Annotated in this window: 56 protein-coding genes; 24 read left to right on the top strand and 32 right to left on the bottom strand. The window is 67.2% G+C overall.

Going from position 1 to position 55413, the window contains the following annotated elements; genetic code table 11:
* Positions 1-253: 253 nt before the first annotated feature.
* From BLW48_RS05780 to BLW48_RS05770, 3 genes are read right to left on the bottom strand one after another with little or no spacing between them, the layout of a single operon-like run.
* A complete protein-coding gene (locus BLW48_RS05780; protein ID WP_093173343.1) occupies positions 254-1309 on the bottom strand; it encodes an amino acid ABC transporter permease in 1056 nt (351 codons plus the stop codon).
* Positions 1306-2295, bottom strand: coding sequence for an amino acid ABC transporter permease (locus BLW48_RS05775; RefSeq protein ID WP_093173341.1), 990 nt, complete (start codon positions 2293-2295; stop codon positions 1306-1308). Before BLW48_RS05775 ends, BLW48_RS05780 begins: the two co-directional genes overlap by 4 nt.
* The gene (locus BLW48_RS05770; RefSeq protein ID WP_093173339.1) at positions 2292-3326 is read right to left on the bottom strand and encodes an amino acid ABC transporter substrate-binding protein; all 1035 of its coding nucleotides are present in this window, start codon (positions 3324-3326) and stop codon (positions 2292-2294) included. Before BLW48_RS05770 ends, BLW48_RS05775 begins: the two co-directional genes overlap by 4 nt.
* A 168-nt stretch (positions 3327-3494) precedes the next feature.
* Between BLW48_RS05770 and BLW48_RS05765 the strand changes: the two genes are divergently transcribed.
* Entirely contained in the window at positions 3495-3890 is a 396-nt protein-coding gene (locus tag BLW48_RS05765; protein WP_093073981.1) for a DoxX family protein, read from the top strand.
* Between the two features lie 10 nt (positions 3891-3900).
* Here BLW48_RS05765 and def read toward each other — a convergent pair whose 3' ends face one another.
* From def to smc, 5 genes are all read right to left on the bottom strand, one after another.
* Positions 3901-4440 (bottom strand): peptide deformylase, encoded by a 540-nt coding sequence (gene def, locus BLW48_RS05760; RefSeq protein ID WP_093056931.1) that lies wholly within the window; start codon positions 4438-4440, stop codon positions 3901-3903.
* 45 nt (positions 4441-4485) lie between these two features.
* Entirely contained in the window at positions 4486-4902 is a 417-nt protein-coding gene (locus BLW48_RS05755; protein WP_093073979.1) for a hypothetical protein, read from the bottom strand.
* A 120-nt stretch (positions 4903-5022) separates the two neighbouring features.
* Positions 5023-7122, bottom strand: coding sequence for an NAD-dependent DNA ligase LigA (gene ligA / locus BLW48_RS05750; RefSeq protein WP_093173337.1), 2100 nt, complete (start codon positions 7120-7122; stop codon positions 5023-5025).
* Between the two features lie 26 nt (positions 7123-7148).
* On the bottom strand, positions 7149-8255 hold the full coding sequence (locus BLW48_RS05745) for a cell division protein ZipA C-terminal FtsZ-binding domain-containing protein (RefSeq protein ID WP_093056934.1): 1107 nt from the start codon (positions 8253-8255) through the stop codon (positions 7149-7151).
* Positions 8256-8269: 14 nt separating this feature from the next.
* The gene (smc, locus tag BLW48_RS05740; protein WP_093173335.1) at positions 8270-11785 is read right to left on the bottom strand and encodes a chromosome segregation protein SMC; all 3516 of its coding nucleotides are present in this window, start codon (positions 11783-11785) and stop codon (positions 8270-8272) included.
* Between the two features lie 114 nt (positions 11786-11899).
* Here smc and BLW48_RS05735 point away from each other — a divergent pair, with 114 nt between their 5' ends.
* The 4 genes from BLW48_RS05735 (at position 11900) to BLW48_RS05720 (ending at position 15091) form a co-directional block, all read left to right on the top strand.
* Positions 11900-12658 carry a hypothetical protein gene (locus BLW48_RS05735; protein WP_093056936.1) on the top strand — a complete coding sequence of 253 codons (759 nt, stop codon included), beginning with the start codon at positions 11900-11902 and terminating at the stop codon, positions 12656-12658.
* Between the two features lie 64 nt (positions 12659-12722).
* Entirely contained in the window at positions 12723-13037 is a 315-nt protein-coding gene (locus BLW48_RS05730; RefSeq protein ID WP_093173333.1) for a helix-turn-helix domain-containing protein, read from the top strand.
* Positions 13034-14347 (top strand): type II toxin-antitoxin system HipA family toxin, encoded by a 1314-nt coding sequence (locus BLW48_RS05725; RefSeq protein WP_093173331.1) that lies wholly within the window; start codon positions 13034-13036, stop codon positions 14345-14347. Before BLW48_RS05730 ends, BLW48_RS05725 begins: the two co-directional genes overlap by 4 nt.
* Before the next feature lie 51 nt (positions 14348-14398).
* Complete coding sequence (locus tag BLW48_RS05720) at positions 14399-15091, top strand: P-loop NTPase family protein (protein ID WP_093056939.1); 693 nt, start codon at positions 14399-14401, stop codon at positions 15089-15091.
* 47 nt (positions 15092-15138) lie between these two features.
* Here BLW48_RS05720 and fabG read toward each other — a convergent pair whose 3' ends face one another.
* From fabG to BLW48_RS05670, 10 genes are read right to left on the bottom strand one after another with little or no spacing between them, the layout of a single operon-like run.
* Positions 15139-15870, bottom strand: coding sequence for a 3-oxoacyl-ACP reductase FabG (gene fabG, locus BLW48_RS05715; protein ID WP_093173329.1), 732 nt, complete (start codon positions 15868-15870; stop codon positions 15139-15141).
* A complete protein-coding gene (locus BLW48_RS05710) occupies positions 15867-16349 on the bottom strand; it encodes a hotdog family protein (protein ID WP_093173326.1) in 483 nt (160 codons plus the stop codon). The genes fabG and BLW48_RS05710 overlap by 4 nt, the downstream gene beginning before the upstream one ends.
* Positions 16346-17107 (bottom strand): class I SAM-dependent methyltransferase, encoded by a 762-nt coding sequence (locus tag BLW48_RS05705; protein WP_093173324.1) that lies wholly within the window; start codon positions 17105-17107, stop codon positions 16346-16348. Before BLW48_RS05705 ends, BLW48_RS05710 begins: the two co-directional genes overlap by 4 nt.
* A 58-nt stretch (positions 17108-17165) precedes the next feature.
* Positions 17166-17987, bottom strand: a complete 822-nt coding sequence (locus BLW48_RS05700; protein WP_093056943.1) for a polysaccharide deacetylase family protein — start codon at positions 17985-17987, stop codon at positions 17166-17168.
* 19 nt (positions 17988-18006) lie between these two features.
* Positions 18007-20403, bottom strand: a complete 2397-nt coding sequence (locus tag BLW48_RS05695) for an MMPL family transporter (RefSeq protein ID WP_093173322.1) — start codon at positions 20401-20403, stop codon at positions 18007-18009.
* Positions 20400-21029, bottom strand: coding sequence for a LolA-related protein (locus BLW48_RS05690; RefSeq protein WP_176928838.1), 630 nt, complete (start codon positions 21027-21029; stop codon positions 20400-20402). The genes BLW48_RS05695 and BLW48_RS05690 overlap by 4 nt, the downstream gene beginning before the upstream one ends.
* Positions 21019-22041, bottom strand: a complete 1023-nt coding sequence (locus tag BLW48_RS05685) for an acyl-CoA synthetase (RefSeq protein WP_093173320.1) — start codon at positions 22039-22041, stop codon at positions 21019-21021. The genes BLW48_RS05690 and BLW48_RS05685 overlap by 11 nt, the downstream gene beginning before the upstream one ends.
* Positions 22041-23747 (bottom strand): AMP-binding protein, encoded by a 1707-nt coding sequence (locus tag BLW48_RS05680; protein ID WP_093173318.1) that lies wholly within the window; start codon positions 23745-23747, stop codon positions 22041-22043. Before BLW48_RS05680 ends, BLW48_RS05685 begins: the two co-directional genes overlap by 1 nt.
* Before the next feature lie 16 nt (positions 23748-23763).
* Positions 23764-24408, bottom strand: coding sequence for a COG4648 family protein (locus BLW48_RS05675; RefSeq protein WP_093073957.1), 645 nt, complete (start codon positions 24406-24408; stop codon positions 23764-23766).
* Positions 24409-24412: 4 nt separating this feature from the next.
* Positions 24413-24724, bottom strand: coding sequence for a phosphopantetheine-binding protein (locus BLW48_RS05670; protein WP_093056949.1), 312 nt, complete (start codon positions 24722-24724; stop codon positions 24413-24415).
* A 100-nt stretch (positions 24725-24824) separates the two neighbouring features.
* Here BLW48_RS05670 and BLW48_RS05665 point away from each other — a divergent pair, with 100 nt between their 5' ends.
* Entirely contained in the window at positions 24825-26342 is a 1518-nt protein-coding gene (locus BLW48_RS05665; RefSeq protein ID WP_093056950.1) for a helicase HerA-like domain-containing protein, read from the top strand.
* Positions 26343-26372: 30 nt separating this feature from the next.
* On the opposite strand, the gene BLW48_RS05660 is transcribed toward BLW48_RS05665, so the two are convergent.
* The 3 genes from BLW48_RS05660 to BLW48_RS05650 form a co-directional block, all read right to left on the bottom strand.
* Positions 26373-27014, bottom strand: coding sequence for an NrsF family protein (locus BLW48_RS05660; protein WP_093173316.1), 642 nt, complete (start codon positions 27012-27014; stop codon positions 26373-26375).
* Entirely contained in the window at positions 27011-27601 is a 591-nt protein-coding gene (locus BLW48_RS05655; protein ID WP_093056952.1) for a sigma-70 family RNA polymerase sigma factor, read from the bottom strand. Before BLW48_RS05655 ends, BLW48_RS05660 begins: the two co-directional genes overlap by 4 nt.
* An 81-nt stretch (positions 27602-27682) precedes the next feature.
* Positions 27683-28018: a hypothetical protein gene (locus BLW48_RS05650; protein WP_143047725.1), complete on the bottom strand. Its 336-nt coding sequence runs from the start codon at positions 28016-28018 to the stop codon at positions 27683-27685.
* Between the two features lie 153 nt (positions 28019-28171).
* Between BLW48_RS05650 and BLW48_RS05645 the strand changes: the two genes are divergently transcribed.
* The 10 genes from BLW48_RS05645 (at position 28172) to BLW48_RS05600 (ending at position 39018) form a co-directional block, all read left to right on the top strand.
* Entirely contained in the window at positions 28172-29482 is a 1311-nt protein-coding gene (locus BLW48_RS05645; RefSeq protein ID WP_093173313.1) for a GTP cyclohydrolase II, read from the top strand.
* Positions 29479-30885, top strand: coding sequence for a URC4/urg3 family protein (locus tag BLW48_RS05640; RefSeq protein ID WP_093173311.1), 1407 nt, complete (start codon positions 29479-29481; stop codon positions 30883-30885). Before BLW48_RS05645 ends, BLW48_RS05640 begins: the two co-directional genes overlap by 4 nt.
* A gap of 36 nt (positions 30886-30921) precedes the next feature.
* The gene (gene upp, locus BLW48_RS05635) at positions 30922-31551 is read left to right on the top strand and encodes a uracil phosphoribosyltransferase (protein WP_007837874.1); all 630 of its coding nucleotides are present in this window, start codon (positions 30922-30924) and stop codon (positions 31549-31551) included.
* A 79-nt stretch (positions 31552-31630) separates the two neighbouring features.
* A complete protein-coding gene (locus BLW48_RS05630) occupies positions 31631-32632 on the top strand; it encodes a BMP family protein (RefSeq protein WP_093173309.1) in 1002 nt (333 codons plus the stop codon).
* Positions 32633-32640: 8 nt separating this feature from the next.
* Complete coding sequence (locus BLW48_RS05625; RefSeq protein ID WP_093056957.1) at positions 32641-33588, top strand: 5'-methylthioadenosine/S-adenosylhomocysteine nucleosidase; 948 nt, start codon at positions 32641-32643, stop codon at positions 33586-33588.
* The gene (locus BLW48_RS05620) at positions 33585-35216 is read left to right on the top strand and encodes an ABC transporter ATP-binding protein (protein WP_093173308.1); all 1632 of its coding nucleotides are present in this window, start codon (positions 33585-33587) and stop codon (positions 35214-35216) included. The genes BLW48_RS05625 and BLW48_RS05620 overlap by 4 nt, the downstream gene beginning before the upstream one ends.
* On the top strand, positions 35216-36280 hold the full coding sequence (locus BLW48_RS05615; RefSeq protein ID WP_177142302.1) for an ABC transporter permease: 1065 nt from the start codon (positions 35216-35218) through the stop codon (positions 36278-36280). The genes BLW48_RS05620 and BLW48_RS05615 overlap by 1 nt, the downstream gene beginning before the upstream one ends.
* Positions 36277-37200 carry an ABC transporter permease gene (locus BLW48_RS05610; protein WP_093173306.1) on the top strand — a complete coding sequence of 308 codons (924 nt, stop codon included), beginning with the start codon at positions 36277-36279 and terminating at the stop codon, positions 37198-37200. The genes BLW48_RS05615 and BLW48_RS05610 overlap by 4 nt, the downstream gene beginning before the upstream one ends.
* Positions 37200-37667 (top strand): hypothetical protein, encoded by a 468-nt coding sequence (locus tag BLW48_RS05605; RefSeq protein ID WP_371127540.1) that lies wholly within the window; start codon positions 37200-37202, stop codon positions 37665-37667. Before BLW48_RS05610 ends, BLW48_RS05605 begins: the two co-directional genes overlap by 1 nt.
* A gap of 64 nt (positions 37668-37731) precedes the next feature.
* The gene (locus tag BLW48_RS05600) at positions 37732-39018 is read left to right on the top strand and encodes an amidohydrolase family protein (protein ID WP_093173304.1); all 1287 of its coding nucleotides are present in this window, start codon (positions 37732-37734) and stop codon (positions 39016-39018) included.
* A 9-nt stretch (positions 39019-39027) separates the two neighbouring features.
* On the opposite strand, the gene BLW48_RS05595 is transcribed toward BLW48_RS05600, so the two are convergent.
* The gene (locus tag BLW48_RS05595; protein WP_093173302.1) at positions 39028-40332 is read right to left on the bottom strand and encodes an ATP-binding protein; all 1305 of its coding nucleotides are present in this window, start codon (positions 40330-40332) and stop codon (positions 39028-39030) included.
* Positions 40329-41051, bottom strand: a complete 723-nt coding sequence (ompR, locus tag BLW48_RS05590) for an osmolarity response regulator transcription factor OmpR (protein WP_093173300.1) — start codon at positions 41049-41051, stop codon at positions 40329-40331. The genes BLW48_RS05595 and ompR overlap by 4 nt, the downstream gene beginning before the upstream one ends.
* 194 nt (positions 41052-41245) lie before the next feature.
* Between ompR and BLW48_RS05585 the strand changes: the two genes are divergently transcribed.
* From BLW48_RS05585 to BLW48_RS05570, 4 genes are read left to right on the top strand one after another with little or no spacing between them, the layout of a single operon-like run.
* Positions 41246-41692 carry a hypothetical protein gene (locus BLW48_RS05585; RefSeq protein WP_093173298.1) on the top strand — a complete coding sequence of 149 codons (447 nt, stop codon included), beginning with the start codon at positions 41246-41248 and terminating at the stop codon, positions 41690-41692.
* 17 nt (positions 41693-41709) lie between these two features.
* A complete protein-coding gene (locus tag BLW48_RS05580) occupies positions 41710-42000 on the top strand; it encodes an EF-hand domain-containing protein (RefSeq protein WP_093056963.1) in 291 nt (96 codons plus the stop codon).
* Position 42001: 1 nt separating this feature from the next.
* Positions 42002-42862, top strand: coding sequence for a sterol desaturase family protein (locus BLW48_RS05575; RefSeq protein ID WP_093056964.1), 861 nt, complete (start codon positions 42002-42004; stop codon positions 42860-42862).
* The gene (locus BLW48_RS05570; protein ID WP_093173296.1) at positions 42859-43734 is read left to right on the top strand and encodes an alpha/beta hydrolase; all 876 of its coding nucleotides are present in this window, start codon (positions 42859-42861) and stop codon (positions 43732-43734) included. The genes BLW48_RS05575 and BLW48_RS05570 overlap by 4 nt, the downstream gene beginning before the upstream one ends.
* Here the strand turns inward: BLW48_RS05570 and BLW48_RS05565 are convergent.
* Entirely contained in the window at positions 43731-44582 is an 852-nt protein-coding gene (locus tag BLW48_RS05565) for an NAD-dependent protein deacetylase (protein ID WP_093173294.1), read from the bottom strand. The two genes, BLW48_RS05570 and BLW48_RS05565, sit on opposite strands and share 4 nt — an antisense overlap.
* 114 nt (positions 44583-44696) lie before the next feature.
* On the opposite strand from BLW48_RS05565, the gene BLW48_RS05560 reads away from it, so the two are divergent.
* The gene (locus BLW48_RS05560; protein ID WP_093056967.1) at positions 44697-45107 is read left to right on the top strand and encodes a GFA family protein; all 411 of its coding nucleotides are present in this window, start codon (positions 44697-44699) and stop codon (positions 45105-45107) included.
* Between the two features lie 11 nt (positions 45108-45118).
* On the opposite strand, the gene BLW48_RS05555 is transcribed toward BLW48_RS05560, so the two are convergent.
* The 7 genes from BLW48_RS05555 to icd all read right to left on the bottom strand — a co-directional run bounded on the left by BLW48_RS05555 (position 45119) and on the right by icd (position 53590).
* Complete coding sequence (locus BLW48_RS05555) at positions 45119-45565, bottom strand: DUF3574 domain-containing protein (protein WP_093073921.1); 447 nt, start codon at positions 45563-45565, stop codon at positions 45119-45121.
* Positions 45566-45586: 21 nt separating this feature from the next.
* Positions 45587-46321 carry a CatB-related O-acetyltransferase gene (locus BLW48_RS05550; protein WP_093173292.1) on the bottom strand — a complete coding sequence of 245 codons (735 nt, stop codon included), beginning with the start codon at positions 46319-46321 and terminating at the stop codon, positions 45587-45589.
* A gap of 12 nt (positions 46322-46333) precedes the next feature.
* Positions 46334-47773: an exodeoxyribonuclease I gene (gene sbcB, locus BLW48_RS05545; RefSeq protein WP_093056969.1), complete on the bottom strand. Its 1440-nt coding sequence runs from the start codon at positions 47771-47773 to the stop codon at positions 46334-46336.
* A complete protein-coding gene (gene cls, locus BLW48_RS05540; RefSeq protein ID WP_093173290.1) occupies positions 47774-49219 on the bottom strand; it encodes a cardiolipin synthase in 1446 nt (481 codons plus the stop codon). It abuts the gene before it with no gap.
* 112 nt (positions 49220-49331) lie between these two features.
* The gene (gene clpA / locus BLW48_RS05535; protein ID WP_093056971.1) at positions 49332-51653 is read right to left on the bottom strand and encodes an ATP-dependent Clp protease ATP-binding subunit ClpA; all 2322 of its coding nucleotides are present in this window, start codon (positions 51651-51653) and stop codon (positions 49332-49334) included.
* A 67-nt stretch (positions 51654-51720) separates the two neighbouring features.
* Positions 51721-52080 (bottom strand): ATP-dependent Clp protease adapter ClpS, encoded by a 360-nt coding sequence (clpS, locus tag BLW48_RS05530; RefSeq protein WP_042674481.1) that lies wholly within the window; start codon positions 52078-52080, stop codon positions 51721-51723.
* A gap of 250 nt (positions 52081-52330) precedes the next feature.
* Positions 52331-53590 carry an NADP-dependent isocitrate dehydrogenase gene (gene icd, locus BLW48_RS05525; RefSeq protein WP_093073915.1) on the bottom strand — a complete coding sequence of 420 codons (1260 nt, stop codon included), beginning with the start codon at positions 53588-53590 and terminating at the stop codon, positions 52331-52333.
* Positions 53591-53808: 218 nt separating this feature from the next.
* On the opposite strand from icd, the gene BLW48_RS05520 reads away from it, so the two are divergent.
* From BLW48_RS05520 to BLW48_RS05510, 3 genes are all read left to right on the top strand, one after another.
* On the top strand, positions 53809-54147 hold the full coding sequence (locus tag BLW48_RS05520) for a cell envelope biogenesis protein TolA (RefSeq protein WP_093056973.1): 339 nt from the start codon (positions 53809-53811) through the stop codon (positions 54145-54147).
* A 154-nt stretch (positions 54148-54301) separates the two neighbouring features.
* On the top strand, positions 54302-54502 hold the full coding sequence (locus BLW48_RS05515) for a hypothetical protein (RefSeq protein ID WP_093075170.1): 201 nt from the start codon (positions 54302-54304) through the stop codon (positions 54500-54502).
* Positions 54503-54602: 100 nt separating this feature from the next.
* Positions 54603-55061 carry a DUF192 domain-containing protein gene (locus BLW48_RS05510; RefSeq protein WP_093173288.1) on the top strand — a complete coding sequence of 153 codons (459 nt, stop codon included), beginning with the start codon at positions 54603-54605 and terminating at the stop codon, positions 55059-55061.
* Between the two features lie 70 nt (positions 55062-55131).
* Here the strand turns inward: BLW48_RS05510 and BLW48_RS05505 are convergent.
* Positions 55132-55413 (bottom strand): superoxide dismutase (locus tag BLW48_RS05505; protein ID WP_218137495.1); only part of this gene is annotated, 282 nt, incomplete at its 5' end.

The raw sequence follows: 55413 nt of genomic DNA, 5'->3' as shown, positions 1-55413 counted from the left end.
AAAACAAAACCCAGCTGCCAGAGCTGGGTTCATTCGTTCGGGGAGAGAGCGATACACCAGGTGGCTGCCGGAACGGCCACCTGCGCGTGTCAGGTGACCGCGGTGGTAATGGTGGTAATCATTCGAGCAACAACCATCGCCTGCGCGGAGGCAGGCGGCATCATGCGAGCCATCAGGGCTGCGTTGGATGCGGAGTGGGAGTTGTGGCTCGACATGAAGGCCCGGAGTGTACAGGAGCCCGGCGGCGTCCGGCTCAGGGCGCAGCCGAGAGCCGTTTTTCGAGCCACACGCTGTAGCGCGAGAGCCCGAAGCACAGCACCCAGTACACGGCCGCGATGAAGAGATAGCCCTCGAGGTAGAACGGCCGCCACGTCGGATCGCCGCCGAGCGCCAGCCCCAGCGCGCCGGTCAGCTCGAACAGGCCGACCACGGTGACGAGCGAGGTGTCTTTCAACGTGCCGACCACGCTGTTGGTGAGCGCGGGCACGACGAGGCGCAGCGCCTGCGGCAGCACGATGTCGCGCTGCACCGGCCAGCGGCCGAAGCCCAGCGCCATGGCCACTTCGGTCTGTCCGCGCGGTACGGCCTGCAGGCCACCGCGGATGATTTCCGCCAGATAGGCAGCCACGAACAGCACGAGGCCCGCGAGCACCCGCACCAGCACGTCGGGCTGCCATCCGGCCGGCCACAGCAGCGGCAGCAGGAACGAGGCCATGAACAGCACCGAGATCAGCGGCACGCCGCGCACCAGCTCGATGTAGCTCGCGCTCAGCGTGCGCACCACGGGCCAGCCCGAGCGGCGCCCCAGCGCCAGCAGCAAGGCCAGCGGAAAGGCCAGCGCCAGCCCCACCACCGCCAGCCCGATCGTCAGCGGCAGGCCGCCCCAGCGGCTCGTCGGCACCTGGGCCAGGCCGAGCACGCCGCCGCGCATCAACAGTACGAACAGCAGCAATGCGACGGCCCAGAGCGGCACCAGCCACCAGCGCCAGCTGCGCGGCCACGCACTGAGCATCGTGACGGCGGACAGCACGACCACCGCGATCGCAGGCCGCCACTGCTCCTCATACGGAAAGCGCCCGAACAACATCGGCCGCCATTTCTCGGCCACCACGCCCCAGCAGGCGCCATGTTGAACACCACGGCAGGCCTCGGCGTCGGCCCGGAACACCGCATGCACGATGCCCCATTCAATGACGTGGAAGCCGCCCCACGCCAGCAGCGCCAGCAGCAGCACCGTGGCAAGCGAGCGCAGCGGCGAACCCCAGAGTTCGCTGCGCCATGCGATGGGGCCTTGTGCAACGTTTCTCATCGCCAGCCTCGCAGCGCAACGCGCGCGTTGTAGCGATTCATGCCGAAGGAGATCAGCAGCGACAGCAGCAGGTAGACCGCCATGATGATCGCGATGCACTCGAAGGCGCGGCCGTTCGAGCCGATGGTGGTGTTGGCCACCGACACCAGTTCCGGATAGCCCACGGCCACTGCCAGCGACGAATTCTTGGTAAGGCTCAACAGCTGGTTGGTGAGCGAAGGCACGATCACCCGCAGCGCCTGCGGCAGCACGACGATGCGCAGTTGCTGCACCGGCGACAGCCCCAGCGCCTGCCCCGCGAGCACCTGTCCCTGCGACACCGACAGGATGCCCGCGCGCACGATTTCCGCCACGAAGGCGGCCGAATAGAAGCTCAGGCCCGCGACGATGGTCACGTACTCGGGGCTCAGCGCCGCGCCGCCGCTCACGCCGAAGTCACCGCGCTCGGGAAACTCGAAATGCAGACCACCCTCGCCCACCATGGGCCACGGCACGCTGAGCCCGCCCTTGCTCAGCCACACACCCGGCAGCAGCCGAACCGGCTCGGTCGGGTCGGGCAGCAGGTTGACCATGGCAAAGGCCAGCATCAGCAGTTGCACCAGCAGCGGCACGTTGCGCAGCAGTTCGACGTACGCGGTGCAGATGCCGCGCAGCAGCACGTGCGGCGCGAGCCGTCCGATGCCGATGAGCGTGCCGAGCACGACCGAGAAGATCGCCGCCGGCACGGCCGCGCGCACCGTGTTGATCAGGCCCGCGAGAAAGGCGCGCCAGAACGGCTGGCTCGCATCGAAATCGAGCCAACCTTCGCTGATCGAAAAGCCCGCGGGCTCGGTGAGAAAGTCAAAGCCCGAGCGAACCCCGCGCGCGCGAAGCACCTCGAGCGCATGGTGCACCACCCAGACCGCGCCGGCCACCACGGCCAGCACCAGCAGTGCCTGGACGGCCCACGCCAGCCAGACCCCGCGGCGCGAGGCCCCGCCGTTCATCGAACCGGGGGTGCGTAGATCAGACCGCCCTTGCTCCAGAGGTTGTTGGAGCCGCGCGGCAGCTTCAGCACCGACTTGGGACCGACGTTGCGCTCGAACATCTCGCCGTAGTTACCCACGGCCTTGATCGCGCGGAACGACCAGTCCTTATCCAGGCCCAGCAGCTTGCCGAGGTCTTCACCGGTGCCGACCAGGCGCTGCTGCGCCGGATCCTTGCTGCCGGCCTTGAGCTCGTCGGCATTGGCCTGGGTAACGCCGAATTCCTCGGCCTCGATGAGCGCGTTGGGCACCCACTTGGCAATGGCGAACCACTCGTCGTCGCCGCGGCGCACCAGCGGAGCCAGGGGCTCCTTGGAGATCAGCTCGGGCAGGATGATGTAGTCGTCGGGGTTCGGAGCCTCCTTGTTGCGCAGGCCGGCCAGCGCCGAGGCGTCGGTCGTGAAGGCCTGGCAGCGACCGGAGAAGAAGGCCTTGAACGAGGCTTCGAAGCTTTCGAAGACGACCGTCTTCACCGGGATGTTCTGGGCACGGAAGTAGTCGGAAACGTTCTTCTCGTTGGTAGTGCCCGACTGCGTGCAGATGGTCGCGTTCTTGAGCTGCTTGGCGCTCGTCACCTTGAGCTTCTTGGGCACCAGGAAGCCCTGGCCGTCGTAGTAAGTGATGGTGGTGAAGTTGAAGCCCAGCGAGGCATCGCGCGTGAGCGTCCAGGTGGTGTTGCGCGCGAGGATGTCGATTTCGCCGGCCTGCAGGGCCGAGAAGCGCTGCTGCGAGTTGAGCGGCACGAAGTCGACTTTCTTGCCGTCGCCGAGCACGGCGGCCGCGATGGCGCGGCAGGTGTCGACGTCGAGGCCCGACCAGTTGCCCTGCGTGTCCGGTGCGGAAAAGCCCGCCACGCCGTTGGTCACGCCGCACTTGACGGTGCCGCGCTGCTTGACCGCGTCGAGCGTCTTGCCGGCGAAGGCCGGTGCGGCCGCAGCCAAGGCGATGACAGAGGCGGCTGCGAGTAGCGCCGGGCGGAATCGATTATTCATTGGTGTGTTCTCCTCAACAGTAGGCAAAAGGCAGTGTACGGGCCGACACCAGACTCTGCCAAAGAACTCCGGGTTGAATGCATATGCGCCGCAAAAGGCTGGCTCGAAGCGTCGCAGGTTCACTACCATACGGCCCTCCAATCAACCACTCCAATGGAATCCACACAAATGGTCAAATCCGACGACACCGGCAAGTTCATCCTGCGCGTTTCGCTTGGCGTCCTGATCCTGCTGCACGGCATCGCCAAGCTGCAAGGCGGCGTCGGCTTCATCTCCGGCATGCTGGCCCAGCATGGGCTGCCGGGCGCGCTGGCCTATCTGGTCTACATCGGTGAGGTGGTGGCGCCCGTGCTGCTGATCATCGGCCTCTACACGCGTCCTGCGGCGTGGATCGTGGTCATCAACATGCTGGTGGCATTCGCGCTGGTCCATATGAAGGACCTGACCTCGCTCGGCAAGCAAGGCGGCTGGGCGTTGGAACTGCAAGGCATGTTCCTGTTCGCGGCGCTGGCTCTCGCCTTCATGGGCGGTGGCCGCTTCGCGCTCAGCAGCAAATACAACTGATCAGGTTCGATCAGTCGTCGTCGGCTGCATCGAGGCCCGGAAACAGGACCTCGGTGTAGCCGAAGCGCGAGAAATCGCGCACCCGCATCGGGTAGAGCTTGCCCAGCAGGTGATCGACTTCATGCTGCACCACGCGCGCATGAAAGCCGGTGGCGACCCGGTCGATCGGGTCGCCGTACGGGTCGAACCCGGTATAGCGGATGTTGGCAAAGCGCGGCACCACGCCGCGCAGGCCCGGCACCGACAGGCACCCTTCCCAGCCCTCTTCTTCCTCGTCGTTCAGCGGCGTGATGACGGGATTGAGCAGCACGGTGCGTGGCACCGGCGGCGCATCGGGATAACGGGGGTTCACGACATCAGTGCCGAAGATCACGAGTTGCTGGTCCACGCCGATCTGCGGCGCGGCTAGGCCGGCGCCATTGACCGCATGCATGGTTTCGAACATGTCGCGCACCAGCAGGTGCAGTTCGTCGGTGTCAAAGGCAGCTACCGGCTGCGCGATGCGCAGCAGCCGGGGGTCGCCCATCTTGAGGATTTCGCGGATGGCCATGGCGGGATTATCGCGACAGCCCCGCGTCTTCGCCCCCTGGCAGGATCAGGGAGGAGTTTGCGTCTTGGAGTCCGGCGAGGTCCACAGGCGCGCGTTGCCGCGCGGCTGCGTCGGGATGGAGCCGGGACCGCCACCTGCAATCGGCGGTCGCACCACGGCCGGAGGCCGGCCGCCACCCCAGTTCGGCGGACGCGCCGCCGGATAGCCCGGACGCACGGCCGGATAAGCCGGGCGGCCGTAATAAGGACGACCACCGTCGTAATACGGACGGCGCTCGTAGTAGCCGCCACCGTTGATGTAGACCGGCGCAGGCGCCACGACCACGGGCGCAGGCTCGCTGTAGTAAGGCCCCGACGAATAGCCCCCGCCGTAGTAGGGATCGGCAGGCACGCCCACGCAGCCGCTCAGCAGCGCAACGCCGCCGAGTGCAACACAGGCACCGAGAACTCGAATTTTTTGCATGAGGGACTCTCCTTGTGGCCTTCAATTAGCTTTCAACGCCAGGTTGTAGACCCTGTTGACTGCGCTGCGATGAAGTCGCGTAACGGCCGGTAAAGAGGATCTGCCGTCACGTTTCCCCGCTCACTCGCCCGCGTCTTCTGCCGGGACACCGTTGGCGAGTATCTCCAGCATACGCGCCTCGTCGATGATCTCGACGCCGTTCTCACGTGCCTTGTCGAGCTTGCTCCCGGCCTCTTCCCCGGCCACGAGGTAATGGGTTTTCTTGCTGACGGAGCCGGAAACCTTGGCACCGGCCGCCTCCAATTTATCCTTCGCTTCGTCGCGGCTCAGCGTAGGAAGGGTACCGGTGATGACGAAGGTCAGGCCCGCCAAAGGCTTCGGGGCACGCGCGGCCGGCTCGCCCTCTTCCCATGTCAGTCCGCAGGCGCGCAGCTGCTCGACCACTTCGCGGTTGTGCGGCTGGTCGAAGAAGGTGCGCAGGCTTTGCGCCACCACCGGGCCAACGTCGTTCACTTCGAGCAATTGCTCTTCGGTCGCGTCCATGATCGCGTCGAGCTTGCCGAAGTGCTTGGCCAGGTCTTTCGCGGTGGTCTCGCCCACGTGGCGAATGCCAAGGCCGAACAGGAAGCGCGGCAGCGTGGTCTTCTTCGAGGCTTCGAGCGCATCGACGAGGTTCTTCGCCGACTTCTCGGCCATGCGCTCCAGCCCGGCCAGCGTGGTGAAGCCCAGCTTGTAGAGATCAGGCAAGGTGCGGATCAGGTTGGCATCGACCAGTTGCTCGACCAGCTTGTCGCCAAGGCCGTCGACGTCGACCGCACGCCGCGCTGCGAAGTGCAGGATGGCTTCCTTGCGCTGCGCCGCACAGAACAGGCCGCCAGTGCAGCGGTAGTCGACCTCGCCCTCTTCGCGCACGGCCTCCGAATCGCACACAGGACATTTGTGCGGCATGGTGAACTGCGCACCGCGCTCGCCCTCGGGTTTTGCGAGGCTTTCGGGCACCACGCCGACCACTTCGGGAATCACGTCGCCGGCGCGGCGCACGATCACCGTGTCGCCCACACGCACATCCTTGCGGCGCGCTTCGTCTTCGTTGTGCAGCGTGGCGTTCGTCACGGTCACGCCGCCGACGAATACCGGCGCGAGCTTGGCCACCGGCGTGAGCTTGCCGGTGCGCCCGACCTGGATCTCGATGCCGACCACTTCGGTCAGCTGCTCCTGGGCCGGGTACTTGTGGGCCACGGCCCAGCGCGGCTCGCGTGAGACAAAGCCAAGTTGCCGCTGCAACTCGATGCTGTCGACCTTGTAGACCACGCCATCGATGTCGTAAGGCAAGGCATCGCGCTGGCGGCCGATGTTTTCGTGGAACGCTATGAGTTCGATAGCGCCCGTCGCCCGTGCCGTCTGCGTTGCCACGGGGAAGCCCCACGCGTGGAATTGCTGCAGCCAGTCGAACTGCGTCGGACAGTCTGGCCCGCCTTCGGCCGCCGGCGTGACCTCGCCCAGCCCGTAGGCAAAGAAGCTCAGGGGCCGCGCCGCGGCAATCACCGGGTCGAGCTGGCGCACCGCGCCGGCCGCGGCATTGCGCGGATTGACGAACACCTTCTCGTTCTTCTGCCCGTCCGCAATCTTCTGGCGCTGGCGCTCGTTGAGCGCGTCGAAATCGGCGCGCTTCATGTAGACCTCGCCGCGCACTTCGACCACGGGCGGTGCCGTGCCGTTGAGCCGCAGAGGGATCTCGCGCACGGTGCGGATGTTCTGCGTGACGTCTTCCCCCACCTCGCCGTCGCCGCGCGTGGCAGCCTGCACCAGCACGCCGTTCTCGTAGCGCAGGTTCATGGCGAGGCCATCGAACTTCAGCTCGCAGACATAGCTGACCTGCGGCCCGTCCTCGGGCAAGCCCAGTTCCTTGCGCACGCGCGCATCGAAGGCGCTCGCGCCGCCGGGCGTGATGTCGGTCTCGGTACGGATCGACAGCATCGGCACCTTGTGGCGCACCTTGACGAAACCGTCGAGCACCTTGCCGCCCACGCGCTGCGTCGGCGAATCGGGTGTGCGCAGATCGGGAAACTCTGCCTCGATGGCCTGCAGGCGCTGGAAGAGCTTGTCGTACTCCGCGTCCGGCAGTTCGGGCGTGTCGAGCACGTAGTAGAGGTGGGCGTGCCGGTGGAGCTGTTCGCTCAGTGCGGCGGCTTCGCGTGCCGCTTCGTCGCGCGTCGTCATGGGGTGTCTCCCGAAGGTCGGAGTTGTTAGCTGAAGAGGCGTCGCGCCAGCGGAGAACCCGCAGCGAGGTCGCGCGCATCGAGCGTGTCGTAGAGCTGCTCGAGGTCGGCGCCGATCACGTCCATCGTCTCGTCGCGCAGCAGTTGGCCGTCGCTGTCGGTGACCACGCCGTCCATTTCGCGCGCCAGCGTTGCGGCGGCTTCGCGCATGCGGCGGAACGGCTCCTCGCCGCGGTCGACCTGCGGCACATCGAGGCTCAGGCTGAGTTCGCGAATGGCCGATTGGGCCGGGTCGTCGGCCAGTGCGGCCTGCGTGTCGAAGGCCAACCCGAGGATCGGCGGCAAGCCGACTTCGCTGGTCGGCAGCACCATGCGCCCCGGGATGATGCCGGCCACGAAGCCGAGCCGCGCCGCGTTCTGCTGCACATAGCCCGGGCTCCAGGCCGCATGCAATGCGCGCAGGACAAAGCCCAGCTGCGCGTCGTGCGCGCTGGCGAACTGGTCGAGCTCGCGGGCGCGTGCCACTTCGTCGAGCATCTCGGGGAACTCCGGCGCGCCGTTGACCGCGTCGGCAAATGCCTGCGCCTTGACCACGAATTCGGAATACTCGATTTCGTTGAGCGCGCCCGTGCGGTTGGCCAGCTGCACGCCGACCTGGAAGGCGCTGTAGCGCTGACCGGGCACGGGCGGCTCCCATTGGCCGTTGTGTTCGTTCAGGCCCTCGATGGCCACTGGCTTGCTACCGGCGCGCCGCGTCGACGGCATGGCGGCAATGGCGGCGTCACCGGACGCGAGCCCGTCGAGCGAGATTGGCGCGATCACGTCGATCAGCGGATCGAGCCCGCCGCGGCGCTCGCCGGTCGGCACGGGCACGCCGCTGGGCGCCGGCAGGTCGGGGTCGAACAGGGGCTCGTGGCGGTCGGCGCCCTGCTGCACCTGGTACGGGTCGACGTGCAGCATCGGCTCCGCGCCGTCGGGCGAGCCCGACATTGCGCGCTCTGCATCGGCCAGCGCGAGGTCGACCGCATCGGGCTGGCGCGGCGCATTGCGGCGCGACATCAGCGTGTTGTAGGCAACGACGGCCGCGAGAACGAGACCGCCGAGGATGGCCAGGGCGAGAGTGAGATTGGTCATGGGTGCCGCTCGGCTTACGCGGCTTCGACCATCGAGACCGCCGACTCCATGTCGACCGCGACGATGCGCGACACGCCCTGCTCCTGCATCGTCACGCCGATCAGTTGCTCGGCCATTTCCATGGCGATCTTGTTGTGGCTGATGAAGAGGAACTGGGTTTCACGGCTCATGGCGGTGACGAGTTTGGCATAGCGCTCGGTGTTCGCGTCGTCCAGCGGCGCATCCACTTCGTCGAGCAGACAGAAAGGCGCCGGGTTCAGCTGGAAGATGGCGAACACGAGCGCAATGGCCGTGAGCGCCTTCTCGCCGCCCGAGAGCAGGTGGATGGTCTGGTTCTTCTTGCCCGGGGGCTGGGCCATCACCTGCACGCCGGAGTCGAGGATTTCGTCGCCGGTCATCATGAGCTTGGCATTGCCGCCGCCGAACAGCTCCGGGAACATGCGGCTGAAGTGCTCGTTGACGATCTTGAAGGTGCCGCCGAGCAGGTCGCGCGTTTCGGCGTCGATCTTGCGGATGGCGTCTTCGAGCGTGCCGATGGCTTCGTTCAGGTCAGCCGACTGGGCGTCGAGGAAGGTCTTGCGTTCGCTGGCAATGGCCAGTTCGTCGAGCGCGGCCAGGTTCACCGCGCCGAGCGCGACCACTTCGCGGTTGAGGCGGTCGATTTCGCTCTGCAGGCCGGTGAGCTTCACCTTGTCGGTTTCGATCGACTGCTCGATGGCTTCGAGGTCGGCGCCGGCGTCGTCCAGCAGTTGCTGGTATTGCTCGACGCCCAGGCGCGCGGCCTGCTCCTTCAGCTGGAACTCGGTGATGCGCTGGCGCAGCGGGTCGAGTTCGCGTTCGAGCTGCAGGCGGCGCTCGTCGCTGGCGCGCAGCTTGAGAGTGAGGTCGTCGTACTGGCTGCGCGCCGAACCGAGCGCAGCTTCGCGCTCGAGCTTGAGGGCCAGCGCATCCTGCAGGCCGGCTTGCGCGGCGGCGTCTGACAGGCGGCTCAACTCGGCGCGGGCGCGCTCGTCTTCGTCGGTCAGCGCCACGGTCTGCTGCGCAGCGGTTTCGATGGAGCGGTTGAGCTCCGCACGGCGGGCTTCGAGCGTGCGTTGCGAGAAGGTCGCTTCCTGTGCCTGGCGTTCAAGGCTGCGATGCTGCTCGCGGCTCGCGGCCAGCGCGCGGCCGGCCTCGATCACGCGTTCGTCGAGTTCGGCGTGGCGCTCCTGGCTGTCTGCCAGTTGCATGTCGAGCTCTTCGAAGCGGCCTTCGGCAGCGATGCGTTTTTCTTGCAGTTCTTCGAGCTGCGCATCGACTTCGCCGAGATCAGCCGCCAGCTGCTGGCTGCGGGCGCGGGTCTGCTCGGCGAGCTGCGTCATGCGCAGGGTCTCGACCTGCAATTCGTGCGCGCGTGACTGGGTTTCGGCGGCTTCGCGCCGCGCGGTCACGAGGCGCTGCGCAGCGTCGGCATAGGCCGCTTCGGCTCGGACCAGCGCGGTGCGCGCTTCTTCGTTGATGAGCGTCTGGGCGCGCAGCTGGCGCTCCAGGTTTTCCATTTCCTGCTGGCGGGCCAGCAAGCCAGCCTGCTCGGAATCAGGTGCGTAGAAATTGACGCTGTGCGAGGACACGGCATGGCCGCTCTGCACGTAGATGACCTCACCCGGCTGCAGCGTGGCGCGCTGGGCCAGCGCTTCCTCGAAGCTCGCGGCGGTGTAGCAGCCGTGCAGCCAGTCGTTCAGCAAGGCCTGTTGCCCCGCGTCGTTCAGGCGCAGCAGGCTCGACAGGCGCGGCAGCGCGGCCGTGCCTTCGGGTGCTCCGGCGGCCGGCGGACTGTAGAAGGCGAGCTTGGCGGGCGGCGCGTCGTTGCCGAAGGCGCGCACCATCTCCAGGCGGCTGACTTCGAGCGCGCCCAGGCGTTCGCGCAGTGCGGCTTCGAGTGCGCTTTCCCAGCCCTGTTCGATGTGGATGCGGCTCCACAGGCCCTGCAGGCCGTCGAGGCCATGCTTGGCGAGCCAGGGGGCCAGCTTGCCGTCGGTCTTGACCTTTTCCTGCAGCGCGCGCAGCGCTTCGAGGCGGGCCGAGTACTCGGCGTGGCGGGCGCCCTCGGTGTTGACGGCCTGCTGCTTGGCGCGGCGGTCGTCGTCGAGCTGCGGCACGGCTTCCTGCAGCTCGTGCAGGCGCGCTTCGGCTTCGCTCGCGGCTTCCTGCGCCATGGCGTGCTGCTCCTGCATGTCGAGCAGGCGGGCTTCGTCGGGCGCGGCCAGCGCGTTCTGGTCGGCGCGCAGGCGTTCGCTGCGCTGCGTGAGCTGGCGGCTTTGTTCTTCGATGTTGCGCTGGTCGGCGGCCAGCACCTGGATCTGCTGCTGCACCTGCGACACGGTCGTGCGCTGGGTGTTGGCCTCGTCCTGGGCGCGTTGCACGGCCTCTTCGAGGTCGGGCATGCGCGCGTCGTGCTCTTCGAGCTGGGCGGCCAGCATGATGGCCTGCTCTTCAGCGTCCACGCCGGCGCCGGCCAGGGTTTCGATCTCGGTTTCGGCTTCTTCGCGGCGACGGCCCCACTGGCCCATTTGCTCGCGCAGTTGCACAAGACGCTGCTCGACGCGCTGGCGGCCTTCGACCACGAAGCGGATCTCGCCTTCGAGCCGGCCAACTTCGGCGCTGGCCTCGTAGAGCTTGCCCTGCGCCTGGTTGACCTGGTCGCCTGCCCCGTAGTGGGCCTGGCGCACGGTTTCGAGCTCGGCCTCGATGTGGCGCAGGTCTGCCGTACGCGATTCGAGGTCGTTGATGGCCTTTTCGGAATCGGCCTTGATCTTGGACTGGTCGGCGTTGCTTTCGCTGCGCTTCAGGAACCACAGCTGGTGCTGCTTCTTCGTGGCGTCACCCTGCAGCGTGTTGTAGCGCGCGGCCACCTCGGCCTGCTTTTCGAGCTTTTCGAGGTTGGCGTTGAGTTCGCGAAGAATGTCTTCGACCCGCGTGAGGTTCTCGCGCGTGTCGCCCAGGCGGTTTTCGGTTTCGCGGCGGCGCTCTTTGTACTTGGAAACGCCCGCGGCTTCTTCGAGGAACAGGCGCAGTTCCTCGGGCTTCGATTCGATGATCCGGCTGATCGTGCCCTGGCCGATGATGGCGTAGGCGCGGGGGCCGAGGCCCGTGCCCAGGAACACGTCCTGCACGTCGCGGCGACGCACCGGCTGGTTGTTGATGTAGTAGCTGCTGGTGCCGTCGCGGGTGAGCACGCGGCGCACGGCGATTTCGCCGAACTGGTTCCACTGGCCGCCGGCACGGTGATCGGCGTTGTCGAACACCAGTTCCACGCTCGAGCGGCTGGCCTGCTTGCGCGTGGTCGTGCCGTTGAAGATCACGTCCTGCATCGACTCGCCGCGCAACTCCGACGCGCGCGACTCGCCGAGCACCCAGCGCACCGCGTCCATGATGTTCGACTTGCCGCAACCGTTGGGCCCGACAACGCCGACCAGTTGGCCCGGCAGCAGGAAGTTGGTGGGTTCGGCGAACGACTTGAAGCCCGAAAGCTTGATGGAATTAAGACGCACGACTTGTCGGCCTGCCTTGGCTGTAGCGCCAAGGTATTGATTTGTAAGGAAAATTGCACGGGCCCGCAGCTTGATGCAGGCCGCCGCCCCAGCCGTGGATGATAACGTCAGGGCATGAGCGATTCCCCGGTTTCACCCCTTGCCGTAAGACGAACCTGGCTGCTGGCGGGCACGGCCGCCCTGCTCGGTCTTGCCGGCTGCTCGTCGGTACGCGACACCCAGCGCGCCGAACCCTACAACAACCAGGAGTGGCTGCAGTCCGGCGCCAACCGCATCGCCAACCTGTCATTGCGCGACAACCTGCAGTCGGTGCGCCGCGTTCAGAGCACCCTGTACAAGCGCAACCCCCGCGAATGGCGCAAGTCGGCAGCCAGCATGGACGAGGCCACCCAGCGCGCCTGGGACGCCGTGCTCAAAGGTCCACCCCTGCCCGAGTTGAAGGGCGCCACCGGCATCGACGCGATCCGCATGGCCTTCGACACCGGGCCGCAGGGCTACCAGGGCGACCGCGTCGCGGCACTGGTGGTTGGCTGGGCCACCATGCTCAAGCAGGCCAACGGCGACACCTGGGACCAGACCATGATCGACGGCGTCAACGCCGAAAACAGCTTCCGGGCCGCACGCAACTTCGAGATCTCGCTCTGGCTCATTTCCTCCAAGACCGCCCCCGACGGCCAGCCGCTGCTGCTGGCCACCGAAATCAGCGACCGTGGCCGCAACCTCGTGGCCGACCGCGAACTGTCGAAGGTGGTGGCGCGGCTTGATCTGCTGGCCGCCCAGGCCGACGAGAAATACCGCCGAGCGGCACTCGACTTCGGCCAGAACTGGGTGATGGGCGTGGTCATGCCCTTCTTCACGCTGCTGCCCAAGTAAGGTCGCGGGGAATGCAGCATAGGAAAGATATTTCCCAAATCTGCATCTACGGTAATATGTTTCCGTGAACAAGCAGGAACTCATCACCGCCCTGACTGCCCGCCGCGAGGCCGCCGGCATCTCGAATGCCGAGATCGCGCTGCGCTCTGGGCTCACCGAGCGCTCCGTGCGCAACGCCCTGAGCCTGCGGGGCAATCCGCAACTGTCGTCCCTGCTTGCGCTGGTCGATGCGCTGGGGCTCGAGTTGCAGCTTGCGCCCAAGGGCTTCGGTGAAACGACGGCAACCGATGCCGGCTACCGCCCCGTGACCACGCGCGTCGGCCATGCCGTGGCGCAGGCGCCCGCCCCGCCCTACGTCAAGCGCCGCTCCCCGCCATGAACGTCAAGATCCTCGAGATTTCGCTCGGCGCACGCCGCTTCGGCAAGCTGTTCCAGTACGCCGACCTGTGCCGCTTCGTGGCGGAACCCGAGCTGGTCGCCAGTCCGTCGCCCGAAGTGCTGTCGCTCTCGATGGTGGCGAGCGATCCGCCCACCCAGTCGGCGCTGTGGAGCGACGTCAAGAACCCGTTGTTCAATGCCCAGAGCGGCATGCTGCCCAGCTTTTTCCAGAACCTGCTGCCCGAGGGCGTGCTGCGCAGCCACATCGCGCAGCTTCGCGGCTGCCGCGAGAACGACTATTTCGAGCTGCTCGCGGCCTGTGGCGGCGACCTGCCCGGTGCGGTGAGCGCCAGGCCAGTGTCGGTGGACCGCGGCACGCTGCAGCGACTCATCACGCAGGACCAGGACGCGCTGGAGATGTCGGTGGTCGAGCTGCCGATGCCGCAGGGTATTTCGGTCTCCGGCGTGCAGCCCAAGCTGGGCCTGCGCCGCCAGGGCGGACGGTATGTTGCCCGCACGCGGGCCGGTGCGAGCACCCGGGTCATCGCCAAGCTGCCGGTCGCCGGCAGGCCGCACATGCCGCAACTCGAAATGCTGTCGCTGCAGATGGCCGGCGCGGCGGGCGTCGAGGTTTGCCATGCCGAACTCGCCCCGCTCTCGGCCATTGCCGCAGAGCACAGCTATGCGCTGCCCGACGAACCCGAGTTTCTGGCGGTGACGCGTTTCGACCGCGACGGCGCGCACCGCATCCACTTCGAAGATTTCGCGCAGGTGCTGGCGATCGACCCGATGCGCAAGTACAGCGGCAGCTACCTCGACATGGCGCTCGCAATGCGCGCCTTTCCGTCGCTGGGGGACGAAGCGGTGCTCGAGCTCGTGCGGCGCCTTGCGGTGAACGATCTCCTCGGCAACCCCGATGCGCATCTGAAGAACTTCGGCGTGCTGTACCCCGATGGCATCGCGCCGCGCTTTGCCCCGGCCTACGACATCGTCGCCTACGCAGCGCTGCAAGGTGTCGACGGCCACGCCTTGCCATTGCTGCCCGCAGCCGCCAGCGCGGCCAGGCGCACGGCCCTGTTCACGCCCGCCAGCGTGCGCGCCTTCTGCTTCTCGACCGGGCTGCACGAGCCGCTGGTGCGCCGTGTGATCGCCGACACCGCGCGGCTCGCCCGCGACAAGTGGCCCGCAATGATCGAAGCCTCGGCGCTGCCGGCCCCGTGGAAGAAACGGCTGCAGCAGCGCTTGCAGGCACATCCCTTGCTGCAAGCCATTTCAAAAGGTGGCAAACAAAAAGAAAAAGCAGCCCCCTAGAATGAATCCGCCCTCCACCCCTCCTCAACCCATTCGAGGCAGCATCAACTCATGAGCTCCATCAATTTCATCGGCGGCGAAAAAGGCGGTGTCGGCAAGTCGGTCACCGCGCGCGTGCTGGCGCAGTACTTCATCGACCACAGCCGCCCCTTCACCGGCTTCGACACCGACCGCTCGCACAGCTCGTTCACCCGTTTCTACGAAGGCTTTGCCTCGCCCGTGGTGGTCGACAGCTTCGAAGGACTCGACACGGTCGTCAACGGCTTCGAGACCAACCCGCAGCAAAGCGTGATCGTCGACCTCGCGGCCCAGACGCTGGCGCCACTGTCGCGCTGGATCAAGGAGTCGGACCTGTTCGACGTGTTCGCCGAGATTGGCGTCACGGTCAATTTCTGGCACGTGCTGGACGACGGCAAGGACTCGACCGACCTGCTCGGCTCGCTGATCGACACCTTCGGCAACCGGCCCAACTACATCGTGGTGCAGAACTACGGGCGTGGCAGCGACTTCGGGATGCTGCTGGGTTCGCAATCGCTTTCGAAGGCCACGGCCAATGGCGCTCGCGTGATTGCGCTGCCGCGTTTGCATGACGCGAGCATGCGCAAGATCGATGCGCAGAACACCAGTTTCTGGAAGGCCGTGAACGACCGCGAAGGGCCGCATGCGCTGGGGCTGCTGGAGCGCCAGCGCGTGAAGTCTTGGCTGGCTACGGTTTACGCCGCGTTCGACACGCTGCCGTTGTAGGTTTTATTGGGGCCGCCCAAGGACACAGCACCCACCGACCAGCGCCCCTAGATCATCCCGCCATTGATCGAGATCACCTGCCCCGTGATGTAGGCCGCCTCGTCGCTGGCCAGGAACGCCGCCAGCGCCGCCACTTCCTGCGGCGTCCCCGCCCGCTTCACCGGCACCATCTGGTTGATCACCGCCTGGTCGAACACTGCATCCGCCATCGGCGAGGCGATGATCCCGGGCGCGATCGCATTCACCGTCACGCCGCGCGATGCAACTTCGAGCGACAGCGCCTTGGTCGCACTGTTCAGCGCCCCCTTGGCAGCGGCGTAATTGACCTGCCCCCGGTTGCCCGCAATCGCGGCCACCGACGAGATGTTCAAAATGCGGCCCCACCGCGTGCGCATCATCGGCAGCAGCAAGGGCTGCGTGACGCGGAAGAAGCCGTTGAGCGACACGTCGATCACCTTGTGCCACTGCTCGGCGCGCATGCCCGGCAGCACGGCGTCGTCGTGCACGCCCGCGTTGTTGACGAGGATCTGCACCGTCCCGCCCTCCAGGATGCGCGCGCAAGCTGCTGCCGAGGCCTCGTCGCTGCGCAGGTCGAACACATGGCATTCCGCCTTGCCGCCTGCAGCCGTGATCGATGCCGCCAGTTGCTCGACCGCCTCGGGCCGCGAATTGGCATGCAGCAGCACCGTGGCGCCGTCCCGAGCCAGGCGTTCGGCCATGGCGGCGCCGAGTGCGCCGCTTGCGCCCGTGATCAGTGCGCGTTTTCCTTCGAGGCTCATGGCGATGTCGTGCTTTCTTGTTGTTCTGTTGCGAGCGGCGTGTTCAGGACCACGACGGCACGGCCTTCGGCCAGCATGCGGCCGTCGTCGGCCTTGACGGTGAATTCATAGAGGATCTGGCGATCGTCACCCGACAGGCGCCGGGCGCCCACCTGCAAGGCGCCGGGCACGTCGTCGAGGCGTGCCACCGCCAGCTTCACATTGCGCGCGCTTGCCAGGAAACCGGCCGATGGCGCGCTGCCCTCGGTGGCCAGCAAGCCACCATGCAGCGCCATGGCCTGCGCCGCGTATTCGATTGCGTTCGGTGCGAGCAGGCCGCCTTCCGTGCGCAGAGGGTTGCCCGCTTGCGCATGGGTCGTGGTGCTGCAGTGGATCGCATCGGCGTCCCAGCTTTCGAGCCGCTCGAGCAGGCACATGCTGCCGCTGTGCGGGATGCGCTGCGCGATGCCTGCGCGGTCGAGCGTCTGCGGTGCAGTCAAGCTGCGGTCTCCAGGTCGGCGACCAGCAGCACGTTGGCAAACGGGGTGCCTTCGCTCATCGGGATGCTCTGCACACGGAAGCCCAGGCGCTGCAGCAGCGCGGTCCAGTCGGCCAGCGGACGGCCCCAGGTCGGCGAAACCTTGTGGCCGCGAATGCGTGTCACGGTGCGATCGACCCACTGGCTGATTGCGAAGCCGCGGCGGCTCGACGCATCGCCCACGCGCAGCAGCAGCCGTGCGTGCGGATTGCCGCCACGGCGCAGCGCGTCGCGCACGCGCTGCAACACGCCCTCTTGCGCTTCGAGGTTCACGTAGTGCAGCACGTCGAGGATCACGACGAGGTCGCAGTCCGGCAAGGCAGCCGAGCACATGTCGGCGCAGACGAGCCTGGGCGTGGGCTCCAGATGGCCAATGGAGGCCTCGGCGCGCGCCACGTCCTTCGGCATCAGCTCGATGCCGGTGTAGTCGGCGCTGTGCGGCGTGGCGAGCCACGCTGACGGCCAGCGGCCCTGCTTCTGCATCGCGCTCATCGATGCCAGCAGGCTCGCGAAGAGGCCCTGCCCGCAGCCGATATCGACCACGCGGTGGTGCGGCGCGCCAAACAGCCCGCGCTCGAGCAGCCCGCGAAACACCGGGTCGCGCCCCAGCTTGCCGCGTGCGAAGTGCCAGGCGAAGCTGCCGCCTTTTTTGTAGGGAATGGTCGCGGCTTCATGCAGCTCGCGCCACGCCCTATCGGTCGACAACATCACCGCGCTCATTCGGAAACCTCCGCGCTTCGCGCTGCGGTGCGAGCGCCTTCGGGCGGCCGGGCGGCGCTCATGACTTCAATCCTTCAGGCAGGGTCACGGAGCGCAATCCATCGGCGCGCAGGCGTTCGAGCAACAAGGGCAGTACCTCCAGCAAAACAGGTTGTCCAGCAACGGTGCGCGCGGCATTGCCGTCGTGCAGCAACAGGATGTCGCGCGCCTGCAGGTTGTGGCTCAGGCGCGCCATCACCTTGGCGGCGTCGCCTTCGCGCGTGTCGAAGCCGCGCCGCGTCCAGCTCACGAGTGAGAGGCCGAGGCGGTGCAGCACGGGTTCGAGAAACGGGTTGCGCAGGCCGGCGGGCGCGCGGAAGCAGGTCGGGCGCTGGCCGGTGACGTCGCTCAGGATGTCCTGCGCCCGCGCGATCTCGGCGGCGAAACCGCGCGGCCCGAGAAAGGAAAAATTGTGCCGGTGCCGCGCCGTGTGGTTCTGGATGCTGTGGCCGCGCGCCACGATCTCGCGTGCCAGTTCGGGATGCGCCAGCACGCGCTCGGCAATGCAGAAGAAGGTGGCGCGCTGGCCGTGCGCGTCGAGCAGGTCGAGCACACGCGGCGTTACCTCGGGCTCCGGCCCGTCGTCGATGGTGATCGCCACTTCGCGCCGCGCCGCGGCCGCTTCGGGCAGCCGCGTGACATTAGGGCCCAGCAGGCTGCTGCGCGGCGTCAGGCCGGCACCGGTGATCAACGCATGGTTCAGCACGATCGCGCCGATGGCCCACGGCAACGCGCCCGGCACCAGCACGCCCGCACCGATGGCCGCGACGTGCCACGCCGCGCTGGCGCGGATGGCCGGCGGCCAGGGCCAGGATTCGGTAGGTGCGGGAGCGATGGACATGGGGCCGGATTTTCCCCCGTCAGCCGCGCGAAGCCTGCGAAGGCCCCACGCTGCGTGCGAATGCTGCCGAAAGCAACAGCGCCAGCAGCGCCCCGGGCGCAACCACGCGGCCGATGGACGACAGCGCCGGAATGTCCGAAATCGCGATCAGCCCGAACGACACCACGGTCGTCAGGTTGGCCAGCATCAGCGACGCCAGCGTGTCCTCGTCGGCCCGCCCGGTGGTGCGCAGCTGGTCGAAGAACAGCGCGTAGTTGGACCCCACCGCCACGATCAGCAGCAGCCCCACCAGATGCAGGATGCCCAGCGCCGCCTGCAGCACGGCCATGCCGCCGAGCGTGAGCACCACCGCGAACACCAGCGGCTGGCACACGGCCAGCAGCCGGCGCCACGAACGCAGGTAGATGCCGAGCAACAGCACCACCGCCAGCGCGCCGAGCAGCACCTGCACGAAGGCCTCGTGCAGGTAGCGCTGGTACAGGCTCGCAAGTTCGCGGCCGACGTCGACCACCTGCACTTCAGGCAGGCCGGCCAGCGCCGCTTCCAGACGGCCCTGGTCGAACTTGGCGCCCGGATGCAGCACGACCAGCGTGCCCCAGCCGCCGCCCGGGCGCTGGTACATCAGCGTGTTCAGGACCGAGCCGAGCGGCCCGGCGGCCAGTTCGGCGCGCTGCACCAGTGGCAGCTTGCGCGCAGCCTCGATGTCGGCCAGGAACGGTCCGAGCCGCGAAGCCGGCAGCGGCATGCCCTTGGTTGCCTCTGCCAGGTTGGCGCGCAGCGTTTCGGCGTCCGGCAGGGCTGCGATGCGCGCGGTCTGCACCTCCACGCTGGGCAGCACGCGGGTGACCGTTTCGTAGCCGACGAGTTCGCCCTGATCCACCAGCGCATCGAGCCGCTGCGCCGCCGCCTCGGTGTTGCGCAGCGCGGCCTGCTCGTCGTCGCCATAGGCGACCACCAGCACGCCACCGTCGCTCGCGCCGATGTCGTTGCGCAGCATTTCGTCCAGCTGCTGGGCTGCCTTGGGCACCGGGCTCATCGCGCCAAGATCGGCGCGCCACAGATGGCCGCCCTGCCACAGCACCAATGCCAGTGCCGCCACCCCCAGCGCGGCCAGGGGCCAGCGCAGGCGCGGCAGGCCGCGCACCAGCGCGCCGGCCATTTGCGCCATGTACTTGCGCATGCCCATGCCGGTGGCACCGTCGGGCGCGAGCATCGGCAGCACATAACGCGTAGCCAGCGCCGCCGCGACAAGGCCGGCGATGGAGAACACACCCAGCTGCGCCAGCCCCGGAAAACCCGAGAACACCAGCGCCGCAAAGCCGCACACCGAGGTCAACAGCCCGAGCCGAACGGTCGGCCAGTTCAGGTCGCGCCAACGCTGCCAGCCGGTGCCGGCCACGGCGGCGCCACGCGCCTGGATGAGGTAGTAGATGGCGTAGTCGACCGTCTCTCCGATCAGCGTGCTGCCGAAGCCCAGCGTGAGGCCATGCACCGAGCCGAACACCAGGCTCACGCTCGCGGTGCCGATCACCACGCCCGTGGCCACGGGCAGGAAGGCGATGACCAGCGCGCGCGGCGATGCAAACGCCAGCAACAGCAGCCCGCCCATCACGATGCCGCCCACCACCGCGAGGTGGATCGCTTCGGTCTTGATCTTGTCGCGGCTCATCACCGAGAACACGGGCGGACCGCTCAGCAGCAGCTTGGGCGCGGTTGCGCCCATGTCGCGCGTCGCGGCCGCGTAGGCGGCGTGCACGCGCGCAATGGCGATGGCCTGCGCGTCGAGGTCGCTGCCGGCAGCGCGCGTGGTGGCGACCATCAGCGCGCGCGGCGCGGTGCGCGACATCCATACGCCGTCCTCGCTGCGCGGCGCGCTGGCGGGCGTCAGCTCCATGGCAATGCGCTGCGTCTCCCCGGTCGGGTCGCGATCAAGGAGGGGCTTGATCACGTTGCCGGCAGGCGTGCCCAGCATCGACAGCGTTTCGTTGATCGCGTCGCGCAAGCCCTCGACAGTGAACTGCCCGGGCGTGACGCCGGGCGACAGCTGGTAGCGGTGTTGGAGTACCCAGTTTCCCGCCTCGCTCCAGTCGCCGACGTCGCCGTTCTGGATCAGGTCGAAGAGCTTGCTCTCGCGCATGTCCTTTGCGACCGCGCGCGACACCGCGGCGCGCTGCTCGGCACTGCCGCCTTCGATGCCCAGCATCAGCGTGCGCGAGGCGACGCCGCTTTGCAGCTGCTCGATCAGCACGCGCTGGCGCACATCCGGGCTCTTGGGCAGAAAGGCCGAGAGGTCGGCGCCGATCTGCGTGCGCGCGACGACCACGGCGCCGCACACAAGCACCAGCAGCCACGCCAGCAGCACGATCGCCCTGCGCCGCCAGCCCGGCGGGCCGCCCGCCTGCTGCTGTGGCGTCACGGCGTGGTGCGTCCGGTGGCGCCGGACGGAGCCGCGTTGGCTGGCGCGGGTGCTGTCGCGCCCGGCGTGATGTTCATGGCCGAGCGGTCACCGCCGACGAACTCCATCTCGAGCCCCAGCACGTCGCTCGCGCGGCCGCTGATGCGGATGCTGCGCACCTGCGCGGCCAGCCGGCTGTCCATCGGCACGAGGTCGAGCGTCCACTTGGCAGCGGAGCCCGACACGGTGCTGCGGAAATAGCGCTGCAGCGTGGCGCCGTCGCCGGTCAGCGTGCCGCGCATGGCTTCGACCAGTCCGAGCAGCTCGGGCATGCTGTCGAGCGCCAGCGTGCGGTTGCGGCCGCCGCGCGACAACGTCAGCGTGTTGCCCTCGACCGCCATGGTCTCGACTCGCGGCGACAGCGTGCGGCGCACCAGCTTGTCGGGCGCATCGAAGCTCAGCGTGCCGCTGGCGTCGAGCGGGCCTTCCAGGCCGTGCACGAAGCGCTGTTCGGTGAAACGGGCCTCCCCGCTCTTCTGCTTGGCCAGCAGCGTCATCAGTTCGGGCAGGTCGAACGCCGCCCAGGCCGGCACGGCGCAAAAGGCCAGTGCGAGCACGCATGCCCTGCAAAGCCAGTCAAGCCGCATCTTCGAGCCAGAAATCATGGAAATTGAACCAGTTGTAGGGATACGCGCGGCACAGCGCTTCGAGGCGTGCCACATAGGCTTCGACGGCAGCACGAATGCGCGCTTCGCGCTCCGCGGGGCTGCAAGCCGGCTCGCCGAAGTCGGCCAGCGGGTCGAATCGCACGTCATAGCGGGCACCGCCGCCGTAGAGCCCGGCCATGAAGAACACCTTGCGACGCAGCAAGGCCGCCAGGCGGAAAGGACCATCGTTGAAAACTGCGGGCTGCCCGAGGAACGGCAGCACGATGTTGTTGCCGCGCTGATGCGCGGGCTGGTCTTCGCTGCCCGGCAGCGTGCGGTCGGCCAGCATGCCGCCCAGGCCGCCGCCGTCGAGCCAGTCGCGCAGGGCCAGCATCGAATGCGGCCGGCCCAGCGCGATGACGTGCGGCCGCAGCTCGGGCACGGCAATGGTGTTGAGGACGGCCGTGATGCGCTGCGCGTTGTCCGGATACATCAGCATCGCCAGGCGCAGGTTGCACTGGTGCGTCTGCTGCTTGCAGGCGCCGAGCACCTCGAAGCTGCCGATGTGGGCGCCGAGCAGAAAGGCGCCCCGCCCCCGCGCGATCTCGGCATCGATCGGTGCATTGCCCTCGATGCTGACCTTGAACAGGTCCAGGCGCCCACGCAGGAAATACACGCGATCGAGCACCGTCGAGGCAAAGGCGTGCAGCAGGCGGAAGCCGTCGACCCAACCCGCCTGCGGACCGATGGCCCGGAACAGGTAGCGCTTGATGTGCCGGCGCTGCGCCGGCGCGAACAGCAGGAAGTACAGGGCAATCGGCGGCAGCAGGAGGCGCGTGACGTGGCGTCCGCACACCAGCGCCATGAAAACGATGAACCGCAGCGCCAGCATGTTGCTGCGCTCGGGCGCACGGGCCCAGTCGCCGCTTTCGCCGCGCTCGCCTTTCGGTGCCGCCTGCCCTGCCCTGGTTGCCTCTTTCACGGCGCGCGCCTCGACATCGGTGTGCTTCATCACGCGGACTCTTGCACGGCCGTCCAGCGGCCCGTGACAGCCACCACGCCGTCGCAACGCACGTCGAAACGCACGCCGCGACCGGGCCCGGCCTCCGGATGCAGCTCGATGGACAGCGCGGCGCCGGGCCGCACGGGCGCCAGGAACTTGGCCGCGGCGAGCGTGGGATGGGCGCCCAGCCGAGCCACCAGGGCCGGCACGCGGCGAATGGCCTCCATGACCTCGGCCAGCACCAGCGCGCCCGGCAGCAGCGGCTGCCCCGGGAAATGACCGGCAAACACGGGGTGGTCAGCTGGCACCACGTGGGCCATCTGCACCGGTGTGTCGTCTTCCGCTAGCTGCGCCAGCGCGAATTCGCGCAGCGCCCGCACGGTGAGCTTGCCCGTGCCTTCGCGCGGGAAGGCCTTGACCTGCACCACGCGGCGCGGCACGAACACGGGTTCGAGCCGCTGCCGCAGGGCCGCGATGATGTCGCCCGCCGACAGAGTGGGCGCCACCACGAAGGCCACCGGCCGCACGACACCGTCGGCCACCTCGTCGGGCAGCCAGAAGGCGCCGTCGTCCACGCCGGGAATGCTGTTCAGGTGAAAGTTCAGGTGCGCCAGAGAACTGCGCCGGCCCGCCACGTGGATCAGGTCGTTGGCCCGGCCGAACAGGCGAAAGCGGCGCTCGTCCAGCAGTTCGAGCACGTCTGCCATCGGTGTGGGCTCGGGAATGAAGTCGCCGCTGAAGATGAAGCGTTCGGGGCTACCGTCCGCCGAAGGCTCGGCGTGCACGCGGATTTCGCCGAATGTCTCCCAGATCTCGTTGTCGGTGGTGCGGCGCGTGGCGACCTGCCCCGACTCGGTACTGCCGTAGATTTCGAGCAGCACGCCGCCCATCGCCTGCTCTGCCTGCTGCGCGAGTTGCGGCGACAGCGGCGCGGTGGCCGACAGGATCAGGTCGACCGGCGGCAGCTCGATGCCCGAGAGCAGCAATGTCTTGAGATGGAACGGCGTGGTCACCAGCGCGCGGGGTCGCGGCACCGAGGCCAGCGTCTTCGCCACATCGGCCGGGAAAAACGGCCGGCCGCTTTCGAAGGCCGCGCCGCCCAGCATTGCCAGCAGCACCGACGACTCCAGCCCGTAGCTGTGCTGCACCGGCACGGTCGCGACCAGCGTCAGGCCTTCCAGCGTGGGGCGCTCGAGCACACGGCACAGCCGTTTCACGGCCACCGCGACGTCGCCCACCAGCGTGCCCCAGGTCTTGGCGTGCGGCTGCGGCACGCCGGTCGAGCCGGAGGTCAGCAGGCTGGCGGCGTGCATGGCTGCATCGATCTGCGGCACGGGGGCCTCAGAGCTCGCGCGGCTTTGGCTGTTCTCGATCAGCACGCGCTGCATGCCTGGCGTTTGCTGCTTCAGATCGTCGGTGAGCGCAAAAAGACGTGAGCCACCGGACTCGAGCAGGCGCGCGAGCGTGTCGGGCCGCGCGTCGGGCGGCAGCAGGCTGGCATGGCCGCGCACCAGCGCCGCGCCCAGACTCACGGCAAAGGCATAGCGGTCGACGCAGAGATTGACGGCGGAGCCCTCGCCCGGAAGCCCGGGCGCGAAGCGGGCCACGTCGGCCAGGAACTGCCGCGTGCTCACGGGCACGCCGGCGCGCCAGGCCAGGATGGAATCTGGGTCTCGGTCGGTGAGCAGTGGCAGGAAACGGGTATCTGTCGTCACGCGGGCGGCGCCTGTGTCATTGGCCGCCGGGGCTGGTGTCCACCGACGATGTGCCATAGAACGCGCGCACCGCATCCACGAGGCGCGTGCGTTCGAATTCGGGATGCAGCCGATAGCGCACAAAGTGCTCGCCCACAAAGAGCAGCGTCACCATCACGGGCGACAGCACATTGGCGAACAGCGACCAGTCGGAGAACGGCCGTGTCAGGTAGATGAGGATCGACGCCAGCACCGTCAGCGCGAAGAAGCCGGTCCAGATGCGCGTGAGCTGCGTGGTGTAGGACAGCATGTGCCCCTTGAGCGGGTGCACCCGCTGCGCGAACTGCGTGATCAGCGGCAGGCCCCGGCCGCGCAGCGTGGAGCCGAACCAGCCGCACAGCGCGGCGTTGATGGCCACGTGCTGCAGCACGTACAAGCGGTTGGGATCACCCGCCTCACCCAGGAAGACGAGCGAGAAGCCGCCCACGCCCAGAACGGCCACGGCGGCAAGGCCCCAGCGACCGAACCAGCTGGCGGCAAGGCCCATGGCAGCGAGCCAGAGCGGCCCGAGCAACACCACGACCGCCCACGGTTCCGTGGCATGGAACAGCGTCATCCAGTGGGACAGGCCGGCATACGCCACGCCTGCCACCAGAAGGAGTGCTATTCGCCATCGCGACATGGGATCAGGAAGCCACGCGATGCTGGGCGACGTGGGTCGCGAGCGTACGCAGCGACTGGAAAATCTGCTGGTTGCGTTCGTCGTCAGAACGCAGCTGGAAACCATAGCGGCGCGAGACTTCAAGCGCTACTTCGAGGATGTCGATCGAGTCGAGCCCGAGGCCTTCGCCATAGAGCGGGTCGGTCGGCACGATGTCCTCGGGGGCCACTTCGAGGTTCAGCGCGTTCACGAGCAGCACGGCCAGCTCTTTTTCGATCGGCGACTGTTCGGAGGCATCGCCAGTGGCGGGAATGGGGGGCTGAGCAGTCGATGACAAAAAAACCTCCTAAAACTTTTTCCTGAACTACCGTGCGGGCCGTGGATTATAGGAGTGCCGCTTGATTAGACTGCCCGCTTCGATACGACCGGAGCGCCCCATGGCCGACCCACTTCTGATCGCACGGCACGACGCCATCGAGTGCAGTCTTCTTCCCAGCCTGGCCAACCGCCATGGCCTGATCACCGGCGCCACCGGCACCGGCAAGACAGTCACCCTGCAGACCATCGCCGAAAAGCTCTCCGCCATCGGCGTGCCGGTGTTCATGGCCGACGTCAAGGGCGACCTGACCGGTATCAGCCAAAAGGGTGCCATCGGCGGCAAGCTGGCAGCCACCCTCAAGGAACGCGGCATCGAGGTGCCCGAGCCCTCCGCCTGCCCCGTCACGGTGTGGGACGTGTTCGGCGAACAGGGCCACCCGGTGCGCGCCACCGTCTCCGACATGGGCCCCCTGCTGCTGGGCCGCATGCTCGACGTGAACGAAACACAGGCCGGCGTACTGAACCTGGTGTTCAAGATCGCCGACGACAACGGCCTGCTGCTGCTCGACCTGAAAGACCTGCGCGCCATGCTGCAGTACGTGGGCGAAAACAGCAGCCAGTTCACCACCCAGTACGGCAACATCAGCGCCGCCAGCGTGGGCGCCATCCAGCGCGGCCTGTTGCAGATCGAAACCCAGGGCGGCGACAAGTTCTTCGGCGAGCCGATGCTCAACATCGCCGACTTCATGCAGACCGTGGGCGGCAAGGGGGTCGTCAACATCCTCGCGGCCGACAAGCTCATGAACTCGCCGCGCCTGTACGCCACCTTCCTGCTGTGGATGCTGTCCGAGCTGTTCGAGCAGCTGCCCGAAATCGGCGACCCCGAGCAGCCCAAGCTGGCCTTTTTCTTCGACGAGGCCCACCTGCTGTTCAACGAGGCGCCCAAGGCGCTGGTGGAACGCATCGAGCTGGTGGTGCGGCTGGTGCGCTCCAAGGGCGTGGGCGTGTATTTCGTTACGCAGAACCCGCTGGACATCCCTGACACGGTGCTGGCCCAGCTGGGCAATCGCGTGCAGCACGCGCTGCGTGCCTTCACGCCGCGCGACCAGAAGGCCGTGAAGGCGGCCGCCAGCACCATGCGCCAGAAGCCGGGCCTCGATATCGAGACCGCCATCACCGAGCTCGCGGTCGGCGAGGCGCTGGTGAGCTTCCTCGACGAAAAGGGCCGCCCGAGCGTGACCGAGCGCGTGTTCGTGCTGCCGCCCGGCAGCCAGCTCGGCCCCATCACGCCCGACCAGCGCAAGGCACTGATCGCCGGCTCGCTCGTCGCCGGCGTCTACGAGAAGACGGTAGACCGCGAATCGGCCTACGAAAAGCTCAAGGGCCGCGCCGACAGCGCACCCGACGCACCGGCAGCAACGCTGCCCGGCGGCAAGGATGCGGCGGAGGCCTCCGGCTCCGGCATGGGCGGCATGCTCAACGACATGCTCTTCGGCACCACCGGCCCGCGCGGCGCGAAGCACGACGGCCTGGTGCAGACCATGGCCAAGTCGGCGGTGCGCACCATGGGTACGTCTGTTGGCAAGGAAATCCTGCGCGGCGTGCTCGGCGGGATCTTCGGCTCGAAGAAGCGTTGACTTGACCGGCCCAGGGCCTCTGCCGGCGCGCTACCAGCGCAGCAGGCGTGGCCCGAGCGCGGCACCAACCAGCACCGGCACAGCGATCCCGCTCACATACCAGACCGCAAGGAACGGCGCGGTCAGTTCCATGCAGTGCAGCGCGTAGACCGCCGCGCCAATGCCCCCGGCAAGCGCCCCTGCCGCAGCCCCGGCCAGCGCCGGCCGCGTGGGCGCCATTCCCTTGAGCGCCACCATCGTGGCCGCGAACACCGGCAGCGCCATCAGCCCGATGCTCAGTGCGCAGACGCGCCATGACTGCCCCATCAGCGAGGGCATGCGCTCCTCTGCCGGCACGGTGAACCAGGCGATCACCGCCAGCACCCACACCGCGAGCACGGGCAGCACCGCGCCCACCCAGGTGCGCCGCGGCTCGACGCCCGGCCGCGCAAGCCGCTCCACGGCCACGAAGCCAGCCGCTGCGATGCACAAGGGAAACAGTACCTTGACCCAGAACATCGGCCAGAACATGGCCTGCACGATGTCGCGCCGCATGCCGTACTCGCCGAACAGGATCAGGAGCGAGAACGGCAGACCCAGCAGCACCGCCAGCCAGATGCGTCGGCTGGCACGGCGGCGCGGCACGGCCACCTCGCCGCTCGCCAGCATCGCGACCAGATCGTCGGTCTTCATGCCGCACCTCCCCAGCTGTTGCCGAACCGGGCCGCCAGCGCCTTGAGCCCCCTGTGAATGCCGACCTTGACCGCCGACTCCGACATTCCTGTCAGGCTCGCGGTCTCGGCAACCGACAGGCCTTCGATCTTCACGTGCACGATCGGCAGCCGCTGGCGCTCGGGCAGGGTTTCGAGCAGGCCGCCGAGGTCGCGCTTTGCATCGCTGGCCTCTTCGGCTGATTCGGCGAACACGGCCAGGTCGTCGTCCAGCGGGTCATGCAGGTCTTCACGGACCGACTTGGCGCGCAGCAGATCGATCATCTTGTAGCGCGCAATCGCATGCACCCAGGCCGTCAGCGGCTGGTCGCTCTGGTAGGTGTGGCGCTGGTTGTGCATGGCGAGCAGGCATTCCTGGACGAGGTCTTCCACTTCATCGGGCCAGCCAAAAAGGCGCTTGCCCAGAAAGGCGCGCAGGTGCGCGCTGAGTCGCTGCAGGAAGTCGCGGTAGGCCTTCGCGTCGCCGTCGAGGCCGCGAAGGAACAGGCTGCGCAGCGCCGCTTCCGCGTCGCTCGGGTTCGTCCTGCTGCCTACGGTGTTTCGTTCCATCGGGCTGGCTGGTTACAGCTTTGTCGAAAAAAGTTCCGGTGGATTGTGCCGCGAGCGGCGGCCGGCCCCCGGGCCGGAGCCTCAAGACACCCGCGCCGGCGTATCCACCACGAGGCCGACGGCCTCCTTCACGCACTGTTCGATGATCGGGCCGCTCTTGCTCCTGATCTTGTCCACGTCCTGCAGATCCGACACAGTGGCGTCCTTCATGACGCCATCGGCCGCGCAGGTGCACAACTTGGTGAGCTTTTCCTGCGACTTGTTCCCGCGCGATCCGGCGCTCTTGACGCAGCTGTCGATGAAGCTCGTCCTGAAGTTGGTCTTGAAGGCGGAATCGAAACCTTGCGAGAAGCCTTCGGTGGCCTTGTCGCAGGCAGACAGGCTCAAGGCGAGAAATACACAAAGAAGCGTGCGCATTGATTTCCTCCAGCAAAAGATGTTGTGGGTGCGGTCCGTCCACGCGCATTGTTGTTCAACATCCGCGGACCGCCGAAGCGCTGCAACCAAGGGCGCGCCCTCGCTTGCCAGCCGCACAAGTGATCGGTACATTGCATTTTTTGAGGGCTACCAATGTCTGCAGACAGCACAACGATCCCTTCCACCCCGGGCGGTGTCACGCCCCTCCCCCCACTCCATCCCTCGTCGTCGACCGGCCACATCCGCCTGACTTCGCACGCCGGCGGCTTCGGTGCGCTACCCATTCACTGGGGCGCGGCCACTGCAACCGAGCGCGGACCGGTAGTCGGCACCACCACCAAGCGGGCGCATCGCAACGTGATCGGCACGCACAGCGGCTCCTACAGCGTGTACCGCGCGCTGGCCGTGGCATCGGGTGCGCTCAAGCGCGAGCACAAGGCCGACCTGACCAACACCGCCCCCACAGACGTGATCGGCCCCTACCCGCAGTGGAGCGAGCCGGGCCGCATCGTGTCGCTCGATCCGTGGGGCGCCCTGGTGGCCGATGTGTTCGCCACCGAGCTGGCGGCCGGCTACGACATCCGCCCGACCATCGCGATCACCAAGGCCCACGTGATCCTGCCCGAGGTGATCGAGGCGCTGCAGAGCGGCCGGCTCAAGGCCGACGGCCATTTCCTCACGTCCGGCGGCGCGGCCATGGTCACCAAGGCCGCGATCGAGCCCGTTTGGTATCTGCCCGAGGTGGCGCGCCGCTTCGGCTGCTCCGAGACCGACCTGCGCCGGACCCTGTTCGAGGAAACCGGCGGCATGTATCCCGAGCTGGTCACGCGCTCCGACCTCGATGTGTTCCTGCCGCCCATCGGCGGGCAGACGCTCTACATCTTCGGCAACCCGCGCGACCTGGCCAACCCCGAGGTCGAGCTCACCGCGCGCATCCACGACGAGTGCAACGGCTCCGACGTGTTCGGCTCCGACATCTGCACCTGCCGGCCCTACCTGACGCATGCCATCGAGGAGTGCATCCAGGGCGCGCAGCGCGGCGGCGTCGGCCTCATCGCCTATTCGCGCAAGGAAGGCCGAGCGCTCGGCGAAGTCACCAAGTTCCTGGTCTACAACGCGCGCAAGCGCCAGGTGGGCGGCGACACGGCCGACCAGTACTTCGCGCGCACCGAATGCGTGGCCGGCGTGCAGGACATGCGCTTCCAGGAGCTGATGCCCGACGTCTTCCACTGGCTGGGCATCAAGAAGATCCATCGGCTCGTGTCGATGAGCAACATGAAGTTTGACGCGATCACCGGCTCGGGCATCGAGATCGGCGAACGCGTGAACATTCCCGACGCGCTGATTCCGGCCGACGCCCGCGTCGAGATGGACGCCAAGATGGCCGCCGGCTATTTCACGCCCGGCCCGGTGCCGGACGCCGAGGAACTGAAGAAGGCCAAGGGCCGGGGATTGAGCGAATGAGCAACCGCAACAGCGACGACAAGAACATGCCAGTCGACGGCTCCGGCAGCCTGCCGCCGGGGGGCGCGGGCAAGGTCGATCCGTCCATCGAATTCACCGCCGACACCGCGCACCCGGCCGGCGCAGCCAGCCTGCTGCGCACCACCGCCGCCATCCGCCAGCGCGCGGGCGCCCTGCTGGCACGCGCACGCCGGGGCGAATCGCAGTGGTTCCGCATCGGAAGCGACAACACGCTCGAAGACGCGGCGCGCACCGTCGCCGAGGTCACGCGCGAGCGCTATCCGTGGGACACCATCCCGTACCACAGCCGCTGGCGCCATTTCGAGGCCGGCGGCGTCAATCGCCTTGAAGAACTCGACGCATTGCTGGGCGAATGCGACGCCCGCCAGCGCGCCCGGGCCCACATCGACCTGGTGCTGGTGAGCGTGCTGCTCGACGCCGGCGCCGGCCCCGACTGGCACTACATCGAATCGGCCACCGGCGAGCGCTTCACGCGTTCCGAAGGGCTGGGCGTGGCGAGCTACCACGCGTTCATGAGCGGGCTTTTCTCGTCCGACCCAAACCATCCCTACCAGGCCGATGCGGCCGGCCTGCGCGGCCTGGTCACCGACCGGCTCGGCGACGCCTTCCAGGTCAGCGAGGTGAATCCGCTGGTCGGCCTGGCGGGCCGCACCACACTGCTGCGCCGGCTCGGAGAAGCCATGAGCGAGCAGCCCGAGACCTTCGGCGACGACGGCCGGCCCGGGGGCCTGTTCGACGCGCTGGTCGGCCCCTACGGCCCGGCCGCGCCGCCCACTGCGGAGATCACCGCGCACCAGATCCTCTCGCTGCTGCTCGAAACACTGTCGCGCATCTGGCCCTCGGCCAATGCCGTCGACAGCATCGCGGCCGACGGCAGCGACAGCACGGGCGGCATCGGCTCCGGCGACCCGGCGCTGGCGCTGGGCGACTGCTGGCGCCACAGCGCGGTGCGCGGCCCCGGCCTCACCAACGGCTGGATGCCGTTTCACAAGCTCTCGCAGTGGCTCACGTATTCGCTGCTCGAACCCTTCGAATGGGCCGGCGTGAAGGTGCGCCACCTCGACGCGCTCACCGCCTTGCCCGAGTACCGCAACGGCGGCCTGCTGATCGACAGCGGGGTGATCGTGCCGAAGGACCCGGCGTTTCTCACCCGCCGCTGGAAGGCCAGTGACGAATTCATCGTCGAATGGCGCGCGCTCACCGTGGCGCTGCTCGACGAAGTGGCGCCGCGCGTGCGCAAGGTTCTCGACCGCACCGAGGAAGAGCTCCCGCTGGCCTGCGTGCTCGAAGGCGGCACCTGGGCCGCGGGCCGGGCGCTGGCACAACGCTTGCGTGACGGTGCTCCGCCTCTGCTGATCGAGAGCGACGGCACCGTCTTTTAGACTCCCGGGTTCAGCAGCAACGATAGAAAAAATCCAATGAGCAACGTCCACCTCGTCAACCACCCCCTCGTCCAGCACAAGCTCACGCTGATGCGCCGCAAGGATGCGTCCACCAACAGCTTCCGCCGGCTCCTCAACGAAATCAGCATGCTGATGGCCTATGAGGTCACGCGCGACATGCCGATGCAGGACATCGAGGTCGAAACCCCGCTCGAGACCATGCAGGCCAAGGTCATCGACGGCAAGAAGCTGGTGCTGGTATCCATTCTTCGCGCCGGCACCGGCATCCTGGACGGCATGCTGACAGTGGTGCCCGGCGCCCGCGTCGGCCACATCGGCCTGTACCGCGACCCGAAGACGCTGACGGCCGTCGAGTACTACTTCAAGATGCCCGGTGAAATGGAGAACCGCGACGTGATCGTGGTCGACCCGATGCTGGCCACCGGCAACTCGGCCGTGGCCGCGGTCGAGCGCCTGAAGGAGCTCAACCCCAAGTCGATCAAGTTCGTCTGCCTGCTGACCTGCCCCGAAGGCGTGGCGACGATGCAGAAGGCCCACCCGGATGTGCCGATCTACACCGCCGCGATCGACCGCGAGTTGAACAGCCACGGCTACATCCTGCCGGGTCTGGGCGACGCAGGCGACCGTATCTTCGGCACCAAGTAACGCCCCGGCGTCCGATTGAAGGGCGCCGCGCTGCCCCCGGCAGCGACAAGAAGATTTCCATACCTCGAGGAGAAGCACCGTGACAGCACGCCGCCAGTTGATCATCCGTTCCGTCGCCATTGCCGCAGCACTTGCGGCCGGCGCGCCCGGCCTTGCGCTCGCGCAGGCCAAGCTGAAGGTGGCGGCGGTGTACACCGTGCCGTTCGAGCAGCAATGGGTGGGCCGCATCCACAAGGCGCTGAAGGCGGCCGAGGTGCGCGGCGAGATCGAATACAAGGCCACCGAGAACGTCAGCAACGCCGACTACGAACGCGTGATGCGCGAGTACGCCACGGCCGGCAACCAGCTGATCCTCGGCGAGGTGTTCGGCGTAGAAGCTGCGGCACGCAAGGTCGCGAAAGACTTTCCGAAGGTCGCCTTCCTGATGGGCTCGTCGCTCAAGCCGCAGGCGCCCAACTTCAGCGTGTTCGACAACTACATCCAGGAGCCGGCCTACCTGAGCGGCATGGTGGCCGGCGGCATGACGAAGAGCAATCGCATCGGCATGGTCGGCGGCTTCCCGATTCCGGAGGTCAACCGGCTGATGAACGCGTTCATGGCCGGCGCGAAGGAAACGAATCCGAAGGTCGAGTTCAGCGTGAGCTTCATCAACAGCTGGTTCGACCCGCCGAAGGCCAAGGAAGCGGCCTTCGCCATGATCGACAAGGGCGCGGACGTGATGTACGCCGAGCGCTTCGGCGTCTCTGACGCGGCCAAGGAAAAAGGCAAGCTCGCCATCGGCAACGTGATCGACACGCAGAGCCAGTACCCAGACACGGTGGTCGCGTCGGCCCTGTGGAATTTCGAGCCCGCGGCCGACCGCGCGATCAAGCTCGTGAAGGAAGGCAAGTTCGCGGCCGAAGACTACGGCGTGTACGCGCAGATGAAGCACAAGGGTTCAGAGCTGGCGCCACTGGGCACCTTCGAGAAGAAGGTGCCTGCCGACATCGTCGCCAAGGTGAAAGCCAAGCAGGCTGACATCCTCTCGGGCAAGTTCACGGTGAAGGTGGACGACGCGCAACCGAAGTCCACCGCAAAGTGAGCGCGCTGATGAAGATCCGCTGGGTTTCCCTTCTCGCGGCCGGCGTGCTGGCCCTTGGCCTCGCGGGCTGCGTCGGCGTCTACAAGGGCACCGGCGTCAGCATCAACAGCAGCACGCGCCTCGACGACACGCCGCGCATCGCGGTGCTCTCAGCCTTCGAGCCCGAGCTCAAGCTGTTGCTCACGCGCCTGCAAACCCCTGTGAAGCACAGCGTGAACGGCGTGGAGTTCACCACAGGCACGCTCGAAGGCAAGCCCGTGGTGCTGTTCCTGTCGGGCATCAGCATGACGAACGCGACGATGAACACGCAGCTCGTGCTCAACCGCTTCCGCGTGACGAACATCGTGTTCAGCGGCATCGCGGGTGGCGTGAATCCGTCTCTGCATGTGGGCGACGTCACGGTGCCGGCGCAATGGGGCCAGTACCTCGAAGTGCTGATGGCGCGCGAAACCGCGCCCGGCAAGTACGCTGCGCCGCCCTTCATCACCGACGCCACGCTGCCCAACTTCGGCATGATGTTCCCGCGCCCGGTGGAGGTGCGCTCGGCCGCGCGTCCGGAGATCCAGCGCAAGTTCTGGTTCGAGGCCGATCCGAAGATGCTCGAGGTGGCACGCAGCATCCGCAATGTCGACCTGGCCAACTGCAGCGCCGGCAAGTGCCTGCCGCGCAAGCCCCAGCTGGTGGTCGGCGGCAACGGTGTCTCGGGCCAGGCCTTCATGGACAACAAGGCCTACCGCGAATACACCTACAAGACCTTCCAGGCCAACGTGCTCGATATGGAAACCGCGGCCGTGGGCATGGTCGCCTACAGCAACGGCGTGCCGTACATCGCCTTCCGCTCGCTCAGCGACCTCGCAGGCGGCGGCGACGGCGAGAACGAGATGGGCACCTTCATGGGCATCGCGGCGGACAACTCCGCCAAGGTCATGCTGGCTTTCCTGGCTGCGTGGAAGTGACCCAGTCTTCTCTCCCTCCCACGGAGGGAGGAAGCGACGCCACCGTCCTGCGCCTCCAGGGCATCACCAAGCGCTTCGGCAGCCTCGTCGCCAACGACGCCATTTCCCTCGACCTGCAGGCCGGCGAAGTGCTGGCGCTGCTCGGCGAGAACGGCGCGGGCAAGTCGACGCTGATGTCGATTCTGTTCGGCCACTACGTCGCCGACGAAGGCAGCATCGAAGTCTTCGGCGCGCCGCTGCCGCCAGGCAACCCCAAGGCCGCGCTCGCGGCCGGCGTGGGCATGGTGCACCAGCATTTCACGCTGGCGGACAACCTCAGCGTGCTCGACAACGTGATGATGGGCACCGAGCCGCTGTGGCGCCCGGTGTCGCGCCGCGCGGCCGCACGCGCCCGGCTTCTCGACGTGGCCCAGCGCTTCGGGTTGCCGGTGCAGCCTGACGCGCAGATCGGCAGCCTGTCGGTCGGCGAGCGCCAGCGGGTGGAAATTCTCAAGGCGCTGTATCGCGGCGCGCGCATCCTGATCCTCGACGAGCCGACCGCCGTGCTGACGCCACAGGAAAGCGAGGCACTGTTCGCCACGCTCGCGCAGATGGTGGCACAGGGGCTGTCGGTGATCTTCATCAGCCACAAGCTCGGCGAGGTGCTGCGCGTATCGCATCGCATCGCAGTGCTGCGCGGCGGCAAGCTCGCGGCAGAGGCGCGCACGGCCGACACCACGCAGGCACAGCTGGCACTGTGGATGGTCGGGCATGCGGTCGATGCGCCGCAGCGGCGGCCAGCCAAGTCGGTGGGCGATGCCGTCTGCGTTCTCGACCACGTGAGCACCGCATCAGACAAGAACGGTGGGCAAGACCGGCTGCGCGAGGTGTCGCTGACGCTGCGCGCCGGCGAGATCACCGCCATCGCCGGTGTTTCCGGCAACGGGCAGGTGGCGCTGGCCGAACTGCTGTGCGGCACGCGCCGCGCCACGTCTGGCATGGCTCAGCTGATGGGCCGCGCCTTGCCGCCCTCGCCCGCCCGGCTGGTGCAGCGCGGTGTCGCGCGCATTCCGGAAGACCGGCATGCCGTCGGCGTGGTCGGCGACCTGCCGGTGTGGGAGAACGCGGTGTCGGAGCGCCTGCGCAGCCCGGTGTTCTCGCGCTGGTCGTGGATCGTGAAGCGCGCGGCCGCCCGCCTGCATGCGCGGCGCATCGAAAAGGCATTCGACGTGCGCGGCGCCGGCCTGATGGCGCCGGCCCGTTCGCTCTCCGGCGGGAACATGCAGAAACTGATTCTGGGCCGCGCCCTGCTGGCGCCCGAGCAGCCCGAAGCGGCCAAGGGCGACGACAACAAGAAGTACCCGAACCGCGCGCCGCGCCTGATCGTCGCGCACCAGCCGACCTGGGGCCTCGACATCGGCGCCGTGGCCTATGTGCAGCAGCAGCTGATTGCCGCGCGCGACGCTGGCGCGGCGGTGCTGGTGATTTCCGACGACCTCGACGAAGTGCTCGCGCTCGGCGACCGCGTGGCCGTGATGCACGGCGGCCATCTGGGCGAAGCCCGCCCGGCCGCGGCCTGGACACGCGAAGCCATCGGGCTGGCCATGGCCGGCGCGACGGCTGCCCACGCCAAGGGAGCCACGCCATGATGCGGCTCGAACGGCGCCACGAAACCTCGCGCACGGCGCTGGTGCTTGCGCCCATCGGCGCGGTCGTCTTCACCATGGCAGTCAGCGCGCTGCTCGTGCTGTGGGCCGGTGCGCCGGTCGGCCGCACCTACGCGCTGCTGCTGCAGGGCGGCTTCGGCTCGGTGTTCGCGTGGAGCGAGACGCTGACGCGCGCGATCCCGCTGATCCTCACCGGGCTGGCGGCCACAGTCGCTTTCAAGGCGCGGCTCTTCAACATCGGCGCCGAGGGCCAGCTCTATGCCGGCGCGCTGGCGGCCGTCGCCGTGGGCGGCATGCATGGCGGCACGGGCTTCGAGCTGTCGCCGTGGGTACTGTTTCCGCTGATGATGCTGGCCGCCGCCGTGGCGGGTGCGCTGATGCTGCTGGGCCCGGCGCTGATGAAGAACAAGCTCGGCGTGGACGAGGTCGTCACCACGCTGCTGATCAACTTCATCGTGCTGCTGGGCGTGTCGGCGCTGCTCGACGGGCCGATGAAAGACCCCAGCGCCATGGGCTGGCCACAGAGCGTGTCGCTGCAGTCCGATCTCGAACTCGGAAAGCTCATTGCGCAGACGCGCGTGCACACCGGGCTGCTATGGGCCGTGTCGCTCGCGGTGATGGTGTGGGCGGTCTTCAAGTACACGGTGCTGGGCTTCGACATCCGTGCCGTGGGTGCGAATGCACGCGCCGCGGCCTTCGCTGGCGTGCCGGTGACGCGCACCGTGGTGATGGTGGCGCTGCTCTCGGGTGCGCTGGCCGGGCTGGCGGGCGCGATCGAGGTGGCGGGCCGCACGAGCTACGTCACACTCGACATGTCGCCGGGCTATGGCTACACGGGCATCGTGATTGCGATGCTGGCAGGGCTGCATCCGCTGGGCGTGATCGCGGCTGCCGTGTTCGTTGCGGGCGTGCTGGTCGGTGCCGACACCATGAGCCGCGCGGTCGGCGTGCCCACGTACATCGCCGACGTGATCGTTGCCGCATCGCTGATCGCGGTGCTGGTGGCGACATTGCTGACGCAATACCGGGTGCGGATGAAGAAATGACGGACCTCCTCGACATCCTCGCCAACCCCGCCTTCTGGGTCGCGGTGCTGCGCATCGCCACGCCGCTGATTCTGGGTACGCTCGGCGTGCTGCTGTGCGAGCGCGCGGGCGTGCTCAACCTCGGCATCGAAGGGATCATGGTCGCGGGCGCCTTCACCGGCTGGCTCGCGGTGTATGCGGGCGCGCCGCTGTGGGTGGGCGTGGGCGTGGCTGCGCTCACAGGCATGGTGTTCGGGCTGCTGCATGCCTTTCTGACCGTCGGGCTTGCGCTGTCGCAGCATGTGTCGGGGCTGGGCATCACGCTGCTTGCCACCGCGCTCAGCTACTTCGGCTACCGCGTGAGCTTTCCGAAAGTGAACACGCCGCCGACCATCACGCCGTTTGCACCGATGGACTGGCTGCCGGTGCCGATCCTGAATGCGCAGACCGCGCTCACGCTGTTCGCGCTGCTGCTGGTGCCCGTGGTGGGCTGGGTGCTGTACCGCACGCCGCTCGGCCTCGCGCTGCGCATGGTAGGCGAGAACCCGCAGGCGGCCGAGAGCCAGGGCGTGTCGGTCGCGGCAACGCGCACCGGCGCCATCGTCGCGGGCTCGGCGCTGATGGGCGTGGCGGGCTCGTTCCTCACGCTGTCGGCCTTCAATGCCTTCTTCTTCAACATGGTGAACGGCCGAGGTTGGATCTGCGTGGCGCTGGTAGTGTTCGCTTCGTGGCGGCCGGGCAAGGCGCTGCTGGGCGCGCTGCTGTTCGCCTTCTTCGATGCGCTGCAGCTACGGCTGCAGCAATCCGGCGACGTCGTGCTGCCCTACCAGCTTTACCTGATGCTGCCCTACCTGCTGTCGATCCTGGCGCTGGTACTGGTGGCACGCAAGGCGAGCTATCCGCAGGCGCTGATGAAACCGTATCGCAAGGGGGAACGCTGATGATGACCACCCGGACCGCCACCGCCGCGCGAGGCGTCCTGCTCGCGGCGCTGCTGGCGCTGGGCGGCAACGGTGCTCATGCACTTGGCATGAACTACAGCTACGAGGCCTTCAGCACCGCCGACGCCGTGACCTGGGTGCAGATGTGCGGCACCTGGGGCAAGGACCACCAGGGCACCTACCGGGTGGTGCACGCCGAGCAGTACGCCCAGTCCTTCCTCTACGTGCAATGGATGACGCGCGACGCCAACGGCAGCCTGCATGCCGAGCACACGGTGGCGATCGCCGAGCTCGACAACGACCATGCGGAAATCTCGCTGTCCGACCTCACCTGCCGCGCCACGCCGCGCGGCATCGTGGTGACGGCCAAGGCCGACTCGGGGCACGACGAGAAGCTGCGCCGCGTGACCATCGAGGTCGGGCCTGCGCCGGGGCAATACCGGTACCGAGCGCAGAACACGCGCTGAAGCGGCTCTCCGGCGGCGCTCAAAGCGGCCGAAAATACCGTTCAACCGATCACAGGGTCCCACGATGCTCGACCTCCTCATCACCAACGCCACCCTCCCTGACGGCCGTACCGGCATGTCGATTGCCGTCGAGGGCGGCCGCATCGCCGAAGTGACCGAAGGCCTCGTCGCCCCGGCGCACGAAACGCTCGATGCGCAAGGCCTGCTACTCGCCCCCCACTTCGTCGACCCGCATTTCCACATGGACGCCACGCTCAGCTACGGCCTGCCGCGCGTCAACGAAAGCGGCACGCTGCTCGAAGGCATTGCGCTGTGGGGCGAGCTGAAGCCGCTGCTCACGGCCGATGCGCTGATCGAACGTGCGCTGGCCTACTGCGACTGGGCCGTGGCAAAGGGACTGCTGGCCGTTCGCTCCCATGTGGACACCAGCGACCCGAGCCTGCTGGCGGTCGACGCGCTGCTCGAGGTCAAGCGCCGGGTGGCGCCCTACCTCGATCTGCAACTGGTCGCCTTCCCGCAGGACGGCGTGCTGCGCTCCCCCGGCGGCGTCGAGAACCTGGAACGCGCGCTCGACAAGGGCGTGGACGTGGTCGGCGGCATTCCGCATTTCGAGCGCACCATGGCCGATGGCGCGGCCAGCGTGAAGCTGCTGTGCGAAATCGCAGCCGGGCGGGGCAAGCTGGTCGACATGCATTGCGACGAGTCCGACGACCCGCTCTCGCGCCACATCGAGACGCTGGCTTTCGAGGCGCAGCGCCTCGGCATGCAAGGCAGAGTGACGGGCTCGCACTGCACATCGATGCACTCGATGGACAACTACTACGTGAGCAAGCTGCTGCCGCTGATCGCGCAGAGCGGCGTGGCCGTCATCGCAAACCCGCTCATCAACATCACGCTGCAGGGCCGCCACGACACCTACCCCAAGCGCCGCGGCATGACGCGCGTGCCCGAGCTGATGGCCGCCGGCGTGAACGTGGCCTTCGGCCACGACTGCGTGATGGACCCGTGGTACGGCATGGGCTCGGGCGACATGCTCGAAGTGGCGCACATGGGCCTGCACGTGGCGCAGATGACCAGCCAGGCCGGCATTCGCCAGTGCTTCGAGGCGGTGACGGCGAATGCGGCACGGGTGATGCACCTTCAGGGTTACGGCATCGAGGCGGGCTGCGACGCGAGCTTCGTGCTGCTGCAGGCGCGCGATCCGGTCGAGGCGATCCGCCTGCGCGCCACGCGGCTCAAGGTGTTCCGCAAGGGGCGCTTGGTGGCCGAAACGCCTGCTGCCACTGCGAGCCTGCACCTCACGGGACGCGACGCTGCAACGAGCTGGATGGCACCGAAGCGCGCCGGCTGAACGAGGCCGTCAGCCCGGCGGCAACGGCAGCCGCAGGCGTGCATGCAGGCCCTCGCCCGGGGGTGTCTCCAGTTCGAGCCGACCGCCATGCGCCTGCGCGATGCGCTGCACGATGGCCAGGCCGAGCCCCGCACCTGCCGTCCCGCCGCGATCCGCATTGCCACGGCGGAACGCCTGCTTGAGAGCATCCGCCTCGGCCGGGTCGATGCCGTCGCCGTGGTCGGCGACTTCGACAATCGCCTCCTGCCCCACCACGCGCGTCGACAGCGTGACCGGCGCCCGGCCGTGGCGCCAGGCGTTCTCGATCAGGTTGCCGATGGCGCGCTGCATGGCCTGCTGGCGCAGCGGCAGCGTGGGCGCGCCGCCCAGCTGCAGCGCCATGGGCCGGCCATGGTCGGCGCTGGCCGCGCCCAGCGCCCGGGCCATGTCGTCGAGCGATGTCGGCACCGGCAGCTCGTCACCGTCGCCGCGCGCAAAGTCGAGGAACTGGCCGACGATGGCGTCCATTTCTTCCACGCTGCGCGTCATGCTGCTCACGAGCTCGGGCTCCATGCGGTCGCGCAATATTTCCACGCCCAGGCGCAGCTTGGTGAGCGGCGTGCGCAGGTCGTGCGAGATGCCGGCCAACATCAGGGCGCGCTCGCGCTCGGTCTGGCGCAGGCTGCCGACCAGTTGATTGAAGCTGCGGCTCACGGTCGCGACTTCGGTGGGACCGTCTTCGGGCAGCGGCATGGGCTCGCGGCCCGCCGCCAGCGTGTGCGCGGCCTCCACCACACGCACCAGCGGCCGGTTGAGCCGGCGCTGGAACCAAAGCGCACCCGCCAGCGCGAGCAACGCGCTGCCTACAGATACCGCCACCAGCGCACCCGTGAATTCGCGCGCGGGCAAGAGGCCGGGCATCACGACCCAGTGATCGCTTCCATCGAGCGTGAGCCGCAGCGCCAGGCCGCCGTCGGGCTCGCGGCGCCACACGGCCTCCACGCCCTGGCTCGCGATGCGCGCCGACACCGAGCGCACGAAGCCGCGCTCCAGCGGCGTGAGCAGCACGCGCGGGCCGCGCGCCTTGTCGGCGCGGCCAGCCGTCGCCTGCTGGTTGAACCCGTCCACGAATGCCGGCCGCTGGGCCGGCGGCAGTGCCAGCATGCCCGCGCGGATGGCTGCCACGTTGCGCGCCACGCTCTCGGCAATCTGGTCGAGCCGTGGCTTGATGACCATCTCGCGCAACAGCAACCCGCCGCCAATCTGGCCCAGCGCGATGAGCAGCACGAGCAGCAGCGCGTTGCGCCCGAACAGGCTGCGTGGAAAGAGCTTCATGGCACGAACAGGTAACCCACGCCCCAGACCGTGCGGATGTGGCGCGGTTGCGCGGACTCGGCCTCGATGAGCTTGCGAAGACGCATGACCTGCACGTCGATGCTGCGGTCGGTGGCCTCGTGCTCGCGGCCGTGGGCCAGTTCGATCAGGCGCTCGCGGCCCAACGGCCGGTTGGCGTTGAGCGCCAGCGCCTGGAGCAGCGAAAACTCACCGGTGGTCAGGGGGATATCTTCTTTCGCGCCCTCCACCTCGCGCTCGAGGCGTCGCTCGCCAAGGTGCAGCGTGAAGGCGCCGAAGCGCACGCTTTCCTGCACCGGCGCCGGCCCGGTGTGCGCGCCCAGCATGCGCTGGCGCCGCACCAGCGCCTGGATGCGCGCCAGCAACTCGCGCGGGTTGAAGGGCTTCGGCAGGTAGTCGTCAGCGCCCATCTCGAGACCGACGATGCGGTCGACCGGGTCGCCGCGCGCAGTCAGCATCAGGATGGGAATGGTCTCGCCCTGTGCGCGCAGCCGGCGGCACACAGCCAGGCCGTCTTCGCCGGGCATCATGACGTCGAGCACCAGCACGTCGAAGCGCTCGCGCGCGAGCAGCTTGTCGAGCGGCTGGGCGCTCTCGACGGTGCGCACGGCATAGCCCTGGTCGCCGAGGTAGCGCTGCAGCAGCGCGCGCAGGTCGGCTTCGTCGTCGGCAATCAGGATGCGGGCCAGCGCTTCGGTCATGCGGCGAATCGTAACGGCGGCTGCCTTGCCCGGTCGCGCGGGAATTCATGACAAACGATGACAGAGCCCCGGACGGGCGCTCACGGATTGTCATGAACGCACCGCGCTGCGCCATGGCTGGCTCACATCTCGCGGCCACAGTCGCTTTCACGGCTTCGCGAGGTGCGCAGCCGGCACCGCAAGGAGTCTTGAACATGAAGCGCGTTCTTTCCCTGTCCACTTCCGCCGCGCTGGCCGGCGTGCTGCTGGCGGCGGCCTTCACGGCCACCCAAGCTGGCGCGGCCAGCCGGCATGTCGTGCGGCCCAACGCCGCGGGTGGCACCACCGCCACGAACATGCGCGCGGTACGCGGGCCCGGCGGAGGCTATGCTGCCCGCGCCGGCACGACCTCGGTCAACCCCGACGGCTCGGCCAGCCACCGCAGTGGCTTCGCTGCAGCCGGCACGCGCGGCAGCGCAGAAAGCAGCGGCAGCGCGAGCCGCGACGCATCGGGCAACGTGACCCAGAGCCGCAGCACCACCGCCACCAGCGCCGCCACCGGCAACAGCGTGCAGAGCAGCACGAGCTACAACAGCGCCACCGGCCTGACGCACAGCGCCACCTGCTACAGCGCGGCCGGCGCGGTCATTTCCTGCCGTTGATGCAAGGGAGCGTGCCCATGACAACCCGCCACGTCCTGCCGCTGCTGCTCGCAGCCGTGTCCTTTGCCGCCTGCGCCCAGGCGCCCGATGCCGGTCGCGCCGAACAGATGCGCGCCGAGCTGCACAAGCGCTTCGGCGCCGCCGACACCAATGTCGACGGCCGTCTCACACGCGACGAAGCACGCGGCAAGATGCCGTGGGTCTACCGCAACTTCGACGCCATCGACAGCGCTCACGCAGGCTCGGTGACGATGGCGCAGATCGAGGCCTATGCCGTGACCCAGCAACGCAGCAGCCGGCAGAAATAGCATGTCCTTCGACCTGATCCGCGAGTCGATGGGGCCGGGCATCGCGCTGTGGCTGACCGGCCTGCTCGTCTTCGTGCTGGCCGCAGCCACGCTCGAAGGCCTGGTGCAGAGCTTCGTGCGGCGCCAGGCCTACGACTGGCGCGCCTACGGCGCCTCGCTGGCCGACGCGGTAGGCCGGCGCGCGGTCGATGCGCTGGGCCTGTCGATTGCCGCGCCGGTGCTGGCCTGGGCGCACGCGCACCGGGTCGACACCATTTCGCTGTCGACGCCCGCGGCCTTCGCACTGCTCTTCGTAGGGCAGGAGTTCTGCTACTACTGGTATCACCGCGCTGCGCACCGCGTGCGCTGGTTCTGGGCCACGCACGCGGTGCACCACTCGCCCAACGAGCTCACGCTGGCTGCCGCGCTGCGCCTGGGCTGGACGGGCAAGCTCACCGGCACGGCCCTGTTCTTCGCGCCGCTGGTGTGGCTGGGCTTTCCGCCGCTGGCGGTGGTGGCCACGCTGGCGGCCAACCTGCTCTACCAGTTCTGGCTGCACGCGCCGTGGATGCCGCGCCTGGGGCCGCTCGAATGGGTACTGAACACGCCGACGCACCACAAGGTGCATCACGCGTCGAACCCGGAATACCTCGACCGCAACTACGGCGGCGTGCTGATCGTGTTCGACCGGATGTTCGGCACCTTCGCTGCCGAGCGCAAGGACGTGACGCTGCGCTACGGCCTCACCACGCCGCTGCGCACCCACAACCCGTTGCGCATCGCCTTCCACGAGTGGGTGAACCTGGGCCGCGACCTCTGGAAGGCCGACGGCTGGCGCGCGAAAATCTCGACCCTCTTCGGTCCTCCGGGAGCTTCGTCATGACACATTTGCTGCGGATTTGCGCGGCCTGGCTGGGCATGCTGCTCTTCTTTCCGGCGATGGCACAGCAAGTTGGCGCGCCGGTCGCCCCCACCGGCGTGCAACGGCTTGCCGACGTGCCCTACGGCCCCGATGCACGCCAGCGCATGGACGTCTATCTGCCACCGAACGCACGCAACGCCCCGGTGCTCGTGATGGTCCACGGCGGCGCGTGGATGTTCGGCAACAAGGCAGCCGCCTCGGTGGTCGACCTGAAGATCGAGCACTGGGTGCGCGACCAGGGCTTCATCCTGGTGTCGGTGGGCTACCGCTTCGTGCCGCAGGTCGACGTGATGCAGCAGGCTCAGGACGTGGCGCGCGCGGTGGCCACTGCGCAGGCAAGGGCGCCTTCGTGGGGCGGCGATGCGGGCCGCTTCGTGCTCATGGGCCATTCGGCCGGCGCGCACCTTGTTGCGCTGATCAGTGCATCGCCCAGCATCGCGCGGCAGCAAGGCGCACGCCCGTGGCTCGGCACCGTGGCACTCGACAGCGCGGCGCTGGACACTGCGGCACTGATGCGACGTCGCCACATGCCCTTCTATGACCGCGTGTTCGGCGACGAACCTGCCTACTGGCGCACCGTATCGCCCACCGACACTCTTGCGCCTGGTGCACCACCGATGCTGCTGGTGTGCTCGACCCAGCGGCGCGATGGCTCGTGCACGCAGGCGAATCAGTTCGCGACTCGGGCCGCGGCAATTGGTGGCCGCGCGGAGGTAGTGCCTGAAGACCTCACGCACGCGCAGATCGACGGTGAACTAGGCCTGCCCGGTGCCTACACGGCGTCGGTGGACGCGTTCATCCGATCCCTGCGCAAGGCGCCGGGCGAACGCTAGGCCACGCGATCCGGTTGCGGCTCGGGCGCCAGTTGCTGCGCAAGCGCCTCCAGCGCCTCGCCCACCGGCCGTTCGACCTTCAGCGAGAGCAGCGCATCGGCCCGTGTGCGCCCCAGGTTCACCGCCGCCACGGGCTTGCCCGCCGCGGCGGCCGCTTGCACGAAGCGAAAGCCCGAATACACCATCAGCGACGAACCGGCCACGAGCACCGCGTCGGCTTCTTCCAGTGCCGCGAAGGCGGCCGTGACGCGCTCCTTCGGCACGCTTTCGCCGAAGAACACGACGTCGGGCTTGAGCAGGCCACCGCAGTGCGTGCACGCGGGCACGTCGAAGGCGGAGAAATCATGGCCCTGGAGATCGGCGTCGCCGTCAGGCGCGGCACGGGCTTCGAGTGCGGCCCAACTCGGATTGCGCTGCCTCAATTCGAGCTGCAGCGCCGCGCGCGGCGTGCGCCGCTCGCAGGCCATGCAGCGCACGGTGTCGATGCGCCCGTGCAGGTCGATGGCGCCGCGACTGCCGGCCGCCTCATGCAAGCCATCGACGTTCTGCGTGAGCAGCAAGCCCACGCGGCCCGCCGCCTCCAGCCGCGCCAGCGCGCGGTGCGCCGCACCCGGACGGGCGCCGGCCATGGTCGGCCAGCCGATCAGGCTGCGCGCCCAGTAGCGCTGTCGCGTGGACTCCTCGCCCATGAAGGCCTGGTAGGTGACGGGCGACGGGCGCTTCCATTCGCCCTCGACGTCCCGATAGTCGGGAATGCCCGATTCGGTGCTGCACCCCGCGCCGGTGAGCACGAAGAGCTTGCGGTGGCGGATGGCGAAGTCGGCGAGCGCGGTGGAATTGGCGTCCATCCGGGGAGCATACGTGGCCGCGCCAGAGGCTGCGCGGCCGGGGAAATAGCCAGCCATTGCGTCCGCAGGCCGCTCTTCCTACGATGCCTGCTTCCCCCGAAAAAAGGAATTCGCATGCAAGTACAAGGCGCCTGCCACTGCGGCCAGATCACCTTCGAAGCCGACCTCGATCCGGAGAAGGTTTCGCTGTGCAATTGCAGCGACTGCCAGGTGCTGTCGGGCTCCGCCTACCGCGTGTCGGTGCCTGTGCCGGCCTCCAGCTTCCGCCTGCTGACCGGCACGCCGAAGACCTACGTGAAGACGGCAGACAGCGGCGCGCGGCGACGACACGGCTTCTGCGCGAACTGCGGCTCGCCAATCTGGGCCGCCGCGGACAGCGACACACCGCCAAGCTATGCGCTGCGCGTGGGAGCACTGGCGCAGCGCGCATTGCTGCCCCCGCGTCGCCGTATCTGGTGCCGCTCCGCGCTGGCGTGGTCGGAAGACCTGAGTGGGCTGCCGGCCATCGACGGGCAACCCTCCTGAGCACGGCAGCCTCAGAAGCGGACGCAGACGGATTGCCGCTCCTGCAGCACCGCCTCTTGAGCGAAGCGCTGGCGATAGGTGCCGATGATGCTGGCAATGGCGGCGTCGTCCTTGTCGCTGCGCGGATGCAGCAGCACCACCAGCTTGGAGCGCTCGCGCACCACGTCGCCCGACACGCCGCGCCACTGGCCGGCGGCATCGATCACCGTCAGGCCCTGCGGAAAAGCCGGCGTCATGGTGGTGTCGAGAAAGCCCGTCCACTCGGCATCCGACACCTGGCCGCCCGAGGGAATGGCCCGGCCGAAATAGAGCGTGTCGCGCTCGAAGGTCTCGAAGCTGCTCCCGCAGGCTTTCGCCGCACCAGGCGCCGATGGCAAGGCGCTGCATCCGGCGAGCGCCGCGGCCATCGCGACGGCTGCCAGCGCGGTGCGGACAAGGGGCGAAATACCTGTAGTCATGCGAAATACCTCCATGCGTGATCAACCCGGCAGAAAGACCAGCGGCGCAGGCTGGCCCTCGGCGGGCGGCGTACCGTGGTCGAGCAGGCGCCAGCCGGGATTCCAGCGCGACAGACGACCTTCTGCAACGGCGGCCTCCAGCGTCGACTGGGCTTTTTCAGGATGCTGCCAATCGAGCGCCAACGTGCGCAAGTCCCAGTCCCACCAGGGGCAGGCCTGGATACGTTCGATGAGCGCATCGGGAAAACGCTGGCGGATCACCCTGGCCGGCACGCCGCCCACGACGGTGAACGGCGCCACATCGCGGGTCACCACAGCGCCCGCACCGATCACCGCGCCGTCGCCGATGGTGATGCCGCTCTTGAGGCTGACCCTGGAGCCAATCCACACGTCATTGCCGATCATGACTGGAGAGTGCGACGGAAACTGACCTACGAACTGGTGCCGGTAGGGCTCCGGAAAATTCGGCGCATAGGCCAGCATGTGCGTCGTAAGCCAGCCGGCGGGATGGTCCGACAGGGTCTGCACACCGTCGCCGATCGAGCAATAGCGCCCCATGCGTACGTCGACGAGCAATGCGCCCGGCGAGATGCTCGAATACGCGCCCACGGAGCACCCGCCGTGCATCTGCACGGCATGCCACACGCGCACCGGCGTCTCGAAGCGGAATGGCGTTGGCAGCAGCGAGCCTTCCGACAGGAACAGCCCGTAGCTTTCGAGCCCCTTCGACAGTTCGGCGTTGATCGAGAGGCTCATGGGCGACGCGGATCAAGCCTCGGGCGCGATGGCCTCGGCGTATTCGTAGAGCGCGCCGAGGATTTCCTCGCCACGCTCGTCGGCGTTCTCGGACAGCGCATCGACCTCGCTGAACAGCATCTCGATGGTGCGAGCCCCGCCCTCGCCCTTGAAGAGCTTCGCCACGCGCAAGGCTTCCCAGCGTTCGGCCTCGTCCTCATTGAGCAGTTCGGGCCAGTTGCGTGCGCGGTAGCGGAACAGGATCTCGTCGAGTCGTCCGTCGTCGAAACCGGTGCGGTCTTTGGCCAGCTCCTCGGGCGACAGGCCGCGCAGCTGGTTCAGCCGTCGGCGGTCGGCGTTGCCGACGAAGCCGCCGTAGAGGTCTTCGTCGACGTCGGGCGTTGCCTCCTTTGGCCGGGCATACACCTGCGACCAGATGGCGCTCATGTCGGGCAGGTCGCGTGCGATGGCGGCATGCCGCATGGCCGTGTCGAGGTCGACGCCCCAGCGCTCGGCCATGGCCGGCGCCAGCGTGCGCAGGTTGCCGACCACCATCGGCGACTTGTTCAGGTGCACGCCCTTCACGGGCAGCCGCACCACGCCTTCGGGCAGGTCGGCCGTGCGGGTGAACAGGCGCAGCCGCAGCGTGTCGACGTCGATGTCGCGCAGCTCGCTCGGGTCATACGCAAGGTCCCAGGCGAGCAGCTCGTTCTTGTTGGTCGGATGGCTGGCCAGCGGCCACATCACGGCCAGGCAGCCGCGCTCGACCGGGAACATGCCCGAGACGTGCAGGAAGGGCTTCGCGGTTTCGCGCATCGCGGGCAGGCCGAGTTCGCTGGCAACGCGGTCCTTCTTGTGCAGGCCGAATGCGAAGTCGAACAGCTTGGGCTGCTTGTCGCGGATCAGGCGTGCCAGTGCGATGGTGGCGCGCACGTCGGAGAGCGCATCGTGCGCCGACTCGTGCAGCAGGCCGTTGGCGCGCGCCAGGTCTTCGAGCTTGAAGCTGGGCTTGCCGTCTTCCTTCTTCGGCCACTCGATGCCGTCGGGGCGCAGCGCGTACGTGAGGCGCACCACGTCGAGCAGGTCCCAGCGGCCGCAGTCGTTCTGCCATTCGCGCGCATAGGGGTCGATCAGGTTGCGCCAGAACAGGAAGCGCGTGACCTCGTCATCGAAGCGGATGGTGTTGTAGCCGACGCCGATGGTGCCGGGCTGCGAGAAGGCGCGCTCGATGTGCGCGGCGAATTCATGCTCGGGGATGCCGCGCTCCAGGCACACCTGCGGCGTGATGCCGGTGATCAGGCAGGCCTCGGGGCTGGGCAGGTAGTCCGGCGCGGGCTTGCAATAAATCATCAGCGGCTCGCCGACTTCGTTGAGCTCGGCGTCGGTGCGGATGGCGGCGAACTGCGAGGGACGATCGCGACGCGGCACTGCGCCGAAGGTTTCGTAGTCGTGCCAGAGAAAGGTGTGGTTCATTCAAAGCAAGGGTGAAAACAAGCGCGCAATGGCGTCGCCGAGGCGGCGCCAGAAACTCTGGTGCCGGTTGCCGCGCACCGCACCGGCATTCTGCAGGTCGGTCTCGAACTGCGCCGCCAGCGGCCGAGTCAGTTCCGGACCATAAACCACCGCGCACACCTCGAAGTTGAGGCGGAAGCTGCGGTTGTCGAAATTCGCGGTGCCGATCATCGCGCAATGGTCGTCGACCACCAAGGTCTTGGAATGCAGCATGCGCGCCTTGTACTCCCAGACCTTCACGCCGGCGGCGATGAGCTCGTCGAAGTACGAGCGCGCGGCGGCGCTCACGATGGCCGAATCGCTGCGGCGCGGCACCAGCAGGCGCACGTCGACGCCACGCAGCGCGGCACTGGTGAGCGCCATCAGCGCCGGCTCGCCGGGCACGAAGTACGGCGTGGTGAGCCAGGCGCGATGCGTGGCCGAGTGAATGGCCTCGACGTGCATGCGGTGGATGGCTTCCATCGCGTTGTCGGGACCGCTGGTGACGATCTGCACCGGGATGTCGCCGGCTTCCAGCTGCGGCAGCATGGCATTCAGGGTGTCGTCCATGCCGCGCGGGTCTTCGCCGGTGGCGTAGGTCCAGTCTTCGAGGAAGGTGGTCTGCAGCCAGCGCACCGCGCTGCCTTCGATGCGCAGGTGCACGTCGTGGTAGGCGTCGGGGTTGGTGCGCTTGTCTTCCTCGTCGGTGATGTTCACGCCGCCCGTGAAGCCGATGCGACCATCGCACACAACGATCTTGCGGTGTGTGCGGTAGTTGGTCACCGGGCGCAGGCGGCGGCCGATCTTGGTGTCGTGGAACAGCGCGACCTTCACGCCCGCCTCGAGCATCGGCGCCATGAAATTGCGGCCGATGCGCTTGGAGCCCAGTGCGTCGATCAGCAGCCGCACCGCCACGCCCTGCTTCGCGCGCTCGATCAGCAGGTCGCGCAAGGCAGTGCCGATCTTGTCAGGCTCGAAGATGTAGTACTCGAGGTGAATGTGGTTCTGCGCGGCGCGCACGGCCTCGAAGATTGCGTCGAAAGTGCGCGCGCCGCCCGAGAGCAACTCGACATCAACGGCGCTCGACACTGGCAGCCCACAGGTCGCGGTGCCCAGTTTGGCCATCTGCTGCAGCGCCGGTGGGGCGTTCTGCGCCGCATCGCGCAGCCGCGCCACGTCGGCCTGGGCGGAGGCGCCGGCGCGGCTGCGCAGGCGCTTGAGCCGCTGTTTTCGCAGGCGCTGCGGCCCGAGAAAGTAGTAGATGACGAAGCCCGCGAACGGCAGCAGCGCCAGCGACAGGATCCAGCTCATCGTGGACACCGGCGCGCGCTTCTGCATCACGATCCAGATCGACAACACCGCGATGTAGCCGCTCCACGCCAGGGAGAGGCCGGTTTTCCATTCGTGGCTGAGTTCGGGGAGGATCAAGGCGAGGAGGCTTCGTGATTTCGGCGGCCCAAAGAAAAAGGCCGGCAGCGTGATGCTACCGGCCTTTGGAGGCGGTTCCGCAACCTCATCGGCCGCGCACTGCCCGGTTCTTTCAACCTGTCGCAGCTTCTTCAGCTTCGGGCTTCGACTTGCCTTCCTTCTTCGAAAGCGGCTGGATGTCGAGCAGCACTTCGTCCTTGTCGTCGAGGTCGACTTCGAGGCGGCCGCCGTCGGTCAGGCGACCGAACAGCAGTTCGTCGGCCAGCGCACGACGGATCGTGTCCTGGATCAGGCGCTGCATCGGGCGTGCACCCATCAACGGATCGAAGCCCTTCTTCGCCAGATGCTTGCGCAGCTTGTCGCTGAAGGTGACTTCCACCTTCTTCTCGCTGAGTTGCGTTTCCAGCTGAAGCAGGAACTTGTCGACCACGCGCAGGATGATGTTTTCATCGAGCGCCTTGAAGTTGACGATGGCATCCAGCCGGTTGCGGAACTCGGGCGAGAACAGGCGCTTGATGTCGCCCATTTCGTCGCCCGCCTGGCGCGGGTTGGTGAAGCCGATGGTCGCCTTGTTCATGGTCTCGGCACCCGCATTCGTCGTCATGATGATGATGACGTTGCGGAAGTCGGCCTTGCGCCCGTTGTTGTCCGTCAGCGTGCCATGGTCCATGACCTGCAGCAGCACGTTGAAGATGTCCGGGTGTGCCTTCTCGATTTCGTCGAGCAGCAGCACCGCGTGGGGCTTCTTCGTGACGGCCTCGGTCAGCAGGCCGCCCTGGTCGAAACCGACGTAGCCCGGAGGCGCGCCGATCAGGCGACTCACCGCGTGACGCTCCATGTACTCCGACATGTCGAAGCGGATCAGCTCGATGCCCATGATGTAGGCCAGCTGCTTCGCCGCTTCGGTCTTGCCGACGCCCGTGGGGCCGGAGAACAGGAACGACCCGATCGGCTTGTCGCCCTTGCCCAGGCCCGAGCGTGCCATCTTGACCGCGGAGGCCAGCACTTCGAGTGCCTTGTCCTGGCCGAACACCACGCTCTTGAGGTCGCGCTCGATGGTCTGCAGCTTGCTGCGGTCGTCGTTGCTGACGTTGGCCGGGGGAATGCGCGCGATCTTCGCCACGATTTCCTCGACTTCCGTCTTGCTGATGGTCTTCTTGCGCTTGCTCGGCGGCAGGATGCGCTGGGCGGCGCCAGCTTCGTCGATGACGTCGATGGCCTTGTCGGGCAGGTGACGGTCATTGATGTACTTGGCGCTGAGCTCGGCCGCGGCCTGCAGGGCCGCCACGGCGTACTTCACGCCATGGTGTTCCTCGAAGCGCGACTTCAGGCCCTTCAGGATGTCGACGGTTTCCTGCACCGACGGCTCGACCACGTCGACCTTCTGGAAGCGACGCGAGAGGGCCGCATCTTTTTCGAAGATGCCGCGGTATTCCGTGAAGGTGGTCGCACCGATGCACTTGAGCTGGCCGCTGGAGAGCGCCGGCTTGAGCAGGTTCGACGCATCGAGCGTGCCGCCCGAGGCTGCGCCCGCGCCGATCAGGGTGTGGATTTCGTCGATGAACAGGATGGCGTTCGGCTTGTCCTTGAGCGACTTGAGAACGCCCTTCAGGCGCTGTTCGAAGTCGCCGCGGTACTTGGTGCCGGCCAGCAGCGCGCCCATGTCGAGCGAGAACACGTTCGACTCGGCCAGGATTTCCGGCACGTCGCCCTGCGTGATGCGCCATGCGAGGCCTTCGGCGATGGCAGTCTTGCCCACCCCAGCTTCACCCACCAGCAGCGGGTTGTTCTTGCGTCGGCGGCACAGGATCTGGATGACGCGCTCGACCTCGTACTCGCGGCCGATCAGCGGATCGATCTTGCCGTCCTTGGCCATCTGGTTGAGGTTTTGCGTGAACTGCTCGAGCGGCGACGCCTTCTCGTTGCGCTCGCCGCCACCGTCTTCGCCTTCGCCCGAAGGCGCTTCGCCGCTGCCCTTGACGGCTTCCGGCGGATCGCTCTTCTTGATGCCGTGGGCAATGAAGTTGACCACGTCGAGGCGGGTGACGCCCTGCTGGTGCAGGTAGTACACGGCGTGCGAGTCCTTCTCGCCGAAGATCGCGACCAGCACGTTGGCGCCGGTAACTTCCTTCTTGCCGTTGCCGGTGGACTGCACATGCATGATGGCGCGCTGGATGACGCGCTGGAAACCCAGGGTCGGCTGGGTGTCTACATCGTCGGTACCCGCCACCTGAGGCGTGTTGTCCTTGATGAAGTTGGTGAGCGACGCCCGAAGGTCGTCGACGTTCGCCGAGCAGGCGCGCAGAACTTCCGCGGCGCTCGGGTTGTCCAGCAAAGCGAGCAGCAGATGCTCCACGGTGATGAACTCGTGGCGCTGCTGCCGGGCCTCGACAAAGGCCATGTGCAAGCTGACTTCCAGTTCCTGGGCAATCATGTGATTTCCTTTTGCCTTGCTGTAAATAAGTTCTCAGATGGGTTGGAGCTTGCGCAATTCAACAGGTTCACGCAACTGGCTCACTGACACATTGCAGCGGGTGCCCAGCCTGCTGCGCCGCTTCCATGACCTGATTGACCTTGGTGGCCGCCATGTCGCGGGAATAGACCCCACAGACGCCGCGGCCATCGAGGTGGATCTTCAACATGATCTGGGTCGCGGTTTCTCGGTCCTTGCTGAAATATTCCTGCAGCACGACGATCACGAACTCCATAGGGGTGTAGTCGTCGTTCAGCATGACCACCTGGTACATCTGGGGCGGCGCGGTTTTCTGCGGCCGGCGCTCCAGGACGACCGAATCTCCGTCATCCCCGGCCGGCTTCTGGGCCGGCGGAGTGCTGGGAGTTTTGGGAATTCTCGTTGCCATGAAAAAGATTCTATAGAGCGTGCAAGCACCGTGCCGGCGAAAAAAACTTGGTGGCGCGTATCCGACAATTCAAGGGCATTGCGGCGGTTGCGACAGCTTTTTTGATGAAGCGCACCTGCGGAGAGTTTTAGGCAAAAAGGGATGGCCGCGGCCCGATCGAAGAGCCAATAAAAAGCCCTTGAATTCCTTCTGGAAGTTCAAGGGCCCATTGCATTGCAACGACGTCGCAAGACGTCGAAGCACGCGGCAATTACATGTGGTCGATCATCACCTGGCCGAAGCCCGAGCAGCTTACCTGCGTCGCGCCGTCCATCAGGCGGGCGAAGTCATAGGTGACCTTCTTGCTGGCAATAGATTTTTCCATCGAGCTGATGATCAGGTCGGCAGCCTCCTTCCAGCCCATGTGGCGCAGCATCATTTCAGCCGAGAGGATTTCGGAGCCTGGGTTCACGTAGTCTTTGCCGGCGTACTTGGGTGCCGTGCCGTGGGTGGCTTCGAACATGGCGACGGTGTCGCTCAGGTTTGCGCCCGGGGCGATGCCGATGCCACCGACCTGCGCGGCCAGCGCGTCCGACACGTAGTCGCCGTTGAGGTTGAGCGTGGCGATCACGCTGTACTCGGCGGGACGCAGCAGGATCTGCTGGAGGAATGCATCGGCGATGCTGTCCTTGACGGTGATTTCTTTGCCCGTCTTCGGATTCTTGAACTTCATCCACGGGCCACCGTCGATCAGTTCGGCGCCGAACTCCTTGGCTGCGAGGCCGTAACCCCAGTCACGGAAGCCACCTTCGGTGAACTTCATGATGTTGCCCTTGTGCACCAAGGTGACGCTGGGCTTGTCGTTGTCGATGGCGTACTGGAATGCCTTGCGCACGAGGCGCTCGGTGCCTTCCCTCGACACGGGCTTGACGCCGATGCCCGAGGTGTTGGGGAAACGGATCTTCTTGACACCCATCTCGTCCTGCAGGAACTTGATGAGCTTCTTGGCCTTGTCGCTCTCGGCTTCGAACTCGATGCCCGCGTAGATGTCTTCCGAGTTCTCGCGGAAGATCACCATGTTGGTCTTGTGCGGCTCGCGCACCGGGCTCGGCACGCCTTCGAAATACTGGATGGGGCGCAGGCAGACATAAAGGTCGAGTTCCTGGCGCAGCGCGACGTTCAGCGAGCGGATGCCGCCGCCGACGGGCGTGGTCAACGGGCCCTTGATGGAGACAACGTAGTCGCGCACAGCGTGCAGGGTTTCCTCGGGGAGCCAGACGTCGGGACCATAGACCTTGGTCGACTTTTCGCCGGCATAGACCTCCATCCAGTGGATCTTCTTCTTGCCGCCATAGGCCTTGGCCACCGCTGCGTCCACCACCTTCAGCATCACTGGCGTGATGTCCAGGCCAGTCCCGTCGCCTTCGATGAAGGGAATGATCGGTTGGTCAGGCACATTCAGCGAGTTGTCGGCGTTGACCGTGATCTTCTGACCTTCGGTCGGGACTTTGATGTGCTGATAACTGGTCATGAGGGGGGATGGCTCCGGGATTGACGTAATTTTGACGACTGTCAGCGAATTCAGACACGGGGTGGATTCGCTGTACAGCCCGCGAACAAATCGCTGTACATTTTAGACGCAACCCATCAGCAAGCGTTTGTCAACCGGCGAGCCAATGGGCTCGTTAGTGGCTGACCTTCTGCTCGCCGGGAGGCGTTTCCAACCAATTCTCGATAGAGGAATCATCAATGAGCAAAATTCTCGCAGTCATGATCGCTGGCCTGTTCGCCGCTGGCGCCTACGCCCAAAACCCGGCCGGTACGACGCCTGAGCAAGGTAACGCCACCAACAGCAAGTCGCAGCAACGTGCCGAAGCCAAGAAGGCTGCCAAGCCCGCTGGCCAAGTCAAGGCTGCCGCTGGCGACGAAGCCAAGACGCCCGAAGGCGGCGCCATCGGTGCCGACAAGGCTGCTGCCTCTGGCGAGAAGCGCGCAAGCACCCGCGACCAGCGTCGTCGCAACAAGGACGGCAGCGTGAAGCGCAAGTCGACCCAAGGCGGTACGCCTGACATGGCAGGCGCCAAGTAAGTCGGCCCAGCCCCAGAAAAGAGCGCTCTTCGGAGCGCTTTTTTTTTCGCCTGCCGCAAGCGTTCTGCTGTCAACCGCAGGAATCGGCCTCCGTTGAATGTCTACCTTCCGCAGGGAGGGCAATCCAAATCAACGAATTTCAAAGGATATGTTCATGAACAAGCTGCTCGCAGCCCTGGTCGCTGGTCTCTTCGCTGCCGGTGCTTTCGCTCAACAAGCCGAACCCACCACCGCTGCTCCCGCAGCCGCTCCCAAGGCCGCCAAGCACGCGCCTGCCAAGAAGCACGCTGCGGCCAAGAAGCACAAGGTCAGCCACGTGGCCAAGGCCCACACGGCCGCTGCCAAGAAGGTGTAAGCTTTCACGCTCACCGGCAATGCCCGCATCAGCGGGCATTTTTATTGGCGTTTTTTTTGATTTAGGCCGGGCCCTGACCCCGCCCTGAAAGAGTTGCCCGATGTTCCAGCGTCTAGCCGCCCTGCTCCTCGCGTCCGCGTCCTTCATGATGCCTGCGCACGCCCAGCAGCAACCCCAGACCGACCTGCCGCGCACGCAGTTGTCGGTCGGCCTGTACAAGATCGATGCGCAGATTGCGCAAACACCCCTTCAACGCGAAATCGGCCTGATGTTCCGCAAGGAAATGCCGCAGGCCGAAGGCATGATCTTCGTGTTCGAGCAGCCTGCCACTCAGTGCTTCTGGATGCGCAACACGATCCTTCCGCTGACTGCCGCTTTCGTGGCCGACGATGGCCGCATCGTCAATCTGGTCGACATGCAACCCATGACCGAGAACTCGCACTGCTCCCTGGAGCCCGTGCGCTACGTGCTCGAAATGAACCAGGGCTGGTTCGCCAAGAAGAACATCAAGAAGGGCGCAAAGCTCGGCGGCGAACTGTTCGCAGCCACCAAGCGCTGAGCTTCTGCTGCCTGAAGCCCGCAAAAAAAGCCGACCCGAGGGTCGGCTTTTTTGTTGGGGAAACCCGGGCTCAGCCGAAATTCTTGGCGACGAAGTCCCAGTTCACCAGCTTGGCCAGGAAGGTCTCGACGAACTTCGGGCGCAGGTTGCGGTAGTCAATGTAGTAGGCGTGTTCCCAGACGTCCACCGTCAGCAGCGCAGTGTCTGCAGTCGTCAGAGGCGTGCCGGCGGCGCCGGTGTTCACGATGTCCACGGAGCCGTCGGCCTTCTTCACCAGCCACGTCCAGCCCGAACCGAAGTTGCCCACGGCCGACTTCACGAAGGCTTCCTTGAAGGCGTCGTAGCTGCCCCA

Origin of the sequence: Variovorax sp. YR266, from assembly GCF_900107295.1 — a bacterium.
Taxonomy (GTDB): Bacteria; Pseudomonadota; Gammaproteobacteria; order Burkholderiales; family Burkholderiaceae_C; genus Variovorax.
This window is presented reverse-complemented; position numbering and strand designations above follow the sequence as displayed.

Bases quoted from the DNA above. Each gene is read 5' to 3' on its own strand.
- BLW48_RS05615 (WP_177142302.1), top strand. From the start codon at position 35,216: ATGCGGCTCGAACGGCGCCACGAAACCTCGCGCACGGCGCTGGTGCTT.
- clpA (WP_093056971.1), bottom strand. From the start codon at position 51,653: ATGATTGCCCAGGAACTGGAAGTCAGCTTGCACATGGCCTTTGTCGAG.
- BLW48_RS05605 (WP_371127540.1), top strand. From the start codon at position 37,200: ATGATGACCACCCGGACCGCCACCGCCGCGCGAGGCGTCCTGCTCGCG.
- BLW48_RS05660 (WP_093173316.1), bottom strand. From the start codon at position 27,014: ATGAAGACCGACGATCTGGTCGCGATGCTGGCGAGCGGCGAGGTGGCC.
- ompR (WP_093173300.1), bottom strand. From the start codon at position 41,051: ATGACCGAAGCGCTGGCCCGCATCCTGATTGCCGACGACGAAGCCGAC.
- BLW48_RS05665 (WP_093056950.1), top strand. From the start codon at position 24,825: ATGGCCGACCCACTTCTGATCGCACGGCACGACGCCATCGAGTGCAGT.
- BLW48_RS05690 (WP_176928838.1), bottom strand. From the start codon at position 21,029: ATGCGGCTTGACTGGCTTTGCAGGGCATGCGTGCTCGCACTGGCCTTT.
- BLW48_RS05645 (WP_093173313.1), top strand. From the start codon at position 28,172: ATGTCTGCAGACAGCACAACGATCCCTTCCACCCCGGGCGGTGTCACG.
- def (WP_093056931.1), bottom strand. From the start codon at position 4,440: ATGGCCATCCGCGAAATCCTCAAGATGGGCGACCCCCGGCTGCTGCGC.
- BLW48_RS05745 (WP_093056934.1), bottom strand. From the start codon at position 8,255: ATGACCAATCTCACTCTCGCCCTGGCCATCCTCGGCGGTCTCGTTCTC.
- BLW48_RS05640 (WP_093173311.1), top strand. From the start codon at position 29,479: ATGAGCAACCGCAACAGCGACGACAAGAACATGCCAGTCGACGGCTCC.
- BLW48_RS05765 (WP_093073981.1), top strand. From the start codon at position 3,495: ATGGTCAAATCCGACGACACCGGCAAGTTCATCCTGCGCGTTTCGCTT.
- BLW48_RS05655 (WP_093056952.1), bottom strand. From the start codon at position 27,601: ATGGAACGAAACACCGTAGGCAGCAGGACGAACCCGAGCGACGCGGAA.
- BLW48_RS05735 (WP_093056936.1), top strand. From the start codon at position 11,900: ATGAGCGATTCCCCGGTTTCACCCCTTGCCGTAAGACGAACCTGGCTG.
- BLW48_RS05595 (WP_093173302.1), bottom strand. From the start codon at position 40,332: ATGAAGCTCTTTCCACGCAGCCTGTTCGGGCGCAACGCGCTGCTGCTC.
- BLW48_RS05560 (WP_093056967.1), top strand. From the start codon at position 44,697: ATGCAAGTACAAGGCGCCTGCCACTGCGGCCAGATCACCTTCGAAGCC.
- BLW48_RS05520 (WP_093056973.1), top strand. From the start codon at position 53,809: ATGAGCAAAATTCTCGCAGTCATGATCGCTGGCCTGTTCGCCGCTGGC.
- BLW48_RS05650 (WP_143047725.1), bottom strand. From the start codon at position 28,018: ATGCGCACGCTTCTTTGTGTATTTCTCGCCTTGAGCCTGTCTGCCTGC.
- clpS (WP_042674481.1), bottom strand. From the start codon at position 52,080: ATGGCAACGAGAATTCCCAAAACTCCCAGCACTCCGCCGGCCCAGAAG.
- BLW48_RS05780 (WP_093173343.1), bottom strand. From the start codon at position 1,309: ATGAGAAACGTTGCACAAGGCCCCATCGCATGGCGCAGCGAACTCTGG.
- BLW48_RS05700 (WP_093056943.1), bottom strand. From the start codon at position 17,987: ATGTCCATCGCTCCCGCACCTACCGAATCCTGGCCCTGGCCGCCGGCC.
- upp (WP_007837874.1), top strand. From the start codon at position 30,922: ATGAGCAACGTCCACCTCGTCAACCACCCCCTCGTCCAGCACAAGCTC.
- BLW48_RS05565 (WP_093173294.1), bottom strand. From the start codon at position 44,582: ATGGACGCCAATTCCACCGCGCTCGCCGACTTCGCCATCCGCCACCGC.
- sbcB (WP_093056969.1), bottom strand. From the start codon at position 47,773: ATGAACCACACCTTTCTCTGGCACGACTACGAAACCTTCGGCGCAGTG.
- BLW48_RS05575 (WP_093056964.1), top strand. From the start codon at position 42,002: ATGTCCTTCGACCTGATCCGCGAGTCGATGGGGCCGGGCATCGCGCTG.
- BLW48_RS05585 (WP_093173298.1), top strand. From the start codon at position 41,246: ATGAAGCGCGTTCTTTCCCTGTCCACTTCCGCCGCGCTGGCCGGCGTG.
- BLW48_RS05580 (WP_093056963.1), top strand. From the start codon at position 41,710: ATGACAACCCGCCACGTCCTGCCGCTGCTGCTCGCAGCCGTGTCCTTT.
- BLW48_RS05570 (WP_093173296.1), top strand. From the start codon at position 42,859: ATGACACATTTGCTGCGGATTTGCGCGGCCTGGCTGGGCATGCTGCTC.
- BLW48_RS05725 (WP_093173331.1), top strand. From the start codon at position 13,034: ATGAACGTCAAGATCCTCGAGATTTCGCTCGGCGCACGCCGCTTCGGC.
- BLW48_RS05610 (WP_093173306.1), top strand. From the start codon at position 36,277: ATGACGGACCTCCTCGACATCCTCGCCAACCCCGCCTTCTGGGTCGCG.
- BLW48_RS05720 (WP_093056939.1), top strand. From the start codon at position 14,399: ATGAGCTCCATCAATTTCATCGGCGGCGAAAAAGGCGGTGTCGGCAAG.
- BLW48_RS05685 (WP_093173320.1), bottom strand. From the start codon at position 22,041: ATGAAGCACACCGATGTCGAGGCGCGCGCCGTGAAAGAGGCAACCAGG.
- BLW48_RS05770 (WP_093173339.1), bottom strand. From the start codon at position 3,326: ATGAATAATCGATTCCGCCCGGCGCTACTCGCAGCCGCCTCTGTCATC.
- BLW48_RS05515 (WP_093075170.1), top strand. From the start codon at position 54,302: ATGAACAAGCTGCTCGCAGCCCTGGTCGCTGGTCTCTTCGCTGCCGGT.
- BLW48_RS05510 (WP_093173288.1), top strand. From the start codon at position 54,603: ATGTTCCAGCGTCTAGCCGCCCTGCTCCTCGCGTCCGCGTCCTTCATG.
- BLW48_RS05775 (WP_093173341.1), bottom strand. From the start codon at position 2,295: ATGAACGGCGGGGCCTCGCGCCGCGGGGTCTGGCTGGCGTGGGCCGTC.
- BLW48_RS05705 (WP_093173324.1), bottom strand. From the start codon at position 17,107: ATGAGCGCGGTGATGTTGTCGACCGATAGGGCGTGGCGCGAGCTGCAT.
- icd (WP_093073915.1), bottom strand. From the start codon at position 53,590: ATGACCAGTTATCAGCACATCAAAGTCCCGACCGAAGGTCAGAAGATC.
- BLW48_RS05755 (WP_093073979.1), bottom strand. From the start codon at position 4,902: ATGCAAAAAATTCGAGTTCTCGGTGCCTGTGTTGCACTCGGCGGCGTT.
- BLW48_RS05600 (WP_093173304.1), top strand. From the start codon at position 37,732: ATGCTCGACCTCCTCATCACCAACGCCACCCTCCCTGACGGCCGTACC.
- BLW48_RS05675 (WP_093073957.1), bottom strand. From the start codon at position 24,408: ATGTCGCGATGGCGAATAGCACTCCTTCTGGTGGCAGGCGTGGCGTAT.
- BLW48_RS05555 (WP_093073921.1), bottom strand. From the start codon at position 45,565: ATGACTACAGGTATTTCGCCCCTTGTCCGCACCGCGCTGGCAGCCGTC.
- ligA (WP_093173337.1), bottom strand. From the start codon at position 7,122: ATGACGACGCGCGACGAAGCGGCACGCGAAGCCGCCGCACTGAGCGAA.
- BLW48_RS05625 (WP_093056957.1), top strand. From the start codon at position 32,641: ATGAAGATCCGCTGGGTTTCCCTTCTCGCGGCCGGCGTGCTGGCCCTT.
- fabG (WP_093173329.1), bottom strand. From the start codon at position 15,870: ATGAGCCTCGAAGGAAAACGCGCACTGATCACGGGCGCAAGCGGCGCA.
- BLW48_RS05550 (WP_093173292.1), bottom strand. From the start codon at position 46,321: ATGAGCCTCTCGATCAACGCCGAACTGTCGAAGGGGCTCGAAAGCTAC.